This window comes from Streptococcus suis (assembly GCF_029616525.1).
Lineage (GTDB): Bacteria > Bacillota > Bacilli > Lactobacillales > Streptococcaceae > Streptococcus > Streptococcus suis_AF.
Window position 1 is genome coordinate 1 of sequence record NZ_JANFME010000003.1, and the last position, 57,671, is coordinate 57,671.

54 protein-coding genes (1 of these 54 running past the window's edge) are annotated in these 57,671 nt (G+C 39.2%); 41 read left to right on the forward strand and 13 right to left on the reverse strand.

Features of this window, described 5'->3' with window-relative positions:
• Positions 1–430: 430 nt before the first annotated feature.
• The 9 genes from NOL38_RS10465 to NOL38_RS01780 all read left to right on the forward strand — a co-directional run bounded on the left by NOL38_RS10465 (position 431) and on the right by NOL38_RS01780 (position 7,054).
• Positions 431–565, forward strand: coding sequence for an HTH domain-containing protein (locus NOL38_RS10465; RefSeq protein WP_341829386.1), 135 nt, complete (start codon positions 431–433; stop codon positions 563–565).
• Positions 516–785, forward strand: coding sequence for a hypothetical protein (locus tag NOL38_RS01745; protein WP_341829387.1), 270 nt, complete (start codon positions 516–518; stop codon positions 783–785). The genes NOL38_RS10465 and NOL38_RS01745 overlap by 50 nt, the downstream gene beginning before the upstream one ends.
• 176 nt (positions 786–961) lie before the next feature.
• A complete protein-coding gene (locus tag NOL38_RS01750; RefSeq protein WP_277941190.1) occupies positions 962–1,969 on the forward strand; it encodes a hypothetical protein in 1,008 nt (335 codons plus the stop codon).
• A gap of 15 nt (positions 1,970–1,984) precedes the next feature.
• Entirely contained in the window at positions 1,985–2,143 is a 159-nt protein-coding gene (locus NOL38_RS01755) for a UvrD-helicase domain-containing protein (RefSeq protein ID WP_277941191.1), read from the forward strand.
• A 205-nt stretch (positions 2,144–2,348) separates the two neighbouring features.
• Positions 2,349–2,987, forward strand: coding sequence for a GmrSD restriction endonuclease domain-containing protein (locus tag NOL38_RS01760; protein WP_277941192.1), 639 nt, complete (start codon positions 2,349–2,351; stop codon positions 2,985–2,987).
• A gap of 48 nt (positions 2,988–3,035) precedes the next feature.
• A complete protein-coding gene (locus NOL38_RS01765) occupies positions 3,036–4,109 on the forward strand; it encodes a DUF8617 domain-containing protein (protein WP_277941193.1) in 1,074 nt (357 codons plus the stop codon).
• Between the two features lie 448 nt (positions 4,110–4,557).
• Positions 4,558–5,655, forward strand: a complete 1,098-nt coding sequence (locus NOL38_RS01770) for a hypothetical protein (RefSeq protein ID WP_277941194.1) — start codon at positions 4,558–4,560, stop codon at positions 5,653–5,655.
• Between the two features lie 504 nt (positions 5,656–6,159).
• Positions 6,160–6,585, forward strand: coding sequence for a GNAT family N-acetyltransferase (locus NOL38_RS01775; RefSeq protein ID WP_277941195.1), 426 nt, complete (start codon positions 6,160–6,162; stop codon positions 6,583–6,585).
• A 13-nt stretch (positions 6,586–6,598) separates the two neighbouring features.
• Positions 6,599–7,054: a GNAT family N-acetyltransferase gene (locus tag NOL38_RS01780; RefSeq protein ID WP_029749749.1), complete on the forward strand. Its 456-nt coding sequence runs from the start codon at positions 6,599–6,601 to the stop codon at positions 7,052–7,054.
• A 237-nt stretch (positions 7,055–7,291) separates the two neighbouring features.
• Here NOL38_RS01780 and NOL38_RS01785 read toward each other — a convergent pair whose 3' ends face one another.
• The 4 genes from NOL38_RS01785 to NOL38_RS01800 form a co-directional block, all read right to left on the reverse strand.
• Complete coding sequence (locus NOL38_RS01785; RefSeq protein WP_277941196.1) at positions 7,292–9,010, reverse strand: phospho-sugar mutase; 1,719 nt, start codon at positions 9,008–9,010, stop codon at positions 7,292–7,294.
• A 90-nt stretch (positions 9,011–9,100) separates the two neighbouring features.
• Positions 9,101–9,670, reverse strand: a complete 570-nt coding sequence (locus tag NOL38_RS01790; protein WP_015646942.1) for an ECF transporter S component — start codon at positions 9,668–9,670, stop codon at positions 9,101–9,103.
• A complete protein-coding gene (gene coaC, locus NOL38_RS01795; RefSeq protein ID WP_172093631.1) occupies positions 9,657–10,205 on the reverse strand; it encodes a phosphopantothenoylcysteine decarboxylase in 549 nt (182 codons plus the stop codon). Before coaC ends, NOL38_RS01790 begins: the two co-directional genes overlap by 14 nt.
• Positions 10,198–10,893 (reverse strand): phosphopantothenate--cysteine ligase, encoded by a 696-nt coding sequence (locus NOL38_RS01800; protein WP_248041245.1) that lies wholly within the window; start codon positions 10,891–10,893, stop codon positions 10,198–10,200. The genes coaC and NOL38_RS01800 overlap by 8 nt, the downstream gene beginning before the upstream one ends.
• A 504-nt stretch (positions 10,894–11,397) precedes the next feature.
• Here NOL38_RS01800 and NOL38_RS01805 point away from each other — a divergent pair.
• Positions 11,398–13,068, forward strand: coding sequence for a formate--tetrahydrofolate ligase (locus tag NOL38_RS01805; RefSeq protein WP_141587844.1), 1,671 nt, complete (start codon positions 11,398–11,400; stop codon positions 13,066–13,068).
• Between the two features lie 108 nt (positions 13,069–13,176).
• Here the strand turns inward: NOL38_RS01805 and NOL38_RS01810 are convergent, their stop codons facing one another.
• The 5 genes from NOL38_RS01810 to NOL38_RS01830 are packed head-to-tail and all read right to left on the reverse strand — an operon-like array spanning position 13,177 to position 17,638.
• On the reverse strand, positions 13,177–13,974 hold the full coding sequence (locus NOL38_RS01810; protein ID WP_044679970.1) for an abortive infection family protein: 798 nt from the start codon (positions 13,972–13,974) through the stop codon (positions 13,177–13,179).
• Between the two features lie 18 nt (positions 13,975–13,992).
• Entirely contained in the window at positions 13,993–14,901 is a 909-nt protein-coding gene (locus NOL38_RS01815) for a type II restriction endonuclease (protein ID WP_044679971.1), read from the reverse strand.
• Entirely contained in the window at positions 14,898–15,710 is an 813-nt protein-coding gene (locus NOL38_RS01820) for a DNA-methyltransferase (RefSeq protein WP_044679973.1), read from the reverse strand. Before NOL38_RS01820 ends, NOL38_RS01815 begins: the two co-directional genes overlap by 4 nt.
• Complete coding sequence (locus tag NOL38_RS01825) at positions 15,700–16,554, reverse strand: DNA adenine methylase (RefSeq protein WP_044679975.1); 855 nt, start codon at positions 16,552–16,554, stop codon at positions 15,700–15,702. The genes NOL38_RS01820 and NOL38_RS01825 overlap by 11 nt, the downstream gene beginning before the upstream one ends.
• A 43-nt stretch (positions 16,555–16,597) precedes the next feature.
• Entirely contained in the window at positions 16,598–17,638 is a 1,041-nt protein-coding gene (locus NOL38_RS01830) for a hypothetical protein (RefSeq protein ID WP_277941197.1), read from the reverse strand.
• Between the two features lie 121 nt (positions 17,639–17,759).
• On the opposite strand from NOL38_RS01830, the gene NOL38_RS01835 reads away from it, so the two are divergent.
• From NOL38_RS01835 to NOL38_RS01860, 6 genes are all read left to right on the forward strand, one after another.
• Positions 17,760–18,029, forward strand: a complete 270-nt coding sequence (locus tag NOL38_RS01835) for a hypothetical protein (RefSeq protein WP_172062744.1) — start codon at positions 17,760–17,762, stop codon at positions 18,027–18,029.
• Positions 18,030–18,039: 10 nt separating this feature from the next.
• The gene (locus tag NOL38_RS01840) at positions 18,040–18,252 is read left to right on the forward strand and encodes a hypothetical protein (protein ID WP_044689939.1); all 213 of its coding nucleotides are present in this window, start codon (positions 18,040–18,042) and stop codon (positions 18,250–18,252) included.
• 157 nt (positions 18,253–18,409) lie between these two features.
• A complete protein-coding gene (locus tag NOL38_RS01845) occupies positions 18,410–18,580 on the forward strand; it encodes a hypothetical protein (RefSeq protein ID WP_171992880.1) in 171 nt (56 codons plus the stop codon).
• Positions 18,581–18,582: 2 nt separating this feature from the next.
• Complete coding sequence (locus NOL38_RS01850; protein ID WP_277941198.1) at positions 18,583–20,790, forward strand: type IV secretory system conjugative DNA transfer family protein; 2,208 nt, start codon at positions 18,583–18,585, stop codon at positions 20,788–20,790.
• Between the two features lie 82 nt (positions 20,791–20,872).
• Positions 20,873–21,673 carry a replication-relaxation family protein gene (locus tag NOL38_RS01855; protein WP_277941199.1) on the forward strand — a complete coding sequence of 267 codons (801 nt, stop codon included), beginning with the start codon at positions 20,873–20,875 and terminating at the stop codon, positions 21,671–21,673.
• A 205-nt stretch (positions 21,674–21,878) separates the two neighbouring features.
• The gene (locus tag NOL38_RS01860) at positions 21,879–23,576 is read left to right on the forward strand and encodes a recombinase family protein (RefSeq protein WP_277941200.1); all 1,698 of its coding nucleotides are present in this window, start codon (positions 21,879–21,881) and stop codon (positions 23,574–23,576) included.
• Between the two features lie 66 nt (positions 23,577–23,642).
• On the opposite strand, the gene NOL38_RS01865 is transcribed toward NOL38_RS01860, so the two are convergent.
• Positions 23,643–24,452 carry a PrsW family glutamic-type intramembrane protease gene (locus tag NOL38_RS01865; protein ID WP_014735960.1) on the reverse strand — a complete coding sequence of 270 codons (810 nt, stop codon included), beginning with the start codon at positions 24,450–24,452 and terminating at the stop codon, positions 23,643–23,645.
• Positions 24,453–24,668: 216 nt separating this feature from the next.
• Between NOL38_RS01865 and NOL38_RS01870 the strand changes: the two genes are divergently transcribed.
• On the forward strand, positions 24,669–25,985 hold the full coding sequence (locus tag NOL38_RS01870) for an FAD-containing oxidoreductase (RefSeq protein ID WP_277941201.1): 1,317 nt from the start codon (positions 24,669–24,671) through the stop codon (positions 25,983–25,985).
• Positions 25,986–26,097: 112 nt separating this feature from the next.
• Here NOL38_RS01870 and NOL38_RS01875 read toward each other — a convergent pair whose 3' ends face one another.
• Positions 26,098–26,925: a peptidoglycan recognition protein family protein gene (locus NOL38_RS01875; RefSeq protein ID WP_277941202.1), complete on the reverse strand. Its 828-nt coding sequence runs from the start codon at positions 26,923–26,925 to the stop codon at positions 26,098–26,100.
• A 365-nt stretch (positions 26,926–27,290) separates the two neighbouring features.
• On the opposite strand from NOL38_RS01875, the gene NOL38_RS01880 reads away from it, so the two are divergent.
• The 5 genes from NOL38_RS01880 to NOL38_RS01900 are packed head-to-tail and all read left to right on the forward strand — an operon-like array spanning position 27,291 to position 34,829.
• The gene (locus tag NOL38_RS01880; protein WP_277941203.1) at positions 27,291–30,338 is read left to right on the forward strand and encodes a type I restriction endonuclease; all 3,048 of its coding nucleotides are present in this window, start codon (positions 27,291–27,293) and stop codon (positions 30,336–30,338) included.
• A 4-nt stretch (positions 30,339–30,342) separates the two neighbouring features.
• Positions 30,343–31,959, forward strand: coding sequence for an HsdM family class I SAM-dependent methyltransferase (locus NOL38_RS01885; protein ID WP_277941204.1), 1,617 nt, complete (start codon positions 30,343–30,345; stop codon positions 31,957–31,959).
• Positions 31,952–33,202: a restriction endonuclease subunit S gene (locus NOL38_RS01890; protein ID WP_277941205.1), complete on the forward strand. Its 1,251-nt coding sequence runs from the start codon at positions 31,952–31,954 to the stop codon at positions 33,200–33,202. Before NOL38_RS01885 ends, NOL38_RS01890 begins: the two co-directional genes overlap by 8 nt.
• 3 nt (positions 33,203–33,205) lie before the next feature.
• Positions 33,206–33,835: a KwaA family protein gene (locus NOL38_RS01895; protein WP_277941206.1), complete on the forward strand. Its 630-nt coding sequence runs from the start codon at positions 33,206–33,208 to the stop codon at positions 33,833–33,835.
• Positions 33,828–34,829, forward strand: coding sequence for a hypothetical protein (locus NOL38_RS01900; RefSeq protein ID WP_277941207.1), 1,002 nt, complete (start codon positions 33,828–33,830; stop codon positions 34,827–34,829). Before NOL38_RS01895 ends, NOL38_RS01900 begins: the two co-directional genes overlap by 8 nt.
• Positions 34,830–35,076: 247 nt before the next feature.
• Here the strand turns inward: NOL38_RS01900 and NOL38_RS01905 are convergent, their stop codons facing one another.
• On the reverse strand, positions 35,077–35,853 hold the full coding sequence (locus NOL38_RS01905) for a DUF6261 family protein (RefSeq protein WP_277941208.1): 777 nt from the start codon (positions 35,851–35,853) through the stop codon (positions 35,077–35,079).
• A gap of 404 nt (positions 35,854–36,257) precedes the next feature.
• Between NOL38_RS01905 and NOL38_RS01910 the strand changes: the two genes are divergently transcribed.
• The 15 genes from NOL38_RS01910 to NOL38_RS01980 all read left to right on the forward strand — a co-directional run bounded on the left by NOL38_RS01910 (position 36,258) and on the right by NOL38_RS01980 (position 51,206).
• Entirely contained in the window at positions 36,258–37,241 is a 984-nt protein-coding gene (locus tag NOL38_RS01910; protein ID WP_277941209.1) for a Fic family protein, read from the forward strand.
• A gap of 57 nt (positions 37,242–37,298) precedes the next feature.
• The gene (locus NOL38_RS01915; RefSeq protein ID WP_277941210.1) at positions 37,299–37,916 is read left to right on the forward strand and encodes a DUF5052 family protein; all 618 of its coding nucleotides are present in this window, start codon (positions 37,299–37,301) and stop codon (positions 37,914–37,916) included.
• Positions 37,917–38,426 (forward strand): GNAT family N-acetyltransferase, encoded by a 510-nt coding sequence (locus tag NOL38_RS01920; RefSeq protein WP_277941211.1) that lies wholly within the window; start codon positions 37,917–37,919, stop codon positions 38,424–38,426.
• On the forward strand, positions 38,416–39,069 hold the full coding sequence (locus NOL38_RS01925) for a DNA alkylation repair protein (RefSeq protein WP_277941212.1): 654 nt from the start codon (positions 38,416–38,418) through the stop codon (positions 39,067–39,069). The genes NOL38_RS01920 and NOL38_RS01925 overlap by 11 nt, the downstream gene beginning before the upstream one ends.
• A gap of 8 nt (positions 39,070–39,077) precedes the next feature.
• Entirely contained in the window at positions 39,078–39,365 is a 288-nt protein-coding gene (locus NOL38_RS01930; protein ID WP_029996908.1) for a DUF1905 domain-containing protein, read from the forward strand.
• Positions 39,366–39,650: 285 nt separating this feature from the next.
• The gene (locus NOL38_RS01935) at positions 39,651–40,727 is read left to right on the forward strand and encodes an aspartate-semialdehyde dehydrogenase (protein WP_014638064.1); all 1,077 of its coding nucleotides are present in this window, start codon (positions 39,651–39,653) and stop codon (positions 40,725–40,727) included.
• 24 nt (positions 40,728–40,751) lie between these two features.
• Positions 40,752–41,024, forward strand: coding sequence for a hypothetical protein (locus NOL38_RS01940; protein WP_105137806.1), 273 nt, complete (start codon positions 40,752–40,754; stop codon positions 41,022–41,024).
• Between the two features lie 60 nt (positions 41,025–41,084).
• Positions 41,085–42,020 (forward strand): 4-hydroxy-tetrahydrodipicolinate synthase, encoded by a 936-nt coding sequence (gene dapA / locus NOL38_RS01945; protein ID WP_277941213.1) that lies wholly within the window; start codon positions 41,085–41,087, stop codon positions 42,018–42,020.
• Positions 42,021–42,336: 316 nt separating this feature from the next.
• On the forward strand, positions 42,337–43,689 hold the full coding sequence (locus NOL38_RS01950) for an NAD(P)/FAD-dependent oxidoreductase (protein ID WP_277941214.1): 1,353 nt from the start codon (positions 42,337–42,339) through the stop codon (positions 43,687–43,689).
• On the forward strand, positions 43,679–45,142 hold the full coding sequence (locus NOL38_RS01955) for an AcpB/EbpR/MafR family transcriptional regulator (protein ID WP_277941215.1): 1,464 nt from the start codon (positions 43,679–43,681) through the stop codon (positions 45,140–45,142). The genes NOL38_RS01950 and NOL38_RS01955 overlap by 11 nt, the downstream gene beginning before the upstream one ends.
• Before the next feature lie 227 nt (positions 45,143–45,369).
• Entirely contained in the window at positions 45,370–46,884 is a 1,515-nt protein-coding gene (gene glpK / locus NOL38_RS01960; protein WP_024387618.1) for a glycerol kinase GlpK, read from the forward strand.
• Positions 46,885–46,959: 75 nt separating this feature from the next.
• A complete protein-coding gene (gene glpO, locus NOL38_RS01965; protein ID WP_277941216.1) occupies positions 46,960–48,789 on the forward strand; it encodes a type 1 glycerol-3-phosphate oxidase in 1,830 nt (609 codons plus the stop codon).
• 13 nt (positions 48,790–48,802) lie between these two features.
• A complete protein-coding gene (locus NOL38_RS01970; RefSeq protein ID WP_277941217.1) occupies positions 48,803–49,510 on the forward strand; it encodes an MIP/aquaporin family protein in 708 nt (235 codons plus the stop codon).
• A 131-nt stretch (positions 49,511–49,641) separates the two neighbouring features.
• Positions 49,642–50,592: a VOC family protein gene (locus NOL38_RS01975; protein WP_277941218.1), complete on the forward strand. Its 951-nt coding sequence runs from the start codon at positions 49,642–49,644 to the stop codon at positions 50,590–50,592.
• Positions 50,593–50,603: 11 nt separating this feature from the next.
• Positions 50,604–51,206: an alpha/beta hydrolase gene (locus NOL38_RS01980; RefSeq protein ID WP_277941219.1), complete on the forward strand. Its 603-nt coding sequence runs from the start codon at positions 50,604–50,606 to the stop codon at positions 51,204–51,206.
• A gap of 28 nt (positions 51,207–51,234) precedes the next feature.
• Here NOL38_RS01980 and pepF read toward each other — a convergent pair whose 3' ends face one another.
• The gene (gene pepF, locus NOL38_RS01985) at positions 51,235–53,025 is read right to left on the reverse strand and encodes an oligoendopeptidase F (protein ID WP_011922259.1); all 1,791 of its coding nucleotides are present in this window, start codon (positions 53,023–53,025) and stop codon (positions 51,235–51,237) included.
• A 166-nt stretch (positions 53,026–53,191) separates the two neighbouring features.
• Between pepF and NOL38_RS01990 the strand changes: the two genes are divergently transcribed.
• The 4 genes from NOL38_RS01990 to NOL38_RS02005 form a co-directional block, all read left to right on the forward strand.
• Entirely contained in the window at positions 53,192–53,530 is a 339-nt protein-coding gene (locus NOL38_RS01990) for an ATP cone domain-containing protein (protein WP_002935455.1), read from the forward strand.
• Between the two features lie 186 nt (positions 53,531–53,716).
• The gene (gene nox, locus NOL38_RS01995; protein ID WP_014638055.1) at positions 53,717–55,084 is read left to right on the forward strand and encodes a H2O-forming NADH oxidase; all 1,368 of its coding nucleotides are present in this window, start codon (positions 53,717–53,719) and stop codon (positions 55,082–55,084) included.
• A gap of 128 nt (positions 55,085–55,212) precedes the next feature.
• The gene (gene pcrA, locus NOL38_RS02000; protein ID WP_277941220.1) at positions 55,213–57,492 is read left to right on the forward strand and encodes a DNA helicase PcrA; all 2,280 of its coding nucleotides are present in this window, start codon (positions 55,213–55,215) and stop codon (positions 57,490–57,492) included.
• 50 nt (positions 57,493–57,542) lie between these two features.
• Positions 57,543–57,671: the beginning of a zinc ribbon domain-containing protein gene (locus NOL38_RS02005; protein WP_341829388.1), read on the forward strand. It continues 156 nt past the right edge of the window; 129 of the gene's 285 nt are visible here — the first part of the coding sequence; it begins with the start codon at positions 57,543–57,545; its stop codon lies beyond the right edge, outside the window.

Sequence of the window (57,671 nt, forward strand, 5' to 3'; positions counted from 1 at the left end):
TGATTGCAAGGCTTTTTGCTTTGTGGTGGGAAGTATCAGAGTGAGGAATTTTTTGGAGGGAGTAGAAGTGATAGCTAGAAATTATCCAATTCTATTTCCATTTACCCTGTGGGTACGTGTTTATTTCCATTGACAAGGAGTTTGTGAGAATAGAAACGTCCCCACCTTATAGATGAATTTCAAGCAAGGTTTTGGCTGTGGAAGTCAGTAGAAGTTGATTGATACAAATAAACGAATAAAAGTCATTTTTATATAAACATAAACTAAGTGGATAAGGATGTAGAGCAAGCCATTCATTGACAGATTTGGGATTTTTGACTGAAATTCTATAATCGTTTGAACTGTTCAAATTATTAGATAGTTTATATCTAAAAAATTGATTTCAATCATGATATAATAAATGTAGAATTTTTTAGAAGGGAATTATACAATGGGTGGTGCAAAACGACTGTTAACAATATTTTTACGTCTTCAAGCTGGAGAGTACGTGACCAAAGCTGAGTTAGCTGAAGAATATGAAGTCAGTGAAAAAACGATTCAAAGAGATTTCTCTTTTTTTGGATAGTTTTGTTGAGTCACAGCCATTTTTCATTGGTGAGCTAGAATACATGCATTCTACTTATAAAAGAAATTTTAAGAAAAAATCACGGTTCAATAAAAAAGAAATCTTGGTCATTTCAAAGATTTTGCTAGAAAATAGGGCACTAAACAAAGAAGAAAATGATGCACTATTAGATGGACTATTATCATTACTTTCTAAAAATGATCAGAAAGAAATTGAATGAGTTTCATAGAAAGTATTATGGAGGAACTTCGTTTAATTTGACTATAAAAGATATACAAACATTGATGAGAGGAAAATCGATAGGTTGGACAGATGCCAACTTAGAGTATTCACATGTGATTTCTTTAGATGATGAAGCTAAAACGTATTTGATAAATATGGTAATGGAAAATGGAAATGGAGATTAAAATGGTGTTGAAGGAAAACTATAAAGATTTATTTCACATATCGCTTGAAGACTACGAAAAAGCTGCCGTCCACTATGATGAGTATTTAGCGATTTTTCATGACTTGGTGAATGGAGATGTTTTTGATCGCGATAATCTACGAATACGGATTGAGGATTCAAACCCATGGAAAAAGTCTGGCTATTTTGAAGGTGAGTATGAATTTAATAGTTTGGCAGGTACAGATTGTGATATTCTAGCTCCCCTGTTGATTGAGAATATTGAAAGTCTTGAACAATCAGAAAAAAAGGACGCCAAAACGATTGTACAAGATAGATTTAAAGATTTTGAACATGCTTTTGATGGCAATTTTATTAATCCACGAGTTATTTTGTTAGGGATTAATCCTAAAATGTCCTCCAAGCATGATTCGTATGGGTTAGAAAATACTGTTTACAAAGAACCGTTTGATGCAAATCGTTCAATCCTCAAAAATGCTTATTATTACGGTGACAGCAGTATTTTCTATGCTAAAATGCAAAATGATCATACCTTCAAAAAAATTCACTCCGAAATGATTTGTAAAAAGGACAAAGTTACGCCCGTAGCTCTTTGGGAATTTTTTCCTTATGCATCTGAAAAAGAAACTGTCTGGCAGAAAGACTACCCTATCTCTAAACCGCTGAAACAATATTTTCAATTAAAAAAAATATTGCCAAGTCAAATCTGGATGGTATGCTTGCTAACCTATGCCATAAGGTCTTCAGAAAAACTCTTTTTGTTTTTGAGAAAGAATAACAAGGAATTCCGAAATAATTTTTTAAACAAATATTTTGAAGTAATTCATGTATTGGAAAATAAACAGATAACAGTTCTATCAAAGAAATCAGGCTCATCGAAATACCTCTCAAAAGGTAATGTAAAACCATTCATTAAGGGAACATCAACTAATGTTCGAACTGACACAGTTGAAAACTTCTTTGAGGATCTATGGGGCATTCCATCTAGTGCTAAATAAAAGAGTATAAGTGATATGACAACGATTGATTTTAAAAAAGTATACGAAGAAGAGTTTTTGAAACTAAATGTTAAGCAAAAAGAGGCCGCTGAAACAGTGGAGGGACCTATTATGGTTATTGCCGGTCCTGGTACAGGTAAGACACAGATTATTGTACGAAGTTGGCTGAAATGATAAACAAGCCTTCCTGGGAATTCAATTCGAAGAGATGTGTCAGGTATTGGATACCATAACAATTGCGGAAGCTGGGCGGATAAGTGTAAAATTTTTAGAGGGAACTGAGGTAGACTTGTAAGTGACTGTGACCGAAAGGTTGCAGTTTTTTCTTGTTTTAGTGGTATAATAAAACTAATTTAAAGAATGATAAAAGGATATTTCTATGAATACATACGTTACAAATCTTGATTTGAACAAAGTTTTTGATGAGTTTATTATCAATGATATACAGAAGAAGGTTGGTGAGATCATTACGACTAGCTCAGATGAAACTGTAGAATGCCTAATCAAGTATGTTCTTAAGCATTTCAATATTTATGATTCCTGTGTTACTCCCAAGATTTCTAATTTTTATAGTAAACATAAAAAATTTACTCGCTTTATTTTAGTAACAATTTCGCTAGTATATTCACCTAATAGCATAAAAGAAATGATAGAAAAGTATGAATTTAATGTATCGTTAAAATGGCAAATTGAACATATCATACCTCAAAATCAATATTATAATAAATTTAATTCTAAAAATTCTAGACTAAAAAATCGCATTGGAAATCTTGGATTATTGTCAAATGTTACCAATGTAAAAATAAGTAATCAATCTTTTTACAAGAAATGTAGGGGTCTTTCGGCTGAGGAAAAAGAGTTGAAGGTTAATGAAGTTTTTCAAATTGCAAAGACAAATTTATCTAAAGCAGATATACTGGCACGTGAACAGTGTTTTAATAATTATATATTTGAAATATTTTTTAAAAATAATGGCTTATTACTGAAGAATAAATTTAGAGAGTACATTGAAAATTAAGTGCAGTGAGCATATCGTTATTATCTCTAAAAAATTAGTAGGTGGAAAATGGGTAAGTGGACTTGTCAATGTGGTTATCCAATGAATGACCCTACCGCTCCAGATCCGAATGCTTTTTCAATATATTCGGATGAGTTGTGGGAAGAAATACCAGATACTGCAGATGAAAATAATAAAATTGATTACTATGATATTTCTGATGCTTCTTACTATGCTTGGCAATGCCCTAATTGTCACAGTTTGATGGTATTCGGTGAGGATGAGAATCCTAATCGTTATACATTTTATAAATGGATAGATTTAGATAGTAGTGAAGAAGAGCAAGCAGATCAAGCTACTGTTCAAAGTTCATCAGACACAGTTTACAGAGTTGCATCGGTCACTTTCTCAGAGTTTGGTGAGGAATATTCCTATATCTGTGATGATGAATCAATCAAGGAAGACCATTATGTGGTTGTACCTGTAGGTATCAATAATGTCGAAAAAGTTGCTCATGTTGTAAAAGTACATCAGGCTACCCAAGAAGATATCTCATATCCAATTAACAAGTTGAAACATGTGATAAAGCGTTATTCGGATTTTGATAAAGAGAGTGCAGAGAAAATTGCAGCTGAGTTAGTAACGTCAGGTCGATGTTTGAAAATAGATGATTTTTCTAAATCAGTAGCAGCAGACGAGTATTTTGATGTTTTGCACAATAAACTTGGACACTGGTGGTTGGAACTCAATGGCGTTCCTATTCCAATGAAAGTTCTCCTATTGAATACCAACTATGAGAAGTATCATGTTGACTGTGCTGTACATATCAAACCCCACAATATTCACTATAGTACTTTCCAATCGTTGAAGTTATGTACCGACTTTGAGATTGACGCTTCACGCTGGGTTGATGTTATTTCTGATGAATATATTTGGGGAAATTCCTGGGAACTTGATGGTATCCAGTTTGGGATAACCTGTCAGGAATCATCAGAGGAAGATGAGGTAACACTTGGTAAATACAGCCGTGTTCCATATTATGATAGATGGCATTCAGATTGGAGCGATAAATATGGCTTCAATGTAGCATGGAAGCCTTTTGAATCGGATGAAGACTTATCGGTAGATTTTTATATTTCTTAAAAAGATTTTAGTTTATCATATTAATGAATTCATGCTAAGTCTTAGAGGGGAAACGCGAACATTACATGATAATAGTACATGTTTCACAATGGAGTAGTATATCATATAGTGATAAGGAGTTACAGATTTGGGTGAGGTTAATTTAAAAATCGATGGCATTTGGTGTTCAAAAAGTATGGAAATGCCCCCTACGCTACTATGGCATGAAAAATTTGAAAGTTACCTATTGAAACGAAGAGTGGTTTGGGAGAGACAAACGAAAAAACGTCCTAATCTCTTTATTGGAGCAGTCTATAAAGATATAATACTATCTCTTGTTCTAATTGAACATAGGCATAAAGGAACTTGTATTTGTTGTGAATGAACGCATTTATCAGATTTAAAAACGAAGTAGTTTAACATGGTTGCATAAAATGTTTAAATATTATAGTTTAGTGAGAAAGAATTTATGAGAAAAGAAAAATTATTGTCAAATAAAGAAATTATTGAAAAACTAGATAGCAATATGAATTTAGAGTTATCTTTAGCAAGTCTTGAATTATATCACAGCAATTTTATTGCATATATTATTAAAAACTACCAAGAAATCCCTTTAGTATTTTTAAAAGATTTCATTGATATTGAAAATGTTAAAATTGAAAGAGTTGAACGAGAACGTAAAAATATTGATCTAACACTACATCTCAATGATGGTACAAAAGTGATTATTGAAAATAAAATGAAAGATTACCCTAATCGTGAACAGCTTGAAAAATATTCTAGGGATAATCCGGATGTCAAACTAAAAGTACTATTAGTCCCGTTTAAAATAAATAATACAACTTTACCTAAGGATTGGAAGATTATTCACTATAGAAATATTGTCGAATACTTAGATCACATCAAGGGCAGTCAGTTTGCAACTTTTATAGATGATTATAAGAATTTATGCACATATTTAGAGGTACTATTTAAATCTATCAATACGAACATTTCAACTTCAAGATATGGAGATATATATCCATTAATGAATGAAGCCAAAAAACTCCGTCTAGATTCAGCTATTGAGAGAATTTTTAGAAATTCAATGTTGGATAAGATAGATTCTAAATTTAAACCTTATTTCGGTCGTGGGACAGGCAAACATTACTTTGGGGGTATAGTCCATCTTGACGAAAACTTTAGCATTGATGTTCAACTCGAAAAAAATGACTATCGCCATAAACTAAATATACCAAGGGAAAAAGTAAGAGATAGTGCTTTTATTATGGCTAAAGAACTAAAGGATTTGAACTATGTCTTTAATTTTAGTAGTCATTTAGAACCTAGAAGGGGTGGAGAATGGAATCAATACGGTTTAGGCAGATTAGAAAAATCATTTGATGTTTACAATTCACCTTTGAAATTAAAAGCAAATGCTAATGGACTTGATATATATACATATGCAAAAATTCCAAATGAATTGCCGAATCAACAAATTGTTGATCTAATCAATCGTGATTTGCATTCTTTTGAAAGAAATAAATATGAAATACTAGAGGTTATTTATAAGTATATTAATGAGTGATGTAAGAAGTTTTATTATTATTCTAGCAACTTTAATAAATAAATTCCGTTTCAAAGTACAAATCCAAAATCACTGTCACTCTCTTTTCGTCTATTAGTATAGAAGAAAGCTCTCAGCACATGTTGAGGCGGTAAGTTTGCTAGTCAAGGCGTGAAGCAACGAAGAGTAGCTTTTACTTCCACCCATGCGATAGCTGTCGCAGAACATAGTGATGCGGTAACAGCGAACCGCTGAGTGTGTCGCTCTGCTCATAAAAGCCTAGAAACCTTGAATGAAAGGGATACTGAAAAGCCTTGATTGCAAGGCTTTTTGCTTTGTGGTGGGAAGTATCAGAGTGAGGAATTTTTTGGAGGGAGTAGAAGTGATAGCTAGAAATTATCCAATTCTATTTCCATTTACCCACCTAAAATTTTTAGAATATGTTAATTAATGTGCAAAATTAATGTTACTGCTTGCAAAAACTATTTATTATTAATAGAATGGAACAGATTGGATGGTAAAGGTATGATTAGAAAATTTCAAAAAGAAGATATTGAAACAATAGTTCAACTTTGGTTGACTGTCAATGTTGAGACCCATGCATTTATTCCAGCTGAGTATTGGGAATCAAAAATTGACTTTGTAACATCTCAGTTATTAGGTGCAGAGATTTATGTTTATGTTTTTAAAGAAAGAATTGTTGGATTCATTGGAATGCAAGGAACATATCTAGCAGGAATTTTCATTTCCAAAGATTTGCGTAGTAGTGGTTTTGGTAGGGAGTTGCTTAATTTTGTAAAAGCAATTCATCCAACGCTTCAGTTAAATGTATATCAAAAAAAACAAAAAGCAATATCATTTTACCTGAGAGAAGGATTTTCGATTATTTCAGAGAACATAGATGAAGATACTCAGGAAGTAGAATTGTTTATGTCATGGACAAATTTGTAAGGAAGGATGAATAATGTCAAAAGAGATTAATATTAGACCCTTTATTCAAAAAGATTTTCAAAGGCTTTGCCAAATTCATGATCCTGCACGTCAAGAAGAATTGGATTTAGCTAACTTATCAGAAGCATTTATTCCGCTTAGTATTGCTGCTGATAGGGAAGGGTTGTTTGATTACCAGATTCTTGTGGCAGAGATGGAAGGATTTGTAGTTGGTTTTGTTGCATTTACAGATGATGAACTAGCATGGTTATATGTAGATAGGGAATATAGTCGGCTTGGGATTGGAACGAGTTTAGTGAATGTTGTTCTCAAAAAGATGCATGAACCTATATCAATTGAAGTTTTAAATGGAAATACCCCAGCACTTAATTTTTATCAAAAATTTGGTTTTGAAATAGTAAAAACAGAAAGTGGACAAATGCCAGGAAATGAAGAGTTCTCAGTTACCGTGCATATATTGAGAAAGTGAAGTAGCAATGATTGAACGCCTAATATGTAACTTTAGAGCTGAAAACTATTGTCATTTGAATTGGTTTTGATTTATCGTCACTTTCGGATTTTCGTACTCTACATAAGTGTCTTTCACTTCAGTTCTTTGTCTAAAAGAAATTCATTCATCGATAGAATATTGTCCTATTAATATATACAAACGATAGATTAGAAGCAAAAAAGAGCCGCGAAAGCGACTCTTTTTGGTTTTAAATGATTATCCAACAAATTCGTTGATTTCTTTTTCGATGTTGGCGATTTTTTCTTCTGCTTCAGCAAGTGTTTCACCGACTGTTGCGATGTAGAATTTGATTTTTGGTTCTGTTCCCGAAGGACGAACTGCAAACCAAGAATCATCTGCCAAGGTGTATTTCAAGACATCTGATGGAGGAGTAGTGAGTTTTTCAACGTTTCCATCTTTGTCTGTCTTAGTTTGAAGGGCAAAGTCCTCAAAGACCGTGATGTCCGTTGCGTTGAATTGTGCTGGTGAGTTATCGCGGAACTTAGCCATGATTGCCTTGATTTGCTCTGCACCGTCTTTACCAGAAAGGGTAACTGAAATGGTTTTCTCAGCAAAGTAGCCGTATTCCTTGAAGATTTCATCGATACCGTCAGCCAAGGTCATGCCACGTGAACGGTAGTAGGCAGCAATTTCAGCCACCATAAGCACAGCCTGGATAGCATCCTTGTCACGTACAAATGGCTTAATCAAATAGCCAAAGCTTTCTTCGAAACCAAACATGTAAGTATGGTTGTGTTTTTCTTCGAACTCTTGGATTTTCTCAGCGATGAATTTGAAACCAGTCAAGACGTTGAACATGGTAGCGCCGTAGCTTTCAGCAATCTTAGTTACCAACTCAGTGGATACGATTGACTTAGCAAGGGCAGCATTTGCTGGAAGTGTACCTGCTTGCTTGTGGGCTTCAAGGATGTACTTAGCAATGATAGCGCCGATTTGGTTACCAGAAAGGTTCCAGTATGAACCATCAGCCTGACGAACTTCAACACCAACACGGTCAGCGTCAGGGTCAGTTGCAAGAAGGACATCTGCACCGACTTCACGGCCCAATTCTTCTGCAAGGGCAAATGCAGCTTGGCTTTCTGGGTTTGGAGATGCAACTGTTGAGAAGTCTGGGTCAGCAGTTGCTTGAGCTTCCACAACTTGAACAGACTCAAAACCAGCCTGTGCAAGAGCACGGCGAGCCAACATTTCACCAGTACCATGAAGCGGTGTGTAGACAATCTTCATGTCTTTACCGTATTCAGCAATCAATTCTGGGTTGATGTTGAGGTCTTTGAGTTCTTCAAGATATTTAACATCAGTTTCTTCACCAAGAACTGTAATTAAGCCATTTTCCTTGCTTGCTTCAAGGTCAGCCAATTCAACTGCAAATGGATTGTCGATGGCACGGATAAAGTTCGTAAGAGCATCTGCATCAGCAGGAGGCATTTGTCCACCATCTTCACCGTAAACCTTGTAGCCGTTGAATTCTTTCGGGTTGTGGCTTGCAGTTACCATGATACCTGCGATGGCATTGTAATGACGCACAGCGAATGACAACTCAGGAGTTGGACGAAGGCTTTCAAATACATAAGATTTGATACCATGTGCTGCCAAAACTTGAGCTGATTCAAAAGCAAATTCTGGCGAGAAGTGACGTGAATCGTAAGCGATGGCAACACCACGCTTTTTAGCTTCTTCACCTTTTGATTCTACCAATTTTGCCAAACCTTCAGTAGCTTGACGTACAACGAAAACGTTGATACGGTTGGTACCTGCTCCAATGTAACCACGCATACCGGCCGTACCAAACTCAAGGTTTGTGTAGAAGGCATCTTCTTTTGTTTTTTCATCCATTGCGACTAATTCTTCACGCAAGTAGTCTGGAAGGTCCGCAAAGTCGAGCCATGTTTGATAGGTTTCTTGATAAGTCATCGCATATCTCCTTAAAAATTTTTCTATTAAACGCTTTCATTATACCATGTTTGAAAAGAAAAATCACGCTTTCACGTGATTTTCTGATATTTATTTTTGAACTTTCTGTAAAACTGGAACGATAGCTATGGTTAAGAGACCGGAGATGGTTAATTCTGCAATAGAATTGAATGAGACGATACTAGCTAGTAGCAATTTTATATCCCCAGCATATACATTAGAAAATAGGAAGAAGATACCAGTCAAGACAAAAATTGTATTTGTCAAGGTACCAGTAAGACCTGCTAGTAGGAGCCCCTTTTTGTTTTTCATCAATTTGTAAACAAAATATGGTGTAACTCCGATTAAAATACGTGGAACTAAGGCAATCAGGATAGAATTGAAGTTTCCATGTTCTACGAAAGGAGAGAAAACATAACTCATCGGTGAAATGATTATGCTATTGCGGATGATACTCATTATTCCCATAAAACCACCCAGTTGTGCCCCTAAGCGTGGACCGTAAAGAATGGAAGCGATGATGATGGGAATATGTGTAATAGTCGGTTTTATTGGCAAGATAAAATTAGCAAAAATCATCTGGCTGACCACTTCAATGACAATCATGATTGTTAGAAATATTGCAAGAGTAGCAACATCCCTGGATTTATTTGTTTTCATTTAGAACCTCCATTACTTTGTTTAGAATCACATCAATCTCGGCCAGAGCACCTGTACCAAAGTCGCCGCAAGCAAGCAGGGCTTCACGCGGTTTGATTTCCTCAAAACCATACTCTATGAGGGTTTTGAGATTTTTCTGGGTAGCAGGATTAAGGTACATGTTAGTATTCATAGCAGGTGCCAGCAGTTTTTTAGTACCAATTGGCAGAGCCAGAGCTGTTGCCGTAATAATGTTGTCAGCCATACCATTAGCTAATTTAGCTATCGTATTGGCAGAAGCAGGGGCAACTAAAAATACGTCTGTTTCTTTGGCAATATCGATATGCTTGATAAGAGTAGGATTTTCTTCAATCATGACATCTGTGTGAACCAGATTTTTTGACAAGGATTGGAGAGTCAAAGGTGTGATGAAGTCCATAGCAGAGCGACTCATGAGGACTGTAACCTGATGACCGAGCTTGGTCAATTGGCTAGTTAGGTCAGCTGCTTTGTAGGCTGAAATAGAGCCAGTAACGGCAAGTGTGATATTAGCCATTTTGTTCTCCTTTTTCTAGGGTATTTAAAATGAGCTGAGCAATTTCATCTTTTGTCTGTGCTTGAATCTCCCTTGTTTTATCAACTAAATAGGCAATGTGTTGATTTTCTCCAATATCCTTCAAGTCATTAGCAAGTATATAATCAGCGCCATTTCGTTCAATGCTTTGGCGAGCTACGGCAAATAATTCCTCTTTAGGAACATTAACCAATAGTTTGAAGCCAAAGAGTGTGATAGCTGGATTCCATTTTTTTACATAGGAAATGACCTTGGGAGTTTTTTTCAAGAAAAGAACTTGGTAGTCATCCTTGGATGAAATCTTACTTTCTGTATTCTGTTTTTTTAGTAGACTAGAAATGTCTTTAGTTGCTCTTATTTCATCTAAACCAGCCATATAAATAGGTGTATAATCGGATACAGCCATGCTATGAATCAGAGCCTGATGTGTTTTGACTAAAGGTTCTAATGTTTCTTTCAAACTATCAACATTTGTGATTTCGATAATGGTTAAATTCTTCTGAGAATCTGGTTTAACAGCCTGTCTTGTAGTCACAAGAGTAACTTCATGACCGCGTTTCAAGGCTTGTTCGGCAATGATTTTTCCAAGATTTCCAGAAGCATGGTTTGTAATAGCGCGGACTTGATCGATAGCTTCGCTTGTTCCGCCTGATGTAATCAATAGTTTCATGTTCATATTTTACTAGAATTTCTATTTTTCGTAAAGTTTGCACTAATCGATTTGCTAATCAATCTGTGACACTGGAAAATGATACTGCTAATACAAAAAAATATAAGGACATGTACTATCGTCATTTAGTTTTTCTTTTATTACTTCGTTAACTCGCCTTGCCTAACTTCAGTTATGCCTGCGGCTCATTGCCTCGTATTAAAAGTAAACTAAAAGACTATAAAAGTGAAGTGCTTTATGCAAGCGGTCGTTTGCTTGCTCATCAAGGCAATTTTTAAAGGAATACTGACTCTCTTTTGAAAAAACTAACTAAAACCAGTCTCTTAGATGGAAGTGTAGAGCTTGATGAGAATGCAGTTTTTAAAAATTTGTATCTGTTTAAGTAAGGAAACCTGTAGTTTTTCTGAAAATTCCGTACGTTAGTGAATAAATATTAAAAAATATGCGAAAATAAGCTGTAGTATGGTATAATGTCCATAAAAAATAAGGAATTTAGGAGCTCTCATGAAAACAGATATTGAAATTGCACAAAGTGTGACCTTGAAACCAATCACAGAAATCGTTGAAAAAGTTGGTATCAGCTTTGATGATATTGAACTTTATGGAAAATACAAGGCAAAATTGTCTTTCGATAAAATCAATGCCGTTAAGGAAAATGCACCTGGTAAGTTGATTTTAGTAACAGCTATCAACCCAACGCCAGCTGGTGAAGGCAAGTCGACTATTACTATCGGTTTGGCAGATGCCTTGTCTAAAATTGGCAAGAAAACCATGATTGCCCTCCGTGAGCCTTCTTTGGGACCTGTCATGGGGATCAAAGGTGGAGCAGCAGGTGGTGGCTATGCTCAGGTCTTACCTATGGAAGACATCAATTTGCATTTTACAGGCGACATGCATGCCATTACCACAGCAAATAACGCCCTTTCAGCCTTGATTGATAACCATATCCATCAGGGGAATATGATTGGCATTGATCAACGTCGTATTATCTGGAAACGTGTTGTGGACCTCAACGATCGTGCCCTTCGTAAGGTAACAGTGGGATTGGGTGGTCCGCTCAATGGTATTCCTCGTGAAGATGGATTCGATATTACCGTAGCTTCTGAAATCATGGCGATTTTATGCTTGGCAACAGACATTGATGACTTGAAAGAACGTTTGGCAAATATTGTGATTGGTTATCGTTTCGATCGCAGTCCTGTCTACGTGCGTGATTTGGCGGTGGAAGGTGCTTTGACTCTTATTTTGAAGGACGCTATTAAACCAAACCTTGTCCAAACCATCTATGGCACGCCAGCCTTTGTCCATGGCGGTCCATTTGCTAACATCGCCCACGGCTGCAACTCAGTCCTCGCTACCACAACAGCTCTGCGTTTGGCCGACTATACTGTCACAGAAGCAGGATTTGGTGCTGACCTTGGAGCAGAGAAGTTCCTTGACATTAAGGTGCCAAACTTGCCTAAGGCTCCTGATGTTGTGGTGATTGTAGCAACCCTGCGTGCGCTTAAAATGCACGGTGGTGTAGCTAAGACAGAACTTTCTACTGAAAATGTAGAGGCAGTGAAAGCTGGTTTTTCTAACTTGAAGCGTCACGTTGAAAATATTCAGAAATACGGTATTCCAGCAGTCGTTGCTATCAATGAATTTGTATCTGACACAGCTGACGAAATTGCCGCTTTGAAGGAACTTTGCGCTGAAATTGGCGTACCTGTCGAGTTGGCAAGTGTTTGGGCAAATGGCGCTGATGGTGGTGTTGAATTGGCTGAGACAGTTGTTGCTACTATTGATAACCAAGCAGCAAACTACCAACGTCTTTACAAGGCTGAGGATAGCTTGGAAGAGAAAGTGACCAAGATTGTTACGCAGATTTATGGTGGCTCAGGTGTGGTTTTCGAGAAGAAGGCTCGTAACCAGCTGGCTGAATTTGCTAAGAATGGTTGGGACAAGTTGCCAGTCTGCATGGCCAAGACCCAATACAGCTTCTCAGATGATCAGTTTGCCCTTGGAGCGCCGACAGACTTTGACATTACAGTCCGTGAATTTGTTCCAAAATTAGGAGCAGGCTTTATCGTTGCCTTAACAGGTGATGTCATGACCATGCCTGGTTTGCCAAAAGCACCCGCAGCTCTCAACATGGATGTGGCGGCAGATGGGACAGCTATCGGCTTGTTCTAACAAGAATATAAAAAATCCGCTCAAATGGAAGTATGACATTCAGCAGTTTAAGAAAATCTGAGTTCATACACCTTATAAGAGCAATAAAAAACGGCAAATCGCCGTTTTTTATTTATCTTTTCTGTCAGAATAAGTATCCCATATAAAATTTATTAAAGTTACTGATGAATTAACAACTAGTGTAGCATATCTTGATGGTAGTTCCGTAAAAGCAAGCCCCTTCCCATGACCATCTCCCTTATCGTTTCGCAGATTATTTATACCGCTGACTATCTGATTCAATCCGCTCAAAACTCGTTTTACATCATCATTATTTTTAGCCGATATATTGTGATTAGCATCAAGATTTAATAACCTAAATACTTTCTTTTGAAGAGTTGAAATATTATCAGAGTTATTATACTCAATATTTTCACGATCCAGTATATGCTTGAAGCATGATTCCAATAGCTCCTTTGCCTTACCGATTGAATCGGTAGGAGATTCTTTTATCATATTTAACATAATAGAAATTTGCTTATCTATATAAGAACTATCAAAATAAGAAGATAAACTTTGCGTTGTCTCTGAAAAATATCCAGTAGCAACATCTTGGTATAATAAAAGACGCTTCTTTAGTTTTTCTGCCTGAATGGTTCTTTCATCACTTTTTTCCAGTGAGGAATCGGGAAGATTTTCATAGTATTGAAGTAAATCTAAAGATAGTTTTAATACTAAATCATCAGGACCTTCGTCAACAAATGATTCAAAAGACTTTCCTTTGGATAACTGATATTTTCCTTGAATATCAATACCTATAGAATGAAAAGTGAAACTGCTAAAAGTTGAGTTAGAGAAGTCAAGAACATAGCCACCATTATTGAAAAATATTTTAATAAAGGTTTTATCTTGAAAATCAATTTTCATTTTGTGTATCCTTTTGAACTATTTCTTAAATAATTCAGACAAAAATTCTTCTTTCAGCATACTCAAGTTAAAAATATATTGAATGTGCCCAAATGCTTCTGAAAGCGGTAAATGAGCCGTTTTCCAACCTTGTCCATCTGTCACCCAAACAAACTCAACATCATCTTTTGAGCTTGTAACAAACTGACTAAGTTCTGTAAATTCGCCAGCGACTGCTTTTAACTTACTTCCTCCTCCGCCATAATAATTTGTTTCAATAAGCCAAACCTTGTGCTGTTCTCCTGAATAAACAGCCACATCAAAACGTCGTTCAGATTTATCAACAGGAACGTCAATATTCCAATTTGATTTTATAAATTGAGCGGTTGCTTGTGCCTTCCATTCTAATCTTTGTTCTTGAGATATTTTAGCAACATGTCGCTCTAAGATACCCTCCATAGTTGTACCACTACGATTTTTACGTGCATTACTATCAAGACCAGCCTCAACACCATACACATAGTCAACTAAAGAGCGATTGGCCTTGTTTTGGAGAAAATCTAACAAACCAGACTGTTTCATAAAGTCTACGTAATCTGAGATGCGGTTTATGTCAATTCTAGAGAAGTTTAACTGCTCAAAACTCATATTATCTTGGTTATCAATAGTCAAAATATCTAGAATATTATCTCTACTAGCAATCAAACTTGGAACAGCTTTTAGTAGTTCAGGTTGTTTGGCAAATAACATAAGAGCTTCATTACAAATATCATCTTTGCCTATTAGGTAATTTAGAGTATTTAATTCAAGTTCAAATTTTCGTGTTTCTCGCTCGACTTTCGCCCAATTGACGTAATATTCTGGCGTTCGATTGGTTACAGATAAAGTTGATAAAAAAGCATTAAGCCTTTTATCAGAGTCTAAATTGATATAATTGTCAAATTTCATATATGCTCCTTTATACTTTCTTTGTCTAGTCTGGATTTAGCAATCTTCAAATAATCTTTTTCAGCATCAATTCCGATAAATTTTCTACCTAGTCTCTTAGCTACGACTCCAGTTGTTCCACTGCCGACAAAAGGATCTAAAATGTAGTCATTTTCCTTTGTGCTGGCTAATATTATTCGCTCCAAAAGATATTCCGGTTTCTGTGTTGGATGTTTACCAGCCCATTTTTCAGATTGTTTGGTTAGTGAGCCTGTCCACACATCTTTCATCTGTTTCCCATCATTCAGTTCTTTCATTAAATCATAGTTGTAATAGTGACGGGCTTTCTTATCGTTTTTTCTTGCCCATAATATTGTTTCGGTAGAATGGGTGAAATAACGACAGGATAAATTGGGTGCAGGGTTGGTTTTCTGCCATGTTATATTATTCAGTATCTTAAAACCTTCTTGCTCCAATGCCATACCAACAGAGTAAATATTATGAAAACTTCCTGAAACCCAAATAGTGCCATTAGGCTTCAAAACTCGTTTGGCCAGTCGAATCCATTTTCGATTAAACTCATGTTTTTCTCCGAGTGATGAAATTTTATCCCAATCTCCTTTATCAACGGAGACAACTTTTCCGCCAGAATTAGACATGCCTCCATTACTTAAAAAATAAGGGGGATCAGCAAAAATCATATCCATACTTCCAGGTTTCATTTTTTCTAAAAAATTGAAAGTATCAGCATGAACAAGAATAGCATTTTCTTTGTGATAGTATGGTTTAGCCATTAAAACTCCTCCATACTTATATTCGTTATTTGACATAGTTTGTTACAATAATTTCTGAAATTTTTCCACGGCTAGATGATTTTGCGCCATTAGTTCGAGTGGCTTCTACTTTATGAATATAAAAATCTTTGTAGAGTTCTTCAACAATAGGACTAGATGAATTAGATAACATAACATATGCGCCTTTTTCATCTAGCTTCATGAAAGTATCCCTGAGGCGAACTTGGTCTTCGTAAGAAAAACCTTCGTGCGTATAAGATGTAAAGGCGCTTGTTTCTGATAGAGGTATATAGGGGGGGTCAAAATAAACAAAGTCGCCAACCCTCACGTCCTCAACAGCTTCTTCAAAATCTTTGTTCAAAATATGAATATCATTATCGTTCAGATATTTTGAAATAGATAAGAGTAATTCACCGTCAACAATTTTAGGATTTTTGTACCTACCGTAAGGTACATTGAACTGATTTTTAGAATTAACACGATATAAGCCGTTAAAATCTACTCGTAACATATACATGATACGAGCAGCACGTTCAACACCGGTCATTTTATCAATTCTACCGTCTCTGTCAGCTGAGCGCAAGTCTAGATAATACTCTTTGGAATTATTTTCTTGATGTTTCGCTAATAACTCGATAAGAATTTGAGGATTTTTCTTTATTTGCTGGTAGCAGTTGATTAATTCGCTATTAAAATCATTGATATATGCTTTCTTTGGAGCTAAATCAAAGAATAACGCGCCTCCACCAACAAAGGGTTCAAAATAGTTGTTATATTGGTCTGGCATGAGTGATTTAATCACCGAAAGTAATTGACGCTTTCCGCCAGTCCATTTCGTAAAAGGCTGTAAAGTCGATTGACTTTTTAGTAATAATTTCATAATGACATTATACCATACAACGACCAGGGTTAGAAGAATTGTCTTAGCTCAATTCCTCTACGCTATAGACCTCCGCAGTAACCTCTAGCTTATCTAGGCGTCCTTTAAATTGTTCCGCTAAATGTCGAAAGAAGTCGTCATCCGTCTCAATCTCCAAAATCTCAATCAAAGCCTTGGCGGTATCTGTTAAATGAAAAGCACTGTATTCAAAAGTTATTCGTTCATCAGAATCAGTGGAGAAAGTCAGAACTAAGTTATCATTTTGGAAGCCAGACAGTTCGCCTTTTTCTACAATCATTTCATGCCTGCCACCGCCCGAAATCAAACCGTATTCTTTCAGCCTTGAAATATCATTGCCTTTGACGCCATACTTGGTGAATAAATCCAGAAAATCGGCATGAGAAATCAGGTAATAGTCCAAAACATATTCATTCGAAAGCTCGTCAAAGGATTCATCATAAAAAGTAAATGGTGCGATTCGCTTAAACAGATTCAGTTCATCTTCTGAAAAGCGGTTTAGTTCTTGCTTGATTCGCTTGGAATTGCCTGTTGCTTTTGAAACTAACTCTTCCAAAGGGTGGGAGACCACTTCCGTTTCTTGGCTGAAATCCAGTTCGATATATCCTTGGTGTTTGTTGTGCTGGCAAGCCAAGGCGTAAAATAGACATTCTGCTAACAATAAATAAGGTCGCTCGGCATGGTTGAGCTGGAAAGATTGCTTCAAACCCAAAAGAATGGATTTTGGTAAATTTTGTGCTTGTTCTAATAAGTCAAAGAAGTCTTCTTGCGTTTTCTGTAATTCAAACTTATTTTCTCGGTAGTTGGTGTCGCTTAATCTCTTTTCAGTTTTGAAAATGTAAGCTGAAAAACCTGCTTCATCTATCTCATCTTGGACGATTCCGTAAAGGGTTCGTCCTTTATTTTGCCCTGTGAATAATTTATTGAAAGTTGTATCAGATAAATAAGCCAGTGAATCTTCATGAAGAGTAACTGCCAAGCCGACACTTACTTTCTTGCGGTCAGACCAGACCGTTTTGTTGGCATTTTTCAAAACAATGGAAAATAAGGCTGGGATTGTAAACATAAACACCTCCGAAATTGGCAAGATTTTGACATAGATTTTGGCAACATTTGGCACTTTCACTTTGATAAACTTTAACCATAAGTTAGCTAACTTACCAAAATTATATCAAAGGAGAACGCTTATGTCACTTACACCTTCTATTCGTCGAAACAAAGAAGTCCAAGCACTTCAAACCATCGCCAGCCCATATCAAATGGAGGTCGCAAGAAAGCTCAGTCAAAACATGGCAGACAACCAAGCAAGGGAGCTTCTGGCGACAGACATTCTCTACAAAGTGGGGAATCTAGCCTTGATTAAAGCTGAAATCCTGAAAAACAATCCAGAAGCTCACGCTTATACAGATTATATTCTGAGAGCTTTCACTCACTATACTACGCAATATTTGAAATAAGGAGGTGTTTATGAACATTTATTCTTGGATTCTGATAATAAGTGGCGTTATCTTACTCTTTATTTCTGCTCTAGGGGCATACTTTGAAGCATTGGACAAAGAAAATCAGCCAAGCTATACAGAAGAAGAAATCGCATTGGCAGAATATCTTGAAAAGAAACAAGCAATTAACGGAATTTACCTAGAAGCTGTCGCCGAAATCTTACGCCACCAAAAGCGATAGAATTACTACTTGGACTAGACAAAAGGACAAAATATGGTGAAATATACTACTGTTAACCCGTCCAAAATCTATTCCAATCGCTCCAAAAGCAGGACAAAGCCAAATTTCAATTTTTGGCAATCTTCCTGTATAACTGAAATCAGAAAGGAAACCAGTCATGAAGAAACTACTCGCTTACATTCTCGGATTCTTTGCCTGTGCTTGGCTTGTCAATCAAGCGGTTAAATTGGTCTTGGAAGTCTGGCAAGTGTTGTTTTTGGGGGCGGTGTTTGTCTTTGCTGGTTGGTTTGCCTTTCGGATTATCAAAATTAAGAAAGATTGGAGGTAAGTATGAAGCGACACTTTAACGCCTTGTCGTGGAGTGAATGGACTTGGCAACGTCCGTTTTCAGAAGAAGATGTCAAAAGTCTGCTTGGTCAGTTGGTCGGTCTGACTCGGCGAAAGAGTCTTATTTTTGAAGTTCGCTTGAAGAGAAACCATGTGCGGTATCTTTTAGGAACAGAAGAACAAGATAAACGGCACGTTCATCAATTGATACAATCACACCGACAGATTCAATTTTCTAAAGCTCCTAAGCGTGAAAAAATATCAGTTGCCCGATTAGTTCAGATTAAGCAGTCACATTATGCTCTAAAAACAGATTCGTTAGAGAATATGATTCGCTCTAGTTTGACACTGTCAAAAACACTCCAACCAGATGAGGAGATTGTTCTTCAGCTAATTCTTGGCTCTGGCTCTCCACCAAAGCCACAACCTAAAGAATTACCGAATTTGTCTGCTCGCTGGTATCAGGTTATCACAAATAATATTCCTGAACTCTCGGAAAACTCTAAAAAGCTCATGCGTCAGAAGTTAAATCAATCAACTTTCAGATGTGAAATTAGGCTTGGGGCAAACTCACGCAGTATTTTGCGGACGAAAGAGTTCTTTTCAAGCCTGCTCAGTAGCTTTCGGATGTTGGAAACTCACGCCACAATCGAGCTAAAACCAATCTCGGCTTCAAAAACCAATCAAGCCCAACCGTCTTGGTCTTTCCCGTATAGCCTAGCTACTGCTGACCTCGCTTGTTTCTTGCTTTTGCCAGTTGGTAAAGAAAACATGGACGGCGTACCGAATGTTCACCCAAAACTCATCACGCCACCGCTTGGCTACAATTTGAACCACAACAAGGCGAGAAGTTTTGGTCAGACTGTCGAAACTCAGCCAAGACCGCTTCAAATTTCCAGCCAATCCGCCAAGAAACATTTGTTTCTACTTGGAAGCACTGGAACAGGTAAAACCACAGCCATGAGTCATTTGATTTTATCTGACATAAAATCCAAGAAGCATAGTGTAGTTGTAATTGACGCCAAGGGGCAATTAACGCATGAACTGCTTGAACGAACTCCAGCCGAACATGATGAAGACATAGTGGTTATTTCACCAACCGCCAAGCGAATTGTTGGCATTAACCCCTTTGAGCTGGCAAACTATGGAATCGAGCCTGAAGTTATCGCAGATTATCTGTTAGAGCTATTCAAAGGCTTATATCCAGAGCATTTCGGAATCTACTCTTTAGATATTCTGTCGCACGCTTTCTTAACTTTGGCACGGATTCCAAACAGTTCTTTGGTGATGTTGCCTAGCCTTTTAACCAATAAGCATTTCAGAAATAAGCTGTTGAAAAATCTCACAGACCCAATCGGCTTAGAAAGTTTTTGGTCTTGGTTTGAACTGTTAAGCGAAGCCCAACGCCACCAGATGTTAAACCCGATTTTGAACAAGTTTCGCCAGTTTTTACTTCGCCCGCAACTCAGGGCTATGCTTGGACAAGCTCAACCAAAATTCAGTTTGGCAGAACTCTTCCAGGGCAGAAAAATTGTGCTAGTGCCATTAAACAAGGCGGTGATTGGTTCAGAATCCGCCAAACTTATTGGAAGCCTTGTCACTTCAATCTTGTGGATGCTTATTTTGCGACAGTCTTCGGTTGAGCCAAGCAAACGCCAGTCCGCTTTCATTTATGTCGATGAAACACCGAGCTTTCTTGGAATCCCTAACGCCAATCTGGACGAAGCACTTTCACAATCTCGCCAGTTTAATGTTGGCTGGGCGATAGGCTTTCAGCACTTGGCACAGATGTCTTCAAACCTCAAAGCAGGAATTGAATCAAATACTGCCAATAAAATTGTCTTTGGCTTGAATTTGAACGAAGCTAAGGAAATGGCAAAATCCACATTAGAAGTTGCCAAAGAAGATTTTTACAGCCTGCCGCCATTTTGGGTATATTCAAGAATTGAAACCTCGCCCAATACCTATCGTTGGGTAATTGGCAAAACCTATCCGCCAACGCCTAGGATTCGAGATAGTCGCACGCCTTATCTAAATAGTCTTATCAAATACGGACAAAATGTGGACGATTTAGAGCGAGGATTTCAGGCTTTTACTTACCAAGAAAAACCACAAACGACTGACTCTCTGGACGCTTTAGGACGAAAAAAGCGTTCCAATCGGTCTTCCAATCGTGTTGATGAAGAAGATTCTTCCAGCCCTGTAAAATAAGCCTTTCTGCCCTCAATTGTCACACGACTTACTGCGTAACTTAGCACATTTTACCAGCCAACCTTTAAGGAGAACAAAACAGATGAAATGGAATCAATTAACCACACAAGATATTCAAATTTTATACTTTCTTAATCAAGCTAGATATGCCACCACCAGCCAGCTCACCAGACTCTTTTATTCAGACAGCGACAAACCAGAAACCGCTATTCGCCGAGCCAACTTTACAACACAAAGACTATTAAAAGCTGGCTTGGTTTCACACCTCAAACGCCGAATCGGTGGCGTTCGCAAAGGCTCTGCTTCCTATGTTTGGCAAATTACTTTTCAAGGTTTGAAGCTGCTGAAAAGCCAAGATGAAACGATTGTCTTGCGTTATAAAAACCACTATGAGCCCAGCCAACACCATGTCGAACATACCTTGGCAGTCACGGAAATATTCGTTGAAACTATGGAGACCGTTCGAAATTCCGACCAGCTATCACTTGAAACCTTTTCTTTCGAGCCGAACTCTTGGCGAAGCTACCAAAAACTTTCTGGCTTAGGTATGACTTTGAAGCCAGATGCTTATTTGGAGCTAGTCAGCCAAGAATACGAAGACCACTATTTCATTGAACTGGACCGAAGCACTGAAAGCCTAGCCCGCATAATAAACGCCTGTAAAAAGTATATCGAATACTATCGCTCTGGTGTCGAACAACGCCAGCATGGAGTTTTCCCATTTGTGCTTTGGATAGTTCCAGACGACAAACGAAAGCTGGCAATTTCAAAGGCTATTCAAGCGGAACTTTATAACTTTTGGGAATTGTTCACCGTGATTACTCTGGACGACTACCAAAACTATATCAAAGGAGGGATTGATGAACTTGAAAAATCAAGATAAAGACTCCATAATCAGCTCGCACACCAAGCACGAAAAGAAGCAAATCGGTCGAACTACTTACTTTATCTGCCACTATTTTACCGGAAATCGTCCGCTTGAAAATGTCATAGAAAGGCTGATTTTAAGTGATAAATCACTACTTTAACAGTAGTAAAAATGGTATAATAGAAGTATAAGGTGTGTGAACTCCAAAAGGAGAAAACACATGAACAGAACTTTGACAATTTCAGATTATAGACAAGTAGATACTTCCAGACTGTCGGATATTACGGTTGTTTATTGCCGTTTGAGCCAAGACGATGGATTGGACGGCGACAGTAACTCCATTATCAATCAGAAGAATATTCTTTTTGAAGTGGTAGCCAGAGAAAAACTGCCAAATCCAGTCCTTTTCGTTGATGATGGCTTCAGCGGAACGAATTTTGACCGACCAGCTATTTCAGAAGCGTTGCGGTTGGTGGAAAATGGACAAGTTTCAAACTTCATCGTTAAGGATTTAAGCCGTTTAGGGAGGTCTTATATCAAGGTTGGGCAACTAACGGAAATTACTTTTCCGAGTTTTGATGTCCGATTTATCGCCCTTAGTGACGGTATAGATTCAAACAAGCCAAATGAAACCAACTCCATTTTCCTACCAATCAAGAGCCTCATGGATGAAATGTATGCGGCGGACACCAGCAAAAAGATTCGAGCTGTCTTTCAAGCCAAGGCGAAATCGGGTGTGCCCGTCACGACCAACCCACCTTATGGTTATCTTAAAGACCCAAGTAGCCCTAAAAACTGGATAATAGACCCTGTTGCCAGCGAAGTTGTGAAACGGATTTTTCAAGAAGCTAAAAGCGGAAAAAGTCTTTCAGAGATTGCGAAAGGATTAGAAAACGACAAAGTTTTCAAGCCAGACCGTCACCGAATCGAAATTGGCTTGAAGCCCATTTCTGCTAGTCCAAATGTGGAGGCTCTGCCATATTTTTGGACTCGGGAAACACTGAGTGCTATTTTAGGGCGTGAAGAATATCTTGGTCATACCATCAACCTTCGGACGCGGACAAAATCTTATAAGGACAAAAGGTCTGTTAACCTTCCAAGAGAAGATTGGCTGATTTTCAAAAATACCCATGAAGCAATTATAGACCAAGAAACTTTCGATATTGTCCAGAAAATGCGAAGCCACAAGCGTTCGAATCAGCGGTATAAAAATCGACTTGGACATGAAAATCTGTTTGCGGGACTGGTCTTTTGCGGAACTTGTGGGCGGAAACATTACTTTTGTCCATTTGAGAGCAAGACTGGACTCAATCACGACCACTACAAGTGTTCTGGCTACCACAGACCAATTGACGGGTGCGAGAATCCGCACTACATTCAGAAATCTGCCCTAATTGAGATTGTGAGCGACAAACTCCGCCAGACCATTTCTGAAGCTCAGCTTGACCGAGAAAACTTTTTGAAGAAGTTAGAGCAACAGAGTCAGGCTCAATTCAGCAAGGATAACAAACGCCAGCGTCAACAACTTCAAAAAGACGAACACCGCTCCAAAGAAATCGACCGTATTATTCAACAGCTTTACGAAGACAATCTACTTGGAAAAATTTCAGATGAACGCTTTGTGAAGTTAAGCCAGACTTATGAAGAAGAACAGGAGCAACTTCAAACCTCCATTTCTGACTTAACAGAAAAACTCGCCAAACAACAAGAAGATAGCTTAAATATCTCCAAATTCATGACGAGAATTTCCAAATATACACAAGTTTCAGAATTAACCGTTGAAATGATAAATGAACTGATTGACAAGATTGTAATTCACAAGCCAACTGGCACGAAACGCAACCGAATCATCCAGATAGACATTTATTACAATTTCATCGGAAAACTAAACAACGAAAAAGCGAGTCAGGCGGACTGACTCGCTACTATTAACCCCTAATAACTAAACTGCTAAATGTCAGCTCGGCTAAGGCGGATTTTTTGTCTATTCAGATAGTTTCTCAACCGTTTGATAGGCAAGTAAGCCAAGGAAAATACTCAAGATAGGAAACACCGTCTGGAAGATGCCCGTGTTGAATGGTGAATTAAAGAGAAAATGGATTCCAAAGCTTGCACCAATCCAAAATACTCCCTGTGCTTTTGACATACCTGTATTTTTCGTGAGAAGGGCTACTAAGCCAATGGCAAAGAGAAGCGTGAAAACCCAATGGGCCCAACCAGCTTGGCCAACGCGTTCAAGAATGGTTTCAAAGCCGTCTAATTTATTCATGAACATGTCTCTAAAAACAAAGGTGATGTCTTCCATGATTTGGAAACCTAATCCAACAATCACTCCGCTTACCAATGCATTTTTTAGTGTCATTTTTCTACAAATAAGCAGTACAAGTAGAACAGTTAGCCCTTTTCCGATTTCTTCTGCCAATGGACCTGAAATAGCTGCGCCCCAGTCATTTAGGAAATTATTACTAGCTTTAACGATTTCGAGCAGGAAATATCCGATAGCTGTATGTCCCAGTTCAGAAAAAGAGATGCTACTTGTTAAGCCTAAAAGCCAGCTAAGCCCTATAACTTGTTTGGAGATGTTATAGCGTTTAGCTAAGTAATATGTCAGTACCAGTAGGGGGATGATGTAAATAGCGACCAAGGAAATTGTGAGGAGAAAGAGAGGATATTTAGCTTCCATGCCATTTGGCTTACCTAATTCTCCAAAGATAATTTTGCAACCGTTGACAAATCCAATCGTTGCTAAGACGACTGGAAGATAGGTTTTACACATTTGAAATTTTTCTTTCATAGTTTTACCTTTCTGTATTAATAAACTAGTGTACGGATACATTATATCAAAAATAAGTACATTTCGTCTATTATTCACCTATTTTTTATCTAAAGCTTCTCAGTTATTGTAATGTTTTTTCCTGCAACTAGGACTCCATAATAGAGCCGTAGCAGAATTGTGCCAAAAATTTTCTTTTTTGATAGACTAATGTTGAAAAAATAAAAGGAGTATTTTATGGAACAATATGATTTAGTAGTCATTGGTTTTGGAAAGGCTGGTAAGACCTTGGCAGGTAAGCTGTCAGCAGCTGGAAAAAAGGTTGCCTTGGTTGAGGAAAATCCTGCTATGTTTGGCGGGACTTGTATCAATATTGGCTGTATTCCAACCAAGACTCTCTTGGTAGCAGCTGATAAAAACTGGACTTTTGAGCAGGTAATGGAGCAAAAAGAAACAGTCACCACTCGCTTGAGGAACAAAAACGAGGCAGTCTTGAAAGGCAGTGGTGCTAGTTTGTATCAAGGACACGCACGTTTTGTAGCTGACAAGATTGTGGAAGTATCGGCTGGTGAGGAATCCATTCAACTAACTGCGGAAACCATCGTCATCAATACAGGTGCTAAGTCGCGCGTGCTTCCAATTCCAGGTTTGTTGGATACAGCTCACGTTTATGATAGTACAGGCATTCAGAACTTGGAAACTCGTCCTAACAAGTTGGCAATTATCGGTGGTGGTAACATTGGATTGGAATTTGCTGGACTTTACAGCAAACTCGGCAGCCAGGTGACGGTATATGAAGCCAGCTCTGCTATTTTACCAAGAGAAGAGGAAGTGGTTGCCAAGCTAGCCAAGGAGTACATGGAAGAAGCTGGCGTGACTTTCGTGCTCGGAGCAAACATCGAACAAGTGGCAGCAACAGGTGATCAAGTTGCTGTGACAGTCAATGGTCAAACAGCAATTTTCGACGCTGTCCTCTATGCGACAGGTCGGGTGCCGAACACTGCTGACTTGGGCTTGGAAAATACGGCGATTGAGCTTTTGGGAAATGGTGCTGTTAAGGTGGATGACTACTGTGAAACCACTGTTCCAGGTGTCTACGCAGTGGGCGATGTCAATGGCGGTCCACAATTCACTTACACATCCCTAGACGACTTCCGTATCGTTTTCGGCAAGTTGACTGGGACTGGAACTTACAGCTTGAGTCAACGTAAGTCAATCCCAACTAGCGTCTTTATCACGCCTGTGCTTTCTCGTGTCGGTCTGACCGAGAAGGAAGCCAAGGAAGCAGGTTACGACTACATTGCCAATGAATTGCCTGTCGCTAATATGCCACGTGCCCATGTTAACAATGACCTAAAAGGAATTTTCAAGGTTATCGTGGATAAGGAAAGTAAGCTTGTTCTGGGGGCGACTCTCTTTGGTCGCAATTCAGAGGAGCTGATTAACTTGATTGCTATGGCGATTGACAATAAGATTCCTTATACCTACTTCAAAACACAGATTTTCACTCATCCGACAATGGCTGAGAATTTGAATGATGTCTTTAATTTTTAAATAGTCGGGTGTATTAGATACTGAACAATAGAAAAACAGATGCTCGCTGCTTTGTGAACATCTGTTTTTGTATGAAATAATCTAGCAAGTAAATTAAATTTTCAGCTATTATTTACATCATGTTGTAATAGGCCTGAACCAGCTGAGCAAAATCATCCACATCATAGGTTGTTGCAAATAATTCTGAAGCAGAGGCATCCCAGTAGGCTGTCGGATCAATATGATCTGTACCACCCAAGTATATGGACACCATCTCGTGGGTCCAGATACTGCCACCACCGTTTTCATCTCCTACAGTAACGGGTAAATTATACTGAGACAGCATATATGCGGTGTAATAGGCTGCATTTGCAAGTTGCATAGCAAAATCATCTTGTGTATAAACATGTGTCATTTCAAATTGAATATAGCTTGAGTTGCCATTTGGTCCGGCTCCCTGCGCCTTGTATGAAGCATCAGCAATTTCTAGAATTGTGTCATTGTCAATGAAACTATGAACAAAAACTCCCTCTTCTGCATAATTTTCAATCATATATGCCACTTCATTGTCAATGGTTGAATAGTCAACACCAGTATCGTGGATGATAATGCCTATAGGATTACCGGATTCAGTTGTGTAAGCTTCTTGTTCAAACATAGTCTCAATGTCTTCAGACATTTCAACGTGAGGATAGCCCATTTGTGCGATATAGCTATTGATTTCATTGGCTTGGACCAATTCCAGATTGGTGGCTTCTACATAGAATGTTTCACTATTTAACTCAATAGTCGCAAGTAAGATGTCTTCTTGGTCCGTTTCCAGCGTAAAATATTCTGTTATTGTCACAAGACTTTCTTCAGATAACGTTTGCTCCTCCATGCTATCCAGATCTGTATAGACAGTTACAGAATTTTCAGTAGCTAGGAGGGCAGATTGATTGGCAACACTATTATTTAACATGGCAATCGAAGCACTAGTGGATTTAGTGGTATTGAAGATGCTTGCTAAAACAACTATGGTTATCGCTATAATTATGGCCGTGGAAAGCTGCTGTTTTAGAGGAAATGAATGTAATTGATTTCTAATTTTGTGGAACATAGGTATTAGTATAGTACGGGATTGTTAATAAAGTCTTAAAATTTAATGAATAAAACATCAAGTAATTACATTACAGATCAAGACTTTTATCTAAGGCAGATTTTTACACAAGTTTTTTTATCACATACTTTTGTAGAATCTGTAACAGTCCAATAGGGCGGTTTTTTGTCGGTAAGCACTTGCAAATATGGTATAATGAATGGTAAGAATAGACTAGGAGAGCATGTATGATAAGAAAGGAACACAATGAGTTTACGAGGGTGCAAATACCTGCTGCTTTACATTTGACCAGACTCGGTTATGACTATCTTTCGGCTACTAGTAAAGAAGTTAAAGAACGAGATCCGGATACAAATATCTTACTATCCATTTTTAAACAACAGTTCCTTAAATTGAACAATTATGCAAGTGAAGCTGATTTTGAACAAGAATTTGAGAATATCCGCTTGGAATTGGAACAAGATGATATTGGACGAAGTTTTTTCAACCGTATTCATGCAGATTCTGACTACACCTATATCAATTGGGATAATATAGAGGAGAATACCTTCCATATAGCCTTAGAAGTAACCTGCCAAAATGGTGAAGAAGAGTTCCGACCAGATATTACGATATTTATAAATGGTTTGCCACTTAGTTATATAGAAGTCAAACAACCAAATGCCATTCGAGAGGGGAAGACAGGTATTCAGTCTGAAAAGGATCGGACCAAGTTTCGATTTGAAAATAAAAAGTTCAGACGGTTTAACAATATCACACAGTTGATTGCTTTTTCAGACAATCTTCCCTATGATGATAGCCAAGGACAACAGTTGCAAGGTTCTTATTACTGCACCAATGCTTCATCTGGTACCAAATTTAACTCGTTCAAGGAAGAAGAACCAGAGCAATTAGTTCTATCTCCATTGGAAGAAGAAATGATTGATTTGGTTCTCACAGATGTTAATCGTTTTGCCCTCAAGTCGCAAGTTGAATTCCGAACCAACTTGGATCCTGCAAGTCCTTGCAATTCCTTTTTAACTTCCCTTTATCAGAAAGAACGGCTCTTTTTCATGCTCCGCTATGGTCTAGTCTATGTGGAAGAACGAGATGAGCATGACCAGATTCAACTACAAAAACACGCCATGCGCTATCCTCAATATTTTGCGACCAAGGCAATTGAGCGAGGATTGGAAGAAGGGATGAAGAAAGGTGTTATTTGGCATACACAAGGTTCTGGAAAAACCGCTCTCGCCTTTTTCAATATCCGATATTTACGAGACTTTTATGCTAAAAGAGGGATCGTTCCGCAATTTTACTTTGTGGTAGACCGATTGGATTTGGCTGATCAAGCCTTTAAGGAATTTAGCAAGCGTGGTCTCAAAGTCAAACGAATTAATAAACCCAGCGAGTTAAATCAGATTCAAGACCAGCACCATGTTTCTGTTGTCAACATCCAAAAATTCAAAGAATCCTCTGATTTGACAGATCATTCAGGCTATGACTTGAATCGGCAAAATATCTACTTCATTGATGAGGCTCACCGTTCTTACAATGAAAAAGGTTCCTATCTGCCAAATCTATATAATGCTGATAAAGAAGCTGTTAAGATTGCACTGACAGGAACGCCTTTGATTGCGACAAAGGCTGACGGTAAAACCGAGGAAACAGCTGTGACGACTCGTGATATCTTTGGGGACTATATCCACAAATACTACTATAATCAATCCATTGCTGACGGTTTTACCCTACGGTTGATGAGGGAAGATATTGAAACTTCTTACAAGGAAAATCTACAAGCTGTACACGAAGAGATTCAAAAAGGCTCCATTGAAAAGAAAGAAATTTTTGCCCACCCCCGTTATGTCTCTCCAATGCTAGACTTTATTCTTGATGATTTTACAAGAGCACGAGAGATCTTATTTGGCGACCAGTCTATCGGTGGAATGGTGGTCTGTGATTCTTCAGAACAAGCCCGAGAATTACACAAACAGTTAGAAGACCGTCGAAAAGCAGGGCTTACATCCTTCACTTCAACCTTGATTTTACATGATGCTGGAGATAAGGAATACAAGAAAGAAGAAGTGGATAAATTCAAGGACGGTCTGACAGACTTTGTCATCGTCTACTCCATGCTCTTGACTGGTTTTGATGCACCAAGGCTGAAACGGCTCTATCTTGGACGGAAAATCAAGGCCCATAATCTCTTGCAGACCTTAACCCGTGTCAACCGTCCGTACAAGGATTATGCTTTTGGCTATGTCATTGATTTTGCGGACATTTCCAAGGAATTTGACAAGACCAATAAAGCCTATCTGGAAGAACTCAATCGGGAATACCAGGCCGCTTTGACAGAAGAAGACGGAGATAATCCTTTTGGAACTATTTTTGTGTCCTCAGAAGAAGTCCAGGAACAGTTGACGAGCTCTAACCGAGTTCTAATGAACTATCCGACAGATAACTTAGAATTTTTCGGAAGAGCCATCGATGAAGTCAAGGATAGGAAAGAGTTAATCGCCCTCCGAAAATCTCTTGAAACCATTCGTCAGTACTACAACATGGCACGTTTGCATGGCTACCACGATATTGTCAAACAGGTCAATATGGGAGAAATTGCTAGCCTTTTAAATATGCTATCCCGCCGCCTCTTGACTTTGAGCTTGTTAGAAAAACCAGATAGTTTTTCCAGTCAGCAACTATTGAATCTAGCCATGTCTGAGACTAGCTTTAGTTTTACCAAGATAAAGGAAGAGGAACTACGACTGGCAGCCAATGATTTGGACGATATCCGACGCCGTGTGGCCAATGGTATCAATTTGCGGAGGGATGAAAAAGATCCAGAATGGGTAAGTCTTTATGAAGAGTTTCAACGTATCCTAAACAAGCACATGACACAGGAAGTTGAAGGATACAGCTTGGAACGTATCAAGGAGACCAAACAGGCCTACCAAAGCTTGTTCGACTCTGTAGAGGATTACAAATCACGGATGAATCGCTTGGCCATGAACTTTGGTGGTGATACCATGTCTGCCCGTGCCTTTAAGCACATTACCCAATCAACAGTTGTCAGTGACTTCCCAGCTATTTATCAGGTGCTAAAAGGTGCCAAACCTCTGATTGATTATCAAATCGGGCTTAATCAAGGCATTCTGGAAAACGAAGCCTATTTGGTAGCGCAGATCAGGCAACTGGCCCGTAAAGAAATGATGAAAACAGAAGTAGGGAAGCAACTCAAACGAGTCGATTATGATAAGTTGATTCGTTCCCTAATGGAAGTCTATGAAGGAGAATATTAAACAAATGGAAGAACATTATATCGTGCAGGTGCAAAGTCAAGTCCAAGGCTTGGTGGATGACCTAAAAGCCGTCTTTACCCATGCAGGACTTGGAGGAGAAGCGGGGGAGTATAAGCTTCTGACCCAGTCCTTCCTTTACAAATTTTTGAATGATAAGTTTTTGTACGAAGCCCTGAACATTGACGAATCCTATGATTACCAAGGTCTTTTGAACTTGTCTGAAGAAGATTATGACTGGTTTTTAGATGATATTGGAACCAAAACTGCTCATCTAAAACCTGAACAGCTGATTGAAAGCTTACACCGTCGACAGAACCAAGCAGATTTTGCTGAGATTTTTGAACAAACGCTCAATCAGATTGCTATTGACAACAATGCTATTTTCTCTGTCCATACGGATGGTGGGACAGATATTCGTCTCTTTGACCAGCGCTTGATTACGGATACGATTTCTGATGCCAGCAAGCGAAATGAAGTGGCAGCTTCTATTATCAATCTCTTGGCGCGTGTTAAGTTTGACCAGCAGATTTTTTCACAGGGCTTTGACTTTTTCTCCACCTTGTTTGAGTACATGATTAAGGACTATAACAAAGACGGTGGTGGAAAGTATGCGGAATACTACACACCTCACTCTGTTGCCAAAATCATCGCGGCTATTTTGGTGGGAAATGACCAACCAAGTAATGTCAAAATCTACGATCCTTCTGCTGGTTCGGGGACTCTCTTGATGAACTTGGCCAGTCAGATTGGTACGGACCGTACCAGTGTTTACAGTCAGGACATTTCTCAAAAATCCTCCAATCTCTTGCGTCTCAACTTGATTCTCAATGGCTTGCAGCACTCCATTCACAATATCGTGCAGGGAAATACAATTCTCAACAATCGCCATGTGGAGAAGATGGACTATATCGTATCCAATCCTCCGTTCAAACTAGATTTTTCTGAGTGGCGAGATCAGGTAGAAAGCCTGCCAAATAGTAGTGAACGCTTCTTTGCAGGTGTGCCAAAGATTCCCAACAAGAAAAAAGAGAGTATGGCTATCTACCAACTCTTTATCCAGCATATTATCCATAGTTTGAAGGAAGACGGGCAGGCAGCTATTGTCTTGCCTACGGGCTTTATCACTGCCCAGTCAGGTATTGACAAGAAAATCCGTCAGCACCTGGTCGATGAGAAGATGTTGGCAGGTGTTGTCTCCATGCCGTCCAATATCTTTGCGACAACAGGTACCAATGTCTCTATCCTCTTTATCGATAAGAAGAATAAGGACGATGTGGTCTTGATTGACGCCTCTAATCTTGGCACTAAGGTCAAGGAAGGCAAGAACCAAAAGACAGTCCTTAGCCCAGAAGAAGAAGGGCAAATCATTCAGACCTTTATTAAGCAAGATGTTGTCGAAGACTTCTCTGTCAAGGTCAGCTATGAGGAGATTAAGGATAAGAACTACTCCCTCAGTGCAGGTCAGTACTTTGACATCAAGATTGATTACGTTGACATTAGCCCAGAAGAATTTGAAGAAAAAATGCAGGGCTACCAAGACCGCCTAGCCAACCTCTTCGCCCAATCCCATGAATTGGAAAAGGAAATAGAGAAGCAGCTGAGGAGGGTGAGGTATGAGTGAGAAATTTATTATAGCTAATAATTATTGTAGGGAAGTTTTTGATGGCACTCATGATACCCCGAAGCCCTCTGACCATGGCTATAAATTGGTTACTTCAAAGAATATTATCGGAAATAAATTAGATTTAAATAGTGCTTATCTAATATCTCAAGAAGATTATTTAGCAATAAATAAGCGGAGTAAAGTTAGCCAGTTCGATGTTCTATTTAGTATGATTGGTAGTGTAGGAAATGTTTATATAGAACAGAGGAAAAATGAGGAAATAGACTACTCAATAAAAAATATTGGGGTATTTTCTAGTAAAACTGAGAAAGAAGCTTATTGGTTGTATTACTATTTACAAAGTCCTTATGCACAAAGTTTTATAAAAAAATTTCTAAATGGAGCGGTACAGAAATTTCTTCCCTTACAAACTTTGAGAGCCTTTCCTATTTTATCTCCTGTTGAAAATTATGAAAGTATAATCAGTATTCTAAAGAATATCGACCAAAAAATCGCTCTGAATAATCAAATCAACGAAGAGTTGGAGGCTATGGCCAAGACGCTTTATGATTATTGGTTTGTGCAGTTTGATTTCCCTGATGAAAATGGCAAACCCTACAAGTTCTCTGGTGGTAAAATGGTATATAACGACCAACTCAAACGTGAAATACCAGAAGGGTGGGGAGTAGAAAAAGTATCGGAGATAGCAAAAACTGGTTCAGGTGGTACTCCAAAATCCACTACTGCTGAGTATTATTCTAATGGGACAATTCCTTGGGTAAATAGTGGAGAGCTTAATAAATCTATTATTATCTCTACAACTAATTATATAACAGAGTTCGGATTAAAAAACTCTAGTGCTAAATTATTCCCAGCGGATTCTATACTGATTGCAATGTATGGTGCAACTGCTGGTAAAGTAAGTTTTTTAGCGTTTGAATCTTCAACGAATCAAGCAATTTGTGCTGTTACTTTAGATGACAATAGACTAAAGTATTATTTTAAATTCTTTATAGAGGATTTATACTCACATCTCGTAACTTTAAGCAGTGGCTCAGCTAGGGACAATTTATCTCAGGAACTGATAAGAAATCTGCTGATGACTATTCCTGATGAACGAGTTGTTGAAAATTTTTTCAACCTAGTCGATAGTTATTTTTTACAAATAACAAATAATTTAAAACAAAACCAAGAACTAACCCAACTCCGTGATTGGCTCTTACCAATGCTCATGAATGGACAAGTGAAGGTGGAGGAGTAACATATGTTTAATGATAATGTCAGTACTCATTTTAAATTTACCTATTTCTTTTCATCTTTTTTGTTATGTTACCTCTTTCTACTCATTATCATGTTTGTTCAGTATATTGAGGCTAATGGAAGGTTGTTTCCAAATCATGAAATTTTGTTGACAACTAAAAAATTAGCATTTTTTATTCTAGTTATATTATCGTTCATCTCTTTTCTATCATTGCTTTATGTAAAGAAAAAAATCGGGGAAAGCGTGGCGTATCTTAGGAGCAATGGAAGAATTGGAAGTATTGGTTATTCATACAATAATGGGAGTAGAGAATTTATTTTAGGTGTTTTACTACCGGTTGTTACAACTATTTCGGTACCTGATACGCCTTTAACTGGTATTGTTTCAGTCATGCTGATTCAGTTTATTCTAGGATATTTTTATTGGCATTCAAATGAACTTTTTGTAAATGTTCCATTAATGATGGTCGGATATTCTTTAGTTATAGGTAAAGAAAATAATCAAAACATACTGTTATTTATTGAGAATAGTCAATTAAAAGCATTGCTTGGAAAAGAAATAAAATTTGTCCACTTAGGAAAGGTTGAAGACAGTAATTTAGGTGTGGTTGGAAAGGAAAACATAAATGAGTAAAAAGTTGATAAGGATTGCATTAGCTGAGGTAAGGGAAGGTGAATTAATTGTAAAATCATTGAATACACAAGATACTGAATTAGAAAAGGTAGAATCCAAAATAGATTTTCCAAGCCAGAGAGGTATAAAAATTTTAGGTACTATTGATAATCCTAAGAAATTTGAAATTCCAGCTATTACTTCTGATAATCCATACTATAAATTGGTTGACTTTTTTAATATAGACTATTCTCACAATAATCATAAATTAAGAAGTATTGATGATATTAATTACAAAGACGATAGTGATGGCAGTTTTCAGCCTAATCTAGTTGTTTATTATTTTAAAGAAGGGAATTGCAGCTTAATATATTTAGCTTCTGTAAAGAAAAGACAATTAAAGGTGGAGGACAAAGTATTTTGGGTACTAAAACGGCATAGTGGTCCAGAGAGAACAATACCTGTTGAGGTAAGTGAAATCAAAGCTGGATTGGATTTACCGATGTCAAATTTTTTATGCGAAATCTCTAGCACTGACGAAAAATATAATATAAAAGTATATGATGTATTTGTATTAGATTCCGAGTTGCAATTAACTAGTCATATAAATGAATATGCTGGTAAAACATTAGAGAGGTTTAGTGGTCAGAATGATGAGAGATTGACTTTAACGAAAGACAATGTAAGTGTAGATATTGTCGATATTTATGAAGTAAAAAGCATTATTACAAGCAACTATACACTTTCCAAATCGCTGTCCTTATATACTGGAAATGGAAATCGTACGATTAACCAAATTAATAAGAAACAATTGCAATCCGCTATTGAACGAATAAGGAATCATGTTAATGATGAAGGTAGTCTCTATTCTGAAAGTGATATACCAGAATTTTTGGATTCGGAAAATAAGATTGTAGTACAAGGAAATCAAATAAAGATTTTTGCCGCATTGTTAGAGAACAAGATTGTTGAAAAGATTCTAGACAATAAAATAGAATTACCATATTTTAACTAAATATTATTTTAGATTTAAAATAATTTTCCTATAAATTATCCAAAAATTAAAAAGGTTCTGTTAAACTGAAGTTAAAATTTATATTCCTGAGATTGAATTTTTAAAATTTATAGCGAATCTGTTGAAAAAAGCGGATTACGATATTCAAACTCAAAGTGATGAAATAGATGTAATTGCTAAAAAAGTTGGGAAGACTCAGTTTGTATAGGAAAACTCCCCCTAATCAAAGAACTAGGGGGAATTTTTACTATCTTGTCTCCATTTCTTTTCCTTGTGGTAGACTTGTCACAATGTTTATGGAAGCAGTACTTGTTCCTGTTTGATTTTTCTGTCGCGTTCTTTCTGAAAAATCTTGACGAATGTCATTTAAGACTTGCAGGATAACTTTCTCTGGTGCCGTTGGGTCATAGCTTATTTTATTGACCAAGTGACTATAAAGGAGGGTGTACAGATTGAAGGCTGTTTTACGGACTTCCAAGCTGTTTATCTTTTCGCGAGTGCTGCTGTCCTGACTTCTTTTCAGATAGAGACGATATGTACTTTCATGGCTTTCACGGAGATTGGTAACAGCTTCATCTAACATAAGTAGGCTAATATCTTCTGAGTAGGGTGGCTTCGCCAGTCGGGCTAGCAAAGAATCAATCAAAGCAGATGATTCTTGCATATTGGTAGACCTTGTATTTTTGTATAGTTTGATGAGTTCTTGTAGGCGGTGATAGGCTTGCAATTTCTCTGGTGTCCGAGTATTTTTAAAGAGTTTGAGTCCGTTGACGAAGGCAGAGTAGTCAGCCTTTCGATTTTTTAGAGCCTTGTTTAAGTCACTCGTCATGTCTGAGCCACGTTTTTGTTTGAGACTTTTTTTCAGTAAGGGTAAGGATTCTTCAAGCTGTTTGATTAAGTCCGTTACCATGGGGTCATTGGTGGCTGAACTATATTGTTTCAAGGTATCAACACTACTGGTGATGAGTTGTGTAAATTCTGCTTGATTCAGATGTTGTGCATATAATGGAATTCGGATTTTCATTTGTGTACCTCACTATCTTTTTTTCCGGTCATCTTATCTATTCGTAAATAAGTAGAAAAAAATAGAATTATTTAAAAAATTTTTTAAAACTTGTCAAAACAGGATATTTACCTATAATAAAATTTTATTTTTAAGGAATTGCATCAAAACACAAAGATATAAATGTTTAAAAATAGCAATTCAGTTTGTTTTGCTTATTTAAAAATTGTTTTTGCAATAAAATTATTGTTTTGGTATGTTTTCAAATTGAAATGATATGATTTCAGTTTGTTTATTGAATGCCTTGCACACATTTTTCTTTGTTTAGGCAATTCCATGGTACAATAAGGTATAAGCTTTTAAGTTCAATTATAGAATAGAAATTTAATATTGAATTTTAACAACCTTAATATAGAAAGGTCATCATGCAACCAAACTATACTTTAACTGAAAAAATGATTAGCCGAGTAGCAGAGATTTCTTCTTTGACGACTCGCCTTGTTTTAGAAAAGCGTGATCTGCATTTACGAAAGGAAAACCGTATTCGCTCTATTCAGTCATCATTGGCGATAGAAAATAATAGTTTAACTGTTGAACAAGTAACAGCTATCATTGAAGGAAAACGTGTCTTAGGAAGGCCGAAAGAAATTCATGAAGTTCAAAATGCCTATGAAGCTTATGAATTTGCTTTTGGCTTAGACCCTTATGATATCAATGATTTCTTACGTGCTCATGCTGCATTAACTCAAGGATTAGTAAAACAATCAGGGAAATTCCGTATAACGGATGTAGGAGTCTATGATGGTGAGGGAAATGTAGTCCATGTTGGTGCCCGACCTCAATTTATTAAACTTCTTGTTGAAGACTTATTTGCTTGGGCAAGACGGAGTGATTTACACGCCTTGATTAAAAGCTGTATTGTCCATTATGAATTGGAAATTATTCATCCTTTTGAAGATGGAAATGGACGCATGGGGAGATTGTGGCAAAGTTTGTTACTTTACCAATGGGAGTCAATTTTTGAGTGGATTCCAATTGAAACAGTAATCTATAAATACCAACAGGCTTACTATGATAGTTTAACAATCAGTAATACATCAGTTGATGCAACTGTTTTTATCGAGTTCATGCTTGATGCAATTTTTGAAACATTAGAAGAATATTCGCTCACTAATTCGCTCACTAATTCGCTCATTTTGAGTGAGCAGATTATGAGCGAAAAAGAGCAGGCTGTATTTGAAAAGGTTGCTCTTTTTTTACGTCAACATTCGACTATCTCTAGTAAAGATTTACAAGAGTTAATGGGATTCAGTCCAGCTACAGCTCGTCGATACTTGGCTCGATTCGAAGAATGTGGTTATCTGCGTTCCTCAGGTAGTACCAAGAAGAAGTATTATTCGCTGTCATAGACGGTCTCATAAACATTTTTCATGTTACAATAAGGTATCAACCACTGGAGGTTTTATATGAAATGGAATAAAAAACTAGCACTCAGTGCTGTACTCGTAGCAAGCTTGTTTACTTTGTCAGCCTGTCAGTCGATTTCAAATTGGTGGAAAAATACCAAGGAAGAATGGATTGGCTTGGAAATGACAGTTCGGACATACGATGAAAATTCTCAATTGATAGATGAAATGTCTGGTAAGTCCTTATCGATTTCGCGGAATGAAGAATTCGACTCAGTGGATGCCGAAGGCTATTCTAATGCGGATTCGTCTGTTTTGAAAGTGACACTAGGTAATTACGAAATTGACCACGTAGGCTCATCTTTGATTGCAGCAGAAGAAGGTTTGGAAGACTTGTATGCGAAGTATCAGACCACAGTAGATATTGCAAATTACGATCGTGCAATTCCCTTGGTTAATCGGATGGTTTCTAGCTTGAAAAATAATTTTACTGGTAAGGCTAAGGTTGTTTTAATTCGTTCGCAAAACGGAACCCCGCTTGCTACTTATGTAGGTGATAAAGTGTCTCTTTATGCATCTGATGCACCTAAGACTTCTGAACTCTTAATTGATGGCAAGCGGTTGATTATCTACCGCTGTGATTATACAATTTATGATAGAGAATTATTGGAGAACTAAATGATAGACATTCGTTCCGCAAGGACAGAGGATGCGGCAGACCTTGTGGCAATTTATGCTCCTTATGTAGAAAAGACCGCTATTACCTTTGAAACAGAAGTACCGACTGTGGAAGCCTTCGCAAGTCGAATTGAAAAGACCTTGGAGAAGTTTCCCTATCTAGTCGCAGTAGAAGAAGGTAAAGTTGTGGGTTATGCGTATGCATCGACCTACTATGCTCGTGCTGCTTACGATTGGACAGTTGAATTGTCTGTTTATGTTAGTAGAGAGGCACGTGGAAAAGGAATCGGAAGTCTCTTGTATGATGCCTTGGAAGAAGAATTGACGGCGCGTGGCTTTAAAAACTTTTTAGCCTGCATTGCTCTTCCTAATCCAGCCTCGCTTGCTCTCCATGAGAAGAGAGGGTATGAACAGGTAGCACATTTCAAAAACGTTGGTTATAAATTTGATACCTGGCACGATATTGTCTGGCTTCAAAAATCTCTTGTAGGTAAGCAAAATGAAGATTGACGAATTAGAAAAACGTTTGTTAGCTGTGGCGGATGCCAGTCAAGCTCAACCCATGAAAGCCTATATGAAGAATCACTTTGACTTTCTAGGTGTTCGGACACCTGATCGCCGAAAAGTTGCTAGGCAATTTTTCAAAGAATCTAAGGCTCAGGGAATTGACTGGGAATTTGTAGAGGCTTGCTGGTCTAAGCCCTACCGTGAATTTCAATATGTCGCCATTGATTATCTGGTTACCAAGAAAAAAGACTTGGTTCTAGCTGATTTACCCCGTTTGAAAAAACTGGCTCAAAGTAAGTCTTGGTGGGATAGTATTGATGGATTAGATAAACTAGTCGGTAAGATTGTTTTGGACAATCCAGAGGCCAAGCAGACAATCTTGGAATGGAGTTTGGATGATGATTTCTGGTTGAGACGGATTGCCATTGACCACCAGCTTCTCCAAAAAGAAAAGACGGATACGGAACTTCTTGAGAAGATTTTGGTCAACAATCTCAATCAGATTGAATTTTTCATTAACAAGGCGATTGGCTGGAGTTTGCGAGATTATTCCAAGACCAATCCTGACTGGGTACGGGCTTTTCTAAAAAAGTACAGTTCCCAAATGGCAGGCTTATCCATTCGTGAAGCTAGTAAGTACATTTAGGAGGAATCTTGTCTAAAGTATATGAATTTGTAGCAACTATCCACCCTGTTCCAGATAAGGGCGGAGCCTATGTCATATTTCCCTATGATATACGAGAAGAGTTTGGCAAGGGGAGGGTAAAGGTACATGCCAGATTTGATGGTCATCCCTATGATGGCTCCATTGTCAATATGGGAATCAAGGATGAAGCAGGCAATATCTGTTACATTATTGGCGTTCAAAAGGCTATTCGAGCGGCTATTGGAAAACAGGCTGGTGATAGAGTACAAGTAAGCATTCAAGAACGACTGGAGTAATCAGGCTTGCAAATCCTTGAGATTATGGTAGAATAGATTCATGCGATGAGCCGAGTAGTGACTTTGTCACATTCGACGCTAGGGAGGTCTTCATTAGATTGAAACGCAGGAGCGGACCTTGGTTAGATGCTGTGAACCTTCTAACCTCATCGGAAACGATGCCCTTGCCCACCTTTTAGGTGGGCTTTTTTGTATTCCAGTCTTTTCATTTTATAAAATTATGGTATAATTATGAAATAACAAATTTTTAGAAAATTTTGAAGAATTGACTTAAAGGAGATTTCTATGGCCTATGTAGTAGCTGTTGTTGGTGCGACTGGTGCAGTTGGTGCCCAAATGATTAAAATGTTGGAAGAATCTACACTTCCAATCGAGAAAGTACGTTTCCTTGCTTCTGCCCGTTCAGCAGGCAAGACCTTGCAGTTTAAGGGGCAGGATATTGTCATTGAAGAAACAACAGAAACAGCCTTTGAAGGAGTGGATATTGCCCTCTTTTCAGCTGGAGGCTCTACATCTGCCAAGTATGCTCCTTACGCTGTGAAAGCAGGAGCTGTAGTAGTTGACAATACCTCTTACTTCCGTCAAAATCCAGATGTACCTTTGGTTGTTCCAGAGGTAAACGCTCACGCGCTTGATGCCCACAATGGTATCATTGCTTGTCCAAACTGCTCAACCATTCAAATGATGGTTGCCTTGGAGCCTGTTCGTCAGAAATGGGGCTTGGAGCGGATCATCGTATCCACTTATCAGGCAGTCTCTGGTGCAGGTATGGGAGCTATTTTGGAAACACAAGCTCAATTGCGTGCAGTCTTGAATGATGGCGTAGAACCCAAAGCGGTAGAAGCAAACATTCTTCCTTCAGGTGGCGATAAGAAGCATTACCCAATCGGTTTCAATGCTATTCCGCAAATCGACCTCTTCACTGAAAATGACTACACTTATGAAGAGATGAAGATGACAAAAGAGACTAAGAAAATCATGGAAGATGACAGTATTGCTGTTTCTGCAACCTGCGTCCGCATTCCAGTCCTGTCTGCCCACTCTGAGTCTGTTTACATCGAAACTAAGGAAATTGCTCCAATTGATGAGGTAAAAGCAGCCATTGCAGCCTTTCCAGGTGCTGTTTTAGAAGACGATGTGGCTAATCAAATTTATCCGCAAGCAATTAATGCTGTTGGTAGTCGCGATACCTTTGTTGGTCGTATCCGTAAAGATTTAGACAAGGAAAACGGTATTCACATGTGGGTTGTTTCTGACAACTTGCTCAAAGGTGCTGCATGGAACTCTGTTCAAATCGCTGAAACCCTTCATGAACGTGGTCTTGTTCGTCCAACCGCAGAATTGAAATTTGAGTTGAAATAAGGACTAGGTTTAGGAGATTGAAAAATGAATGATAACATTGCTAAGAAAATGGGGCAACGCCCAAAGGTGCAAATTTTCTTCAGTACCGTTTTGGGTCTTGTAGTTGCTGTCTATGGATTCATTATCAGGCAAGATTTGTTAGTTTGGGAAGAAACAGGTGGAGAAAAACTCCTCCCACGCTTTATTTACTGGATTTATTCTTTAGTTGGTGCTACTGGAGTCGCTCTCGTATTCCTAGCAGTGAGTATGATTTTCTTTGTCAATAGCTATCGTATTTTCAAAAAATTAAAAGCTTAGATGTTAAGGCTTGGCTTTTGATGATTTGATTGTGGCATTCAGTTGTAGAAAGGTTGAGATATGTCCATTCAAGATTTACGTGATGTAAAAATTATTACAGCAATGATTACCCCTTTCAAAGAAGATGGCTCGATTAATTTTGAAGTTTTACCTGAGTTGATTGAACATCTGTTGTCCCATCACACAGAAGGGATTTTATTAGCAGGAACAACTGCCGAAAGTCCAACCCTGACACACGAGGAAGAACTGGAACTATTTGGTGCTGTGCAAAAAATTATCAACGGTCGTGTTCCCTTGATTGCAGGTATCGGTACAAATGATACGCGAGACTCGATTGAGTTTGCCAAAGAAGTGGCGGCATTCGGAGGCTTTGCGGCAGGGCTTGCTATCGTGCCTTACTACAACAAACCCTCTCAAGAGGGAATGTATCAGCACTTCAAGGCTATTGCGGATGCCTCTGATTTGCCAATTATTATCTACAATATCCCAGGTCGTGTCGTGGTTGAAATGACGCCAGAAACCATGTTGCGTTTGGCTGAGCATCCAAACATCATCGGTGTTAAAGAGTGTACAAGCCTTGCCAACATGGCTTACCTAATTGAGCATAAACCAGAAGACTTCTTGATTTATACAGGTGAGGATGGCGATGCTTTCCATGCAATGAACTTGGGAGCAGATGGTGTGATTTCTGTTGCATCTCACACGAATGGTGATGAGATGTATGAAATGTTTACAGCCATCGAACAACAAGATATTCGAACAGCAGCCGCTATTCAACGCAAGTTCATTCCGAAAGTCAATGCCCTCTTCTCATATCCAAGTCCTGCACCAGTTAAGGCGGTTCTTAATTACCTTGGATTTGAAGTTGGTCCACTCCGCTTGCCGTTGGTTCCATGCCCAGAAGAAGATGCCAAACGCATTATCAAAGTAGTCGTTGACGGCGACTACGAAGCAACCAAAGCCACAGTAACAGGAGTTGTAAGACCGGATTATTAAAAATGTCTGGGGGAGTGAAACAGTTCGGGGAACTGTTTCAGCTGGTCACCAAGAAATACGAAAGTGACCATAGAAGACCTCAGCCAAGAAATGTGAAAGCGAGGATAGTCAGGGGAGTGACTATTTTAACGTGAGTTAGAGCATAAAGAGTGAGGAGTTTAGAAAAACATTAATCTAGAGGAGCTTCTGGCCATTTTCCTCGTTTTATTTAAGTTTACACAAGCACATCAGTTATCTGGTGTGCTTTTTAGTTGCAAGCCTTTTCATTTTTTTGTCATTCTTGATATAATGACTAAAAACGATAAAAGGATTAAGTATGAATATTGTTATTATAGGTTCCTCCTTTGCTGGTTTAAGCGCAGCTTTGGAATGTCGAAAATTGTATCAGAATGCTCAGATAACACTAATTGATAGAGAAAAAGATGTGGCTTACTTTCCAAATACCTTGAATTGGAAAGTGGCAGGAAAAATTTCTGGTTGGGAAGAAGCGAAGATTTCTTTGTTCAGTGAGGTGCAGCATGCAGCTATTTCTTGTCTTCTTGAAACAGAATGTCTCGCAGTTTATCCCGAAATGCGAAAGGTAAAGATACGGCATCATCAAGATATAGGTGATATTATTTATGACCGGCTAATATTGGCTATGGGAGCTAGTCAAACATGGGAATGGGGAACGGAAGAACTTCAAGACTATCTAATTCGCTCAAAAACGCTATCTCAAGCACAAGCTAGTATAGAGAAATTGACAGATGCAAAAACAGTTGCAGTGATTGGAGCAGGACAGATTGGTTTGGAAAGCTTGGATGCTCTTAGCCAGTTGGATTTGAATTTGCATGTGTTTGAGGCGCAAGATTCACTCCTTGCAAAGTACGTTGATGAGGATATGATTGCGCCGATTCGTCAAGAGATGGAAAAAAGAGGAATCCAACTTCATTTATCCGAAACAGTCAATCAGATAACGATTGATACTCAGGAAGAACAGCTGGTTTGCTATACAGTCACAGGTAATTATCCAGCTGATTTAGTCTTGCCATCCACCAATTTGACGCCCAATATTCAGCTAGTGAAAGACAGGCTAAAAGTGACTGCTGAAGGGACTGTATGGGTGGATGAGTTTCTTGAAACAAGTCAAGAGAATATTTTTGCTGTAGGTGATTTGGTCAGTCTCCCAGTAGATTATTTTGGTCAGGCATATCTTCCGATGATTCATCATGCGATTATGACAGGGAGGATGGCTGCTCGAAATTTGCAAAAGAGGATTGCTCCTATTAAGAGAGCCCAGCGGGTTGTTTCTAGTCATGTATTTGGCTATTATATAACTAGCCTTGGCTTGACCGAGAGTGAGGCGAGCTTGTGGTTGGAGAGTAAATCGATTCGGATTAGAAGGTCATATAGCCAGTGGGAACCAACTTTAGTAGATTTCAAGCTGATTGTCGAAGAAACGAGTGGGCGCATCATAGGGGGACAACTCGTTTCTACTGCAGATTATATTGAACAGATGGATGCACTGTCTCTTGCGATTTCAAAGGATTTGACCGTCTTTGACTTGGTAGAACATTCTTGGCTCTGTCTTCCTGGAAATACTCCTCTGGTCCCCTTCATCGTAGAGGCCGCTCAAGAGTATATTCGGCAATTTTATCAGGTTGATGGGGAGGGTGTCTATGCGGATTGATTCCTTATTGGAAAAGCGGGAGCGCGCCATTTATCAACTCCTCCTCTACTTAGAAGATAGGAAAGAGGCGCCATCAGTAAAGGATATTTGTCCCTATTTAGAATTGTCAAAATCAACTCTTCTTCGCTATATTGTATCTTTCAATGAAGAAGCAGAAGTAACCGACTTGGGACTCTCTTTTCAACTTGAAGATGAAAGGGTCTTTTTGAAGAAAAAGGCCAGTTTGAGTCTTCATCGTATCCTAGCCTATCTCTGTCAAACCAGTACCAAATATCAAATTATTATATATTTATCTGATAAGGAAGAGGTTTCTATTCAACAGCTGGCTCAAGAATTGCTGATAAGCGAAGCGACTCTGAATCGCCATCTTGCCTCTTTGAACCAGATATTGGCAGAATTTGGTATTGGAATCAAGAGTGGTCGTCTAAAAGGTAGTGAGCTTCAAATACGGTACTTTTTACATCAAATGTTGAGTTTGACTACTACGAGAGCGGAATTACAAGAAGAGTTTATGCTAGGGAAAATAGAGGCCTTATTGCCGGTTTTTGAACGCTTCTATCAATCACCGCTCAATCCTAAGCAAGCCCATCGTCTGTTGTTGTGGTTAATGATTTCACAGCAACGCTCTCGATTACGACAGCTAGATTTTAAGCACCTTTACAAATTGATGGAATCCTATCAAGAACATAAGTTTTACCGACGTTTGAGAAAGATGTATTTTACACTAAGTCAGCAACAATCCACCTCTTTCCAAGAAGGGGAGATTATGGCGTTGTTTGCTTTCCTGTTTAGCCATTTCATTTTAGCGCCGCATCAATTAGAGCAGGTTCTTGGTTTCGGTGGGCCGATTATGGAAGCTACCTCTTTGGCTCTTCAGAAATTACGGTTATATTTTGAGGAAAATTTACCAGTCTCAGAAGAAGCACTCTATCATCTGAACCAAATTATGAGCCAGCTATATTTCTTTTATTCTTCCGTTGAACTGGAAGAAGTAGAAGCTTCTAGTTTCTATCCAGAAGCAGAAGACTTGCTAAAAGATGTCTATAAATCAGTTTTTCATAGAAAAGTCGATAAAGAAATAAGGAACTCTTATCTGACAAATATTGCGGATTTGTATATTTATTTTAGCCAGGTCCAGCCTATACAGGTCAAGGTTGCTTTTGCTTCTACCCTACATGAGGTTCTATCCTATCCTCTCTTGTTGCAACTAAGGGAGAAGTTAGAAGGCAATCGTCAGGTTCTTATTGAACCATATCAAGCAGGATATGACTATGATTTGATCATTACAGATTACCTCGAAAATACAATCATTCCAGTTTATTGCCTAGGAAATCGATTGAAAATCCAAGACATCGTACAATTAAAGGCATGGATACAGGATATATATCATCAAAAGTCCTGTCAATCAGAGATTATGGCGACCAAAACTTCTTTTCCTATCGAGCATCGCTAGATGATGTCAGATAGTCTTTGTGAAAAATGTAAGTGCATTTAACCTTAAAAAAATATTTTATAAACTCTGATAACAGTTGATAGAATCATCTTTCTAGCCACTGCTTATCAGATTTTTTTATTTTTTTGAAAAAAATGATAGGAAAAATTCACAAGAATGGGTTAGAATAGAATTACCAGGAAAACGGAAGCGTTTTCAAAAAAGATAAACAAACAGGAGGGAGACCTATGTCTACTGAAAAATACATCATGGCAATTGACCAAGGAACTACAAGTTCACGTGCCATTATCTTCAATAAAAAAGGTGAAAAGGTTGGCAGTTACCAAAAAGAGTTTACGCAAATTTTCCCGAAACCAGGTTGGGTTGAACATAACGCCAATGAAATTTGGAATTCTGTTCAGTCTGTGATTGCAGGGTCCTTTATCGAAAGCGGTGTTCGTCCTGATCAGATTGAAGGAATTGGTATTACCAACCAGCGTGAAACAACCGTTGTTTGGGATAAGGAAACAGGACTTCCAATCTACAATGCGATTGTCTGGCAATCTCGTCAAACAGCTCATATTGCTGACCAGCTGAAGGCGGATGGTCATGCAGATATGATTCATCAAAAGACTGGACTTGTAGTCGACGCCTACTTCTCAGCAACCAAAGTTCGTTGGATTTTGGATCAAGTCCCTGGAGCGCAGGAACGTGCTGAAAAAGGTGAGATTCTCTTCGGTACCATTGATACTTGGTTGGTTTGGAAATTGACTGATGGGAAATGCCATGTGACGGATTACTCCAACGCAGCTCGTACCATGCTCTACAACATTGAAGAGTTGAAATGGGATGATGAAATTTTATCTCTTCTCAATATTCCAAAAGCCATGCTGCCGGAAGTTCGTTCAAACTCTGAAGTTTACGGCACAACAGCTCCATTCCATTTCTATGGCGCAGAAGTGCCAATCTCTGGCATGGCAGGTGACCAACAGGCTGCCCTATTTGGACAATTGGCATTTGAGCCAGGTATGGTGAAAAATACTTACGGAACTGGTTCCTTCATCGTGATGAATACAGGTGAAGAGATGCAGTTATCACAGAACAACCTTCTCACAACAATTGGCTATGGAATCAACGGAAAAGTTTACTATGCGCTTGAAGGATCTATCTTTATCGCCGGTTCGGCGGTTCAATGGCTCCGTGACAGCATGCGAATGGTGACTACATCACCTGAGTCAGAAGAGCTTGCTCGTAAGTCTACCAGCAATGATGAAGTCTATGTTGTTCCAGCCTTTACTGGACTTGGTGCTCCGTATTGGAACTCAGATGCGCGTGGCTCAGTCTTTGGTCTCACTCGTGGTACGACTAAAGAAGACTTTGTCAAAGCAACTCTTCAATCCATTGCCTACCAAGTTCGTGATGTCATTGATACCATGCAATTGGATACAGGTATTGATATTTCTGTCTTGAAGGTTGACGGTGGTGCAGCTATGAACAGCCTCCTCATGCAATTCCAAGCAGATATTTTGGGTATTGAAATCGCACGCGCTCAAAACCTTGAAACTACAGCTCTTGGAGCAGCATTCTTAGCAGGTTTGGCAGTTGGTTTCTGGAAAGATTTGGATGAATTGAAAGAACTCAACGCTGTCGGCCAATCCTTCCAACCAACCATGAACGAAGCTCGTAAAGAACAACTTTACAAGGGATGGAAAAAAGCTGTCGCAGCAACTCAACTATTTGCAGAAGTGGATGAAGAGCAATAAAGGACTTGTTAGCTAGGGGAAAGAAGGCTTTCCTCTTGCTAGACAGTCCTATTCGAAAGTTAGGAAGTGAATCGTATGGAATTTTCAAAAGAAACAAGACGCTTAGCTATTGAGCGAATGCAGGATCGTCAACTTGACCTCTTGATTATTGGGGGTGGTATTACAGGTGCTGGTGTGGCTTTGCAGGCAGCAGCAAGTGGCATGGAAACAGCCTTGATTGAAATGCAAGACTTTGCAGAAGGAACTTCCAGTCGCTCAACAAAATTGGTGCATGGTGGATTACGTTATTTGAAACAATTTGACGTGGAAGTAGTATCGGATACCGTATCTGAACGTGCTGTAGTACAAAATATTGCCCCACATATTCCAAAGCCAGACCCGATGCTCTTGCCAGTCTACGACGAGCCAGGTTCAACCTTCAGTCTTTTCCGTTTGAAAGTGGCTATGGACCTCTATGATCTCTTGGCTGGCGTCAATAATACCGATATGGCCAATAAGGTCTTGACTAAAGAAGAAGTACTTGAACGTGAACCAAACTTGAAGCAAGAAGGTCTGATTGGTGGTGGTCTTTATCTGGACTTCCGTAACAATGATGCCCGCTTGGTAATTGAAAACATCAAACGTGCAGCCAAAGACGGTGCCTTGATTGCCAGCCGTGTCAAAGCTGAGAAATTTATCAAAGATGAGGCTGGAAAAGTTGTCGGTATCGTCGTTCGTGATTTGCTGACAGACTGCACATTTGAAATTCGTGCGCGTTTGGTCATCAATACAACAGGACCATGGAGTGATGAAGTGCGTAATCTGGGTGGAGAAGGTTCAGGCGTTCTCCAGATGCGTCCGACCAAGGGTGTGCACCTAGTTGTCGATAGCTCTCGCTTGTCTGTACCACAGCCGACTTACTTTGATACTGGTCATGCGGATGGTCGAATGGTCTTTGTCCTTCCGCGTGAAAACAAAACCTATTTTGGTACGACTGATACAGACTATACTGGTGATTTGGCAAATCCAATGGTAACCCAAGAAGATGTTGACTACCTGCTTGATATTGTCAACAATCGCTTCCCAGAAGCAAATTTGACCCTGGATGACATTGAGAGCGGTTGGGCAGGTCTTCGTCCACTCTTGTCTGGGAATGGTGCTTCTGACTACAATGGTGGCAACAACGGAAAACTCAGTGATGACAGCTTTAATAGCTTGATTGAAACGGTCAAAGGTTATTTGAACAATGAAAAGACACGTGACGATGTGGAACATGATTTGACACATTTGGAAGGCAGCGTTTCTGAAAAACACTTGGATCCTTCAGCTGTATCACGTGGCTCTGCCCTTGACCGTGATGACAATGGTTTGCTGACTCTTGCAGGTGGAAAAATCACGGACTTCCGTAAAATGGCCGAAGGAGCAATGGAAAAGGTTGCAGACATCCTCAAAGAAGAGCATGGTCGCAGCTTCAAACTCATCAATTCTAAGACTTACCCAGTCTCTGGTGGTGAATTAAACCCGGCTAACGTTGCAGAAGAAATCGAACATCTGGCTCAACTAGGTGTGAAGAAAGGTCTTGTCTATGATGATGCGCTTTACTTGGCAAACTTGTACGGCTCAAATGCGCCAAAAGTCTTTGCCTTGAACCATAAAGTAGAAGCCGTTTCAGGCTTGAACAAGCGTGATTTGCTTTCCCTACACTATGCTATGAAGGAAGAGATGACCTTGACCGCAGTTGACTATCTTCTCCGTCGTACCAACTACATGCTCTTTATGCGTGAGCAGTTGGATGCGGTGGCACCAGACGTTTTGAAAGAAATGGCGGCTTACTATGCTTGGTCAGAAGAGGAAGTTACTCAACAGGAACAATTGTTGGCAGATACACTTGTTAAGAATGATTTGACTTATTTGAAAGAAAAATAGATAGAGGTGCATGATGACAAATGAATTAATCGGTGAAGTACTGGGTACTGCCTTGCTGATATTACTTGGTAACGGTGTTGTAGCAGGGGTAGTGCTAGATAAGAGTAAGGCCAAGGATGCTGGTTGGATTGTAATCACAATTGGTTGGGGTCTAGCAGTAGCCATGGCAGCCTTTGTGAGTGGTTTATTGGGCCCAGCCCACCTCAACCCAGCTGTATCAATTGCCATGGCCTTTGCAGGAAATCTCCCATGGGGGTCTGTAGTCCCTTATATCCTTGCACAATTTATCGGAGCCTTTATCGGAAGTATCTTGGTCTACCTCATGTACAAAGATTACTACGATGCAACAGAAGACACTGGTGCTGTGTTGGCAACTTTCTCTACTGGACCTGCCATCCGTAACCTTGTTTCCAATACAATTAGCGAAGCAATCGGAACCTTTGTTTTGGTCTTGGGATTACTGGCTTTCGGTCAGTATGATTTTCCAACAGGGATTGGCACTTTAATCGTCGGTGGTTTGATTGTATCACTCGGAGTTTCTCTTGGTGGTCCAACAGGATATGCCCTAAACCCTGCGCGTGATCTTGGTCCTCGTATCATGCATGCCATCCTTCCATTGAAGCACAAGGGCGATTCAGATTGGGGCTATGCTTGGGTACCAGTAGTTGGTCCAATCATCGGAGGCTTGCTTGCGGCTGTCCTTTATGGTCTCATTTTTTAAGAAATATCCTTCTCTAATCAGCAATGGTTAGGGAAGTTTTTTATTACTTGACTGTCAATCGTGAGCAAAAGATTGTTATTTATCAATAATTAGTGATAAAATAGGTCTATCAACATCAGTGAGGTCATCTTATGAACAATACAGGTATTCATCACATTTCAAGCTTGGTAGGAAATATTCATCAAGCCTATCATTTTTATCATCATATTCTCGGCTTAAAATTGACATTGAAAACTGTCAATCAAGAAGATTCAAGCATGTATCATCTCTTTTTCGGTGATGAAGAGGGCCACTTTGGAACGGAATTTACCATTTTTGATATGCCCAATCATCCTAGTCATCGATCAGGCAGCAATCGTTTGGAAAGAACTGTTTTTCTGGTTAAAGATTTTCCTGCCTTGGAATTCTGGCAGAAAAGACTGACAGAGTTTGAAGTGGAAAACGAAGGAATTCAGGCTTTTGGCAATGGGCATATTCTGAATTTCCAAGATGAAGATGGACAGCTGCTTGGCTTGACTTACCATAAATCAGTCGGAGAAATGTTTCCATATGAAACAGATGAAATTCCGTCGGAATACGCTATTCTTGGCATTGCCAGTCTTCACATGCGAATACGTGAAGAAAAGGCATTACTAAGTTTGCTGACAGAGACTTTTGGTTTTGTCGAGGAAGATCGATTTGTTTTTGAGGATAAGATAGTGATTTCGCTACTTTTTGACAACACCTTCCAACATCGTCTATATTTGATACTTGACCAAGAGTCGCCAATCAGCGTGATGGGAGTCGGGGCCATTCATCATATTGCATTTGGTGTCTTAGATGAGTCCGACTTGGAAGACCTGATTAGTCGCTTAAATCTCATCAATCGTCCACATTCTGGTATCATTAATCGAGATTTCATTCATTCCTTGTACTTCCGAGCGCCGAATTACCTTATGTTTGAGGTGGCAACCATGACTGGTGAGCGCGAATCGGAAATGCCGGCTCAGAATGAAGAGTTGGATCAGGTAGACCTATTTTTGCCAAGTTTCTTTGAGGAGGAGCGACAGGAAATTGAAGAATCTCTTTCACAACGATACTAGAGGATACTAGCATGAATTATCATTTCGAGGATGGGACGAATTCCCGCCTATTAGTCTTTTTTCATGGTTCAGGTGGAGACAAGGACTCCATGCACTTTCTGCGCAAACAGTTGGATCCAAAAGCTTCTGTCCTTTCCTTTGATGGCAGTTGGGGCCAAGGCAGAGAAAGGCGGTTCTTTGCACCGCTGATCGACGGTCATTTGGATCTTGTCGATTTTGAAAGGCGCTTGTCGGTTTTTCTGGATTTTTGGCAGGACTTGGACATCCGAGAGTATCGTCAGATTACTTTCGTAGGTTTTTCAAACGGTGCTAACTTTATCATGGGCTTGTTGACCAAACAGTCAAACCTGGCGGACAATTATATCTTACTCCATCCCTCAGCCTTAGATTATGCATTTCCTATAGAAAATAGCAGAGCAGAACTTTTATTTACGTTAGGTCAGAATGATGTTTTAATTGACCCAATGGCTCTTGAAAATCTTGTAGTAGACTGGCGAGCGTCAGCTTTTCCCAAAGCCAACCTAGTTCGTTTTGATAAGGGACATTTTTTAAGTCAGGATGAATTGAACTATATCAAAGATTGGTATCAAGAAAGAATAGACAAAAAGACCTGAACAAATAAGTTCAAGTCTTTTATGTGTCTTAGATTAGTGTTTCCAATTTATCCACCAATGAACCAACGTAGGCGATGGTTTCTTTGAGTGGTTGGTCAGTTGAAACGTCAACACCTGCGTGTTTAGCAAGGTCTTGGGCAGAAAGACTTGCACCGAGTGACAAGGTTTCCAACCATTTTTCAACAACTTCTTCAGGGTGTTCTTCCAATTGTTTCGCCATAGCAGTACCGATGGTCAAACCAGCTGAGTAGGTATATGGATACAAACCAATGTAGTAGTGCGGTTGACGCATCCAGATAAGACCTGCATCGTCACCGATTTCAAAGTCTTCACCCCAGAATTCCTTGATGACATCCAACTTGATTTGACAGAGAATATCACCATTGAGGTATTCTTCATTGTCCAAACGAGTGTAGACTTCACGTTGGAAGGCTGCTTCAAGCAAGTGAGTGACCATGTTGTGGAAGTAAGTACGGCTGATCAACTCGCTAATCAAGTAAGCCTGGAAGCCAGGGTCTTGGTTGTTTTTCAAAAGGGTGTTACATGTCAAGACTTCATTAGCAGTAGAAGGCGCCTCGATGAAGTAAAGGGATGGATCGTAGCTGAGGACACTTTGTTTCTTAGCCAATTGGAAATGACCAGCATGTCCCAATTCGTGAGCCAATACCAAGACCTCGTTCATCAAGCCTGTCCATGAAAGTAGGATGTAAGATGGTCCATCGTAAAGAGTAGCACAGAAGCCACCAGTAGCTTTACCTTCGTTTTGAGCAAAGTCAATCCAACGCTCATCAAATGATTGTTCAATCATTTTCACATAATCTTCACCAAGAATGCCCAGGCAGTCAATCAAGAATTGTTTAGATTCTTCAGGTGTGATGCGTTGGTTGTATTCCGATGGCAAGCTGATTTTCAAGTCAGCATGTGTGATCTTGTCCAATCCATGAGCCTTAGCAACCAATTTCACATAGCGACGCATGTGAGGAGCCAATTCCTTCATGATGACATCAATCTGACGATCAAATAGGTCACGAGAGACATTTTGACTGTGCAAGAGGAAGTCAATCGTATTGTCAAATCCACGCAAGCGAGCTTCGATTTGCTCATTCTTGATATGAGACAAATAAGTTGCTGCAGTTGTATTCTTGTATTTCTTCAAGGTTGAATAGAAACCAGCAGCTGAATTGCGACGGATTTCGGTATCATGGCTGAGCTCATAATCATTTTCAAAGAGCACATAGCTGTTGCCGAGCGTTTCGCCATTTGCCTCGAAGTTTTCAAATGTCATATCTTCAAACTTGGTCACACCGTAATTATTATATGGCTGACCAAAAGTTGGGGCGAAGTTTGAGAGAAGTTCTTCTTGTAGCGGATGAAGCTGATGCGGCTTGTCACGGAGAATAGCATCAAAGAATGCAGCCCATTGTGGTTGTTCTTCTTTTAATTCAAGAAGAAAGGCTTCATCTAATTGACCAAGTTCTGAATAGAGGAAATCTCGTTGAGGACGTGCCTTGGCAGAAACGAGGTCGTATTCGTTGGCCAGGCTCGCCAATTCAGTATTCATCTTATCGACTTCCAAAGGAAGGAAGGCATAGTGGGAAAGTCTGCTATCAAGAATAACGATTTTTTCGTATTCTGTTAAGGCGGAAACGATGGTATCCTTATCAGTTAGCTTACCTTTGTAATTCGATTCGAAAGCTGTCACTTGCTTAGCGTAGGCTGCTAAATTTTCTTTGTAGTTGTCAGGGGTTGGAAATAAAATGTCCGTATCCCAGGTTAATTGCACATCAATTTCTTGACGTTTAGGCATTGCGTTTGTCATGATTTTCTCCTTATTTCATTTTAATAGGTCCATTATATCATACTAAAGGGCTTTCAGCGAAAATAAGCCAAGGCAAAATTTATGAAAAAGAATACTTGACAAAATACACAAAAACCTAGATAATGTAAGTATGAAAGGGTTTACTGAAAACCAGAAAGGAGCTTTTATGCAAGTCATTAAACGTAGTGGAGAGATTGTTGAATTTGACCCAGATAAAATCTACCAAGCCATCATTAAAGCTGCACAGACAGTCTATGTCATTGATGAAACTTGGCGGAAAAATCTTGCTCAGGTCACAAAGAAAGTAGTGCTTGACTTGGAAGAAGCTCATACAGAGCGACCAACGATTAGCATGGTTCAGTCGCAAGTTGAACACCGTCTTTTAGATGCAGGGTATATTTCTATTGCTGAGCATTATATTTCCTATCGCTTGCAACGTGATTTGGAACGTAACGGCTATGGCGATAAGATTATTGTACATCTGCGTTTTGAACAAGTACGTTAAGAGAAACCTAGAGAAATCTAGGTTTTTTGCTTTTATATATCTTTACATTGTTTAAAGAAAATAGCATTTCAAAAACTTTTTGAAAAAAAATGTGATATTCTGAGCATATTTTTTGAAATCGGTAACATTTATATTGTATAATATAGTTCGTAAAAAAATATATTTTCGAAAGTGAGATTTTACATTATGGCTAAAATCGTTGTTGTCGGTGCTAACCATGCTGGTACTGCCGCAATCAAAACTATGTTGACAAATTATGGTCAAGAAAATGAAATCGTTGTATTTGACCAAAACTCAAATATTTCATTCTTGGGTTGTGGTATGGCTTTGTGGATTGGTGAGCAAATTGGCGGTCCTGAAGGACTTTTCTACTCAAACAAAGAAGAGTTGGAGAGCTTGGGCGCGACAGTATACATGGAGTCACCTGTTACAAACATTGACTATGATGCCAAAACAGTTACAGCGCTTGTAAATGGTCAAGAACATGTTGAATCATTTGAAAAACTTCTTTTCGCAACTGGTTCACAACCTATCTTGCCACCAATCAAAGGTGCTGAAATCAAAGAAGGTTCGCTTGAATTTGAAGCAACTCTTGAAAACTTGCAATTCGTTAAATTGTACCAAAACTCAGCAGATGTTATTGAAAAATTGAAAAACAAAGACATCAACCGCGTAGCAGTTGTTGGTGCTGGTTACATCGGTGTTGAGCTTGCGGAAGCATTCCAACGTAAAGGTAAAGAAGTTATCCTTATCGACGTTGTGGATACATGTTTGGCTGGTTACTATGACCGCGACTTGTCAGACCTTATGGCTAAAAACATGGAAGAGCATGGTATTCAACTTGCCTTTGGCGAAACTGTTAAAGAAGTTGCTGGTAATGGTAAAGTTGAGAAAATCATCACTGACAAGAACGAATACGATGTTGACATGGTTATCTTGGCTGTTGGTTTCCGTCCAAACACTGCATTTGCAGGTGAAGGAATCGAGCGCTTCCGTAATGGTGCCTTCCTTGTAAACAAACGTCAAGAAACTTCAATCCCAGGCGTTTACGCTATCGGTGACTGTGCAACTATCTACGACAACGCTACTGGCGACACAAGCTACATCGCTTTGGCTTCAAACGCAGTACGTACTGGTATCGTAGCAGCTCACAACATCTGTGGCACTGACCTTGAAGGTATCGGTGTACAAGGTTCTAACGGTATCTCTATCTATGGTCTTAACCTTGTATCAACTGGTTTGACACTTGAAAAAGCTACTCGTCTTGGTTTGAACGCTGCTGTTACTGAAGTAACAGACAACCAAAAACCAGAATTCATGGAGCACGGCAACTTCCCTGTTACTATCAAGATTGTTTACGATAAAGATTCACGTCGTATCCTTGGTGCGCAGATGGCTGCTCGTGAAGACATCTCATTGGGTATCCACCTCTTCTCATTGGCAATCCAAGAAGGTGTAACAATCGAAAAATTGGCCTTGACAGACTTGTTCTTCTTGCCACACTTCAACAAGCCATACAACTACATCACAGTAGCTGCCTTGGGTGCTGAATAATTAATGAATACAAAAGCTCAGAGATGACTCTGGGCTTTTTTGATTTTTGTCTGGCACTTTGGGCACTAGCTATTGAAAGAAATTTTGGTATAATGGAGAGAATGATTTTTTAGAGAAAGTATGAGAAAATGAACCCATTATTAAACGGAATGAATGACAGACAGGCGGAAGCGGTGCAGACAACGGAAGGCCCGCTTTTGATTATGGCAGGTGCCGGATCAGGTAAGACGCGAGTCCTGACCCACCGCATCGCCTACTTGATTGATGAAAAAATGGTCAATCCTTGGAATATCTTGGCCATTACCTTTACCAACAAGGCTGCGCGTGAGATGAAGGAGCGGGCCTACGCCCTCAATCCTGCTACGCAAGACTGTTTGATAGCCACCTTCCACTCCATGTGTGTCCGGATTTTGCGTCGTGATGCTGACCATATTGGTTATAATCGCAATTTTACCATTGTCGATCCAGGTGAGCAACGCAGTCTCATGAAACGGATTTTAAAAAATCTCAATCTAGATCCGAAAAAGTGGAGTGAACGTTCTATCCTGGGAACTATTTCTAATGCCAAAAACGACTTGATTGATGACAAGGCATTTGAAGCGCAGGCAGGCGACCTATACACGCAGATTGTTGCAAAATGCTACACGGCTTATCAAAAGGAACTAAGACAGTCAGAGGCCGTTGACTTTGATGATTTGATTATGTTGACGCTCCGCCTTTTTGACCAAAATCCAGAGGTCCTGACCTATTACCAGCAGAAATTCCAGTATATCCATGTCGATGAGTATCAGGATACCAACCATGCCCAGTACCAATTGGTCAAGCTCCTGGCATCACGTTTCAAGAATATCTGTGTGGTCGGTGATGCGGACCAGTCTATCTATGGTTGGCGTGGTGCGGATATGCAAAATATCCTGGACTTTGAAAAGGACTATCCAGAGAGCAAGGTCGTTCTTTTAGAGGAAAACTATCGTTCGACTAAAACCGTCTTGCAGGCTGCCAATGAGGTCATCGAAAACAACCGCAATCGCCGTCCTAAGAAACTTTGGACTCAGAATGCCCAAGGGGATTTGATTACCTACTATCGTGCCAGAGATGAGAATGACGAGGCGATTTATGTTGCAGGGCAGATTGACCAGTTGCACCGAGAAGGCAAGGCTTATAAGGATTTTGCTGTACTATATCGGACCAATGCCCAATCCCGTACCATTGAAGAAGCCCTGCTTAAGTCCAACATTCCTTACACAATGGTTGGTGGTACCAAGTTCTACAGCCGTAAGGAAATTCGGGATGTGATTTCTTATTTGAATATCATCGCAAATCCATCGGATAATATCTCCTACGAACGTATTGTCAATGAGCCAAAACGTGGCGTTGGACCTGGTACGGTTGACAAACTCCGTGATTTTGCAACCAGCCACAGCATGTCCTTGCTAGAAGCTTCTCAGGATATTATGTTGTCGCCGATTAAAGGGAAGGCGGCGCAGGCAGTCTTTGACCTAGCCAATCTCCTCTATAATCTTCGTAATCAATTAGACAACTTGACTGTTACCCAAGTAGTCGAGGCAGTATTGAACCAAACAGGCTACATCGATGCCCTTGCAGCACAAAATACGCTGGAAGCAAATGCCCGCATTGAAAACATCCAGGAATTCCTGTCTGTTACCAAAAACTTTGATGAAAAGGATGTTGAGGAAGAAGAGACAGGTCTGGATCGCTTGACACGCTTCCTGCTTGATTTGGCACTGATTGCTGACACAGATGATGGCGATACAGAATCTTCAGAAGTGACTCTTATGACCCTCCACGCAGCCAAGGGTCTGGAATTTCCTGTTGTCTTCTTGATTGGTATGGAGGAAAATGTCTTCCCACTTAGTCGTGCAGCAGAAGAAGAGGACGAATTGGAAGAAGAACGTCGTTTGGCTTACGTAGGCATCACCCGTGCTGAGCAGACTCTTTACCTGACCAATGCCAATTCTCGACTCCTTTTCGGTCGCACCAACTACAACCAACCAAGCCGCTTTATCCGAGAAATTTCCAGTGACTTACTTGATTATCAAGGCCTCGCCCGTCCGGCCAATACTAGCTTTAAGGCTTCTTATGTCAATGGCAGAGCGACACAGTTTGGACAAGGCATGAGTTTGCAACAAGCCATGCAAAGTCGAAAAGCATCCGTACAACCATCTGCCAAGCTCGGAGGCAGTATGCCCTTCGCATCAAGCAACCAATCGTCAAGCTCAGGCACCAACTGGTCAGTTGGTGACATCGCAGTCCACAAGAAATGGGGACGCGGGACAGTCCTTGAAGTATCAGGTTCAGGCAGCAACCAAGAACTCAAAATCAATTTCCCAGAGATGGGACTTAAGAAGGTCCTGGCAAGTCTGGCACCGATTAGTAAGGAAGAGTAGAAACAAACAGACTTTTTTATGATAGAATAGACTATCTTCGAAAATGAGGTATGAAAATAATGGAAAAATTTTGTCAATCTTGTGCCATGCCCTTAAATTTGCATGATCAAGATGTTCGTGGATCAGAGAAAGACGGCAGCCACTCTAATTTGTTTTGTTCGTACTGCTATGCCAACGGT

Coding starts and splice junctions, on each gene's coding strand:
- NOL38_RS10465 (WP_341829386.1), top strand. CDS start 431: ATGGGTGGTGCAAAACGACTGTTAACAATATTTTTACGTCTTCAAGCT.
- NOL38_RS01745 (WP_341829387.1), top strand. CDS start 516: ATGAAGTCAGTGAAAAAACGATTCAAAGAGATTTCTCTTTTTTTGGAT.
- NOL38_RS01750 (WP_277941190.1), top strand. CDS start 962: ATGGAGATTAAAATGGTGTTGAAGGAAAACTATAAAGATTTATTTCAC.
- NOL38_RS01755 (WP_277941191.1), top strand. CDS start 1,985: ATGACAACGATTGATTTTAAAAAAGTATACGAAGAAGAGTTTTTGAAA.
- NOL38_RS01760 (WP_277941192.1), top strand. CDS start 2,349: ATGAATACATACGTTACAAATCTTGATTTGAACAAAGTTTTTGATGAG.
- NOL38_RS01765 (WP_277941193.1), top strand. CDS start 3,036: ATGGGTAAGTGGACTTGTCAATGTGGTTATCCAATGAATGACCCTACC.
- NOL38_RS01770 (WP_277941194.1), top strand. CDS start 4,558: ATGAGAAAAGAAAAATTATTGTCAAATAAAGAAATTATTGAAAAACTA.
- NOL38_RS01775 (WP_277941195.1), top strand. CDS start 6,160: ATGATTAGAAAATTTCAAAAAGAAGATATTGAAACAATAGTTCAACTT.
- NOL38_RS01780 (WP_029749749.1), top strand. CDS start 6,599: ATGTCAAAAGAGATTAATATTAGACCCTTTATTCAAAAAGATTTTCAA.
- NOL38_RS01785 (WP_277941196.1), bottom strand. CDS start 9,010: ATGACTTATCAAGAAACCTATCAAACATGGCTCGACTTTGCGGACCTT.
- NOL38_RS01790 (WP_015646942.1), bottom strand. CDS start 9,670: ATGAAAACAAATAAATCCAGGGATGTTGCTACTCTTGCAATATTTCTA.
- coaC (WP_172093631.1), bottom strand. CDS start 10,205: ATGGCTAATATCACACTTGCCGTTACTGGCTCTATTTCAGCCTACAAA.
- NOL38_RS01800 (WP_248041245.1), bottom strand. CDS start 10,893: ATGAAACTATTGATTACATCAGGCGGAACAAGCGAAGCTATCGATCAA.
- NOL38_RS01805 (WP_141587844.1), top strand. CDS start 11,398: ATGAAAACAGATATTGAAATTGCACAAAGTGTGACCTTGAAACCAATC.
- NOL38_RS01810 (WP_044679970.1), bottom strand. CDS start 13,974: ATGAAAATTGATTTTCAAGATAAAACCTTTATTAAAATATTTTTCAAT.
- NOL38_RS01815 (WP_044679971.1), bottom strand. CDS start 14,901: ATGAAATTTGACAATTATATCAATTTAGACTCTGATAAAAGGCTTAAT.
- NOL38_RS01820 (WP_044679973.1), bottom strand. CDS start 15,710: ATGTCAAATAACGAATATAAGTATGGAGGAGTTTTAATGGCTAAACCA.
- NOL38_RS01825 (WP_044679975.1), bottom strand. CDS start 16,554: ATGAAATTATTACTAAAAAGTCAATCGACTTTACAGCCTTTTACGAAA.
- NOL38_RS01830 (WP_277941197.1), bottom strand. CDS start 17,638: ATGTTTACAATCCCAGCCTTATTTTCCATTGTTTTGAAAAATGCCAAC.
- NOL38_RS01835 (WP_172062744.1), top strand. CDS start 17,760: ATGTCACTTACACCTTCTATTCGTCGAAACAAAGAAGTCCAAGCACTT.
- NOL38_RS01840 (WP_044689939.1), top strand. CDS start 18,040: ATGAACATTTATTCTTGGATTCTGATAATAAGTGGCGTTATCTTACTC.
- NOL38_RS01845 (WP_171992880.1), top strand. CDS start 18,410: ATGAAGAAACTACTCGCTTACATTCTCGGATTCTTTGCCTGTGCTTGG.
- NOL38_RS01850 (WP_277941198.1), top strand. CDS start 18,583: ATGAAGCGACACTTTAACGCCTTGTCGTGGAGTGAATGGACTTGGCAA.
- NOL38_RS01855 (WP_277941199.1), top strand. CDS start 20,873: ATGAAATGGAATCAATTAACCACACAAGATATTCAAATTTTATACTTT.
- NOL38_RS01860 (WP_277941200.1), top strand. CDS start 21,879: ATGAACAGAACTTTGACAATTTCAGATTATAGACAAGTAGATACTTCC.
- NOL38_RS01865 (WP_014735960.1), bottom strand. CDS start 24,452: ATGAAAGAAAAATTTCAAATGTGTAAAACCTATCTTCCAGTCGTCTTA.
- NOL38_RS01870 (WP_277941201.1), top strand. CDS start 24,669: ATGGAACAATATGATTTAGTAGTCATTGGTTTTGGAAAGGCTGGTAAG.
- NOL38_RS01875 (WP_277941202.1), bottom strand. CDS start 26,925: ATGTTAAATAATAGTGTTGCCAATCAATCTGCCCTCCTAGCTACTGAA.
- NOL38_RS01880 (WP_277941203.1), top strand. CDS start 27,291: ATGATAAGAAAGGAACACAATGAGTTTACGAGGGTGCAAATACCTGCT.
- NOL38_RS01885 (WP_277941204.1), top strand. CDS start 30,343: ATGGAAGAACATTATATCGTGCAGGTGCAAAGTCAAGTCCAAGGCTTG.
- NOL38_RS01890 (WP_277941205.1), top strand. CDS start 31,952: ATGAGTGAGAAATTTATTATAGCTAATAATTATTGTAGGGAAGTTTTT.
- NOL38_RS01895 (WP_277941206.1), top strand. CDS start 33,206: ATGTTTAATGATAATGTCAGTACTCATTTTAAATTTACCTATTTCTTT.
- NOL38_RS01900 (WP_277941207.1), top strand. CDS start 33,828: ATGAGTAAAAAGTTGATAAGGATTGCATTAGCTGAGGTAAGGGAAGGT.
- NOL38_RS01905 (WP_277941208.1), bottom strand. CDS start 35,853: ATGAAAATCCGAATTCCATTATATGCACAACATCTGAATCAAGCAGAA.
- NOL38_RS01910 (WP_277941209.1), top strand. CDS start 36,258: ATGCAACCAAACTATACTTTAACTGAAAAAATGATTAGCCGAGTAGCA.
- NOL38_RS01915 (WP_277941210.1), top strand. CDS start 37,299: ATGAAATGGAATAAAAAACTAGCACTCAGTGCTGTACTCGTAGCAAGC.
- NOL38_RS01920 (WP_277941211.1), top strand. CDS start 37,917: ATGATAGACATTCGTTCCGCAAGGACAGAGGATGCGGCAGACCTTGTG.
- NOL38_RS01925 (WP_277941212.1), top strand. CDS start 38,416: ATGAAGATTGACGAATTAGAAAAACGTTTGTTAGCTGTGGCGGATGCC.
- NOL38_RS01935 (WP_014638064.1), top strand. CDS start 39,651: ATGGCCTATGTAGTAGCTGTTGTTGGTGCGACTGGTGCAGTTGGTGCC.
- NOL38_RS01940 (WP_105137806.1), top strand. CDS start 40,752: ATGAATGATAACATTGCTAAGAAAATGGGGCAACGCCCAAAGGTGCAA.
- dapA (WP_277941213.1), top strand. CDS start 41,085: ATGTCCATTCAAGATTTACGTGATGTAAAAATTATTACAGCAATGATT.
- NOL38_RS01950 (WP_277941214.1), top strand. CDS start 42,337: ATGAATATTGTTATTATAGGTTCCTCCTTTGCTGGTTTAAGCGCAGCT.
- NOL38_RS01955 (WP_277941215.1), top strand. CDS start 43,679: ATGCGGATTGATTCCTTATTGGAAAAGCGGGAGCGCGCCATTTATCAA.
- glpK (WP_024387618.1), top strand. CDS start 45,370: ATGTCTACTGAAAAATACATCATGGCAATTGACCAAGGAACTACAAGT.
- glpO (WP_277941216.1), top strand. CDS start 46,960: ATGGAATTTTCAAAAGAAACAAGACGCTTAGCTATTGAGCGAATGCAG.
- NOL38_RS01970 (WP_277941217.1), top strand. CDS start 48,803: ATGACAAATGAATTAATCGGTGAAGTACTGGGTACTGCCTTGCTGATA.
- NOL38_RS01975 (WP_277941218.1), top strand. CDS start 49,642: ATGAACAATACAGGTATTCATCACATTTCAAGCTTGGTAGGAAATATT.
- NOL38_RS01980 (WP_277941219.1), top strand. CDS start 50,604: ATGAATTATCATTTCGAGGATGGGACGAATTCCCGCCTATTAGTCTTT.
- pepF (WP_011922259.1), bottom strand. CDS start 53,025: ATGACAAACGCAATGCCTAAACGTCAAGAAATTGATGTGCAATTAACC.
- NOL38_RS01990 (WP_002935455.1), top strand. CDS start 53,192: ATGCAAGTCATTAAACGTAGTGGAGAGATTGTTGAATTTGACCCAGAT.
- nox (WP_014638055.1), top strand. CDS start 53,717: ATGGCTAAAATCGTTGTTGTCGGTGCTAACCATGCTGGTACTGCCGCA.
- pcrA (WP_277941220.1), top strand. CDS start 55,213: ATGAACCCATTATTAAACGGAATGAATGACAGACAGGCGGAAGCGGTG.